Genomic DNA, 55,294 nt, shown 5'->3' on the forward strand with positions numbered 1-55,294 from the left:
CTACGACAACGGCAGCGCGCTACCCGACTGGATCAGCAAGCATCCCAAGCTGGAGCCGGCCGTTGCCAAGGCCTTGTACTGGTATCAGCAGCCGGGCTACTTCCAGCACTATGCTTCGCAGGACAAGGTACCCAGCATCAACCGCTCAGGCTGGGCCCGCGTGCAGGCGCTGAGCCAGCGCTTTGAACAAGGCAACCTTGCACCCGCCACCATTGGCTGGGATCCGGCCAACGATCTGGCCTCGCCCACGGGCAATGAAAAGCATCCTGGCTATGACTGGACCAGCGAAGCCGTCAAGGGCGATGAAGCCAAATGGCAGATTCCGGCCATCATGCTGCAGGCCGTGCCCGGCGAGCAACCCGATATCTATGCCTATGTCGATGAGCATGGCTGGGAAGACGGCATGCCGCCCCATGTCCAGGAAGAGCTCAATGCGGCCATGGATGGGGACGAAGTCGAGGATGAGGACTGAGGCCCAAAGCCTGCGCGCGATGGCCTGGCAACGGTTGTAGCTCAGGGCATATGTAAGCATGCTTGCAACCCAAGCCCAGCGCCTAGTGAGGAAAAACAGCTCTTTGGGTATCTTCTGGCGGTACTGGGTGAAGAAACTCTTGGCTTGAGCGAACGGATTTTCTACTATTCGCTCACCACAACTTCTGAGACCCGCTCATGAACTCTCAAGCCATCACCAGCCACAAGCCTTCCTCCGCCTTTGTCGGCGCATCCTGGGCCGCCTTGCTGCTGGGCATCGCCGCCTTCCTGGTCGGGTTGTGGAATGCTGCCATGCAGCTCAACGAAAAAGGCTTTTACTTTGCCGTGCTGGTGCTGGGCCTGTACTCAGCCATCTCGCTGCAAAAAACCGTGCGAGACAAGCTCGAAGGCGTTGCCGTGACCGGCATTTACTACGGCATCAGCTGGGTGGCGCTGATCATTGCGGTGCTGCTTCTGGGCGCAGGTCTCTTCAACGCCACGTTGCAGCTCAGCGAAAAAGGTTTCTATGCCATGGCTTTTGCACTGGCCCTGTTCGGTGCGATTGCCGTGCAGAAAAACACCCGCGACAGCCTGAGCGCCGACGATGGAGCAGCAGAGCGCAAGCGCGGCAAGAGTGAGCGCAGCGGCCCTGCTCTGGTGGTGACCGATCCCGCCAAGCCTGCCGATGTGCCCGAGCAGGTGGCCAATAACCGCTGAGCCGGAAAGCCGTTTGACGGCTGAACATCAGGCGCTCCTTTGGGACGCCTGATTGCGTTGGCACAGTTGCAGTTGCTGCGCCACAAATTGCCTGAAGACTTCATGCAGTGTTGCATTGGCGTCCCCACCCGCGCTCCAGTTGTGCAGCTGTGCCAGGGCCTGGGCGGCAGCCTCGAAGCTGGAGAGCTGCCCGGGCAGATGGGCCTTGCGGATGGCGTAGCCGGAGTCCTCCACATCGAGCAGGGGCAGGCGCGGCAGGGCCTGCAGTGCGGGATTGAGATAGAGCATCTTGCGGCTTTTACGCCAGGTGCCGTCGATGACCACCAGTCGAAGGCGCTCTGGCGGCTGCGGCCAGGGCAAAGGCAGGGGGCTGGCCGCAGCCAGCCCCAGGGCGGCATCCTGCTCTGCGGTATCGGGGTAGAGCAGCAGGCTGTGGCGTGGCGCACCATCGGTATCGGCCCAGCTGGTCCATCTGCCATGCAGAGCCGCTTCCAGCTCGGCAGCATCGAATTCCTCGCCCACCATGACCCGGCTGCGAGGCAGGCACAGATGCAGCAGATGCCCGGTGCCCTTGGCTTCATGCACTTCCATGGGATGCATGAGGATCAGCACTTCGACCTGATGTGCGACCGGACGGGCCAGTGCGCAGACGCAGGTGCGCAGCGCCCGGTGACAGCTGGGGCAGCGGGGGCGAGGCTCTGGTTTGCTCATGATTCAGGAGCTTCTTGCTCTTTTGGGATAAGGGGTTGAAGCGATTTTTATCTCAAACCAAGGTCCCTGAAACAAAAACGCCCGCAAGCATGGCTGCGGGCGCTCTGGCTTGTGTGGCCGAGGGCTTACAGGCGACCCTTGAAGTAGGTGGCCTTGTCCATATCGGATACGTCCACGCTCAGCTGCACCATCACATCGGCAGGCTGGGGCGCGAGGCGGCGCAGGACTTCGGCAATGCCGTCCGACATCTGCTTCTTGGCTTCGGTGCTGCGGCCTGCCATCAGCTGCAGGTGCACATGGACGAAGCCGCGCTTTTCGGGCTGGGTGCCGATATAGACATGGTCCATGTTCAGGCGGGCAATGCGGGCCTTGACATCGGCTTCATCGAGAACGGTGGGGTGGGCGCAGACCACGGCGTTGATGTCGCGCATCAGTGCGCGCTCGTTCAGGCCGGTCAGGTTGTCGGTGTATTCAATATGCAGATGAGGCATGGAGTTCTCTCGCTCGGTGTTGGAGGCAAAAGCCGTTTTTACAGCATCTGGGTGGGCACTTTGTGGCGCAGCTCGACCTGTTTGTTGCTGTCGTCCACAAAGACCAGCTGCGGCTGGTGCTCGGCCACATCGCTTTCATGAACCTGGGCGAAGGCGGCAATGATGAGCAGGTCGCCCACGCTGGCCCGGCGAGCGGCCGAGCCGTTGACGGAAATCATGCCCGAGCCGCGTTCGCCCTTGATGGCGTAGGTCACAAAGCGCTCGCCATTGTCGATATTCCAGATGTGGACTTGTTCGTTCTCAGCAATGTTGGCGGCATCCAGCAGATCCTCGTCAATAGCACAGGAGCCTTCGTAGTGCAGCTCGCATTGCGTGGTCTTGACGCGGTGGATCTTGGATTTGAGCAGGGTGCGGAACATGGTTGTCTCTCTGGGGCGCTTTGCGCGTTGCTGGAATGGGGCAGGCCTGTGCTTGCGAAAAATCACGCAAGTCTAAATGCGATCGGTAAAACCCATGTAGTTCATTGAGGGCATTGACAGGGAAATGCGGCGCCTGCGCATTCTCGATGTCGAGAGTTCTGCCAGCCGCCGTTGTAGGACGATGTGACGATTGTCGTTGTGATAGTTGTTTTGTTGCGAATTTAAGGGTTGTAACCAATGTTTCATTTTCACTTTGTTTAATGACTTCAGTCCCAGACGGGGCCCGTCCAAGGCAGGCCATCTCCGTACTGCATGGGCTTTCTCATTTCTACAAACAAGTGAACAGCATGAAACGAACTCTTCTCGCCCTTGCCGCCCTGACTGTCTCCGCCGGTGCTCTGGCTCAATCCAGCGTGACCGTCTTTGGCGTGGCCGACGTGTCGGTGGCCCACATCTCCACGACCGGCAAAAGCGTTTCCGGCCTGGCCAACGGCGGCAACTCCAGCAGCCGTCTGGGCTTTCGCGGCGTGGAAGATCTGGGCGGCGGCCTGAAGGCCGATTTCTGGCTGGAGGGCAGCCTGAGCGTGGATGACGGCACGGCTTCCGGCTTCAAGTTCGATCGCCGCTCCACCGTCAGCCTGCTGGGCAACTTCGGTGAAGTGCGCCTGGGCCGCGACAAGACCCCCGCCTACCAGAACCTGGAGACTTTCCATGCCTTTGGTGACACCGGCATGGGCGCCATCAACGGCCATAACCTGATCAGCGGCTCGGCTGCAGGTACCTCAGAAGGCTCCAACCCCAAGCGCAATTCCAACGCCATCAGCTATCTGCTGCCCAAGCTGGGCGGCGTCTATGGTCAGCTGACTCACAGCTTTGGCGAGCAAGCAGACGACCACAGCCTGGCCAGCTCCACCGGCCTGCGTCTGGGCTATGCCAACGGTCCCCTGAACGTTGCCGCAGCCTACGGCATCGCCCGCGGCGGCACAGCTGCCGCTGGCGTGGACTACAAGACCATGAATCTGGGCGCTTCCTACAACTTCGGCGTTGTCACTCCCATGCTGTTGATCGCATCCGACCGCGGCAACGGCAAGCGCGTCGATCTGTACAGCCTGGGCGTGAAGATGCCTCTGGGTGCCGGCGAACTGCGTGCTGCCTATACCTGGTACAAGGACAAGAAGCAAAGCGATGCGGACTCCCAGCGTCTGGCCCTGGGCTATGGCTACAAGCTGTCCAAGCGCACCGAAATCTATGCGGCCGTGGCACGCATGAGCAACGACGACAAGGCTTCTCGCAAGCTGGGTTCGTCGCTGAGCCCTACACCCGCTGTGGGCAAGAGCCTGACGGGTTACGAAATCGGCCTGCGCCACAATTTCTAAGAGCACGGGCATCAGAGAGCTGCGGTGGCTGCGCTCTTATGCCTGATGATCTTGCCGAGTTAGGCCTCCTGGTGGGGAAGCCGTCTGACTCTCAGCAAGCTGGCCCCGCAATAGCGGGGCCTTTTTTTGGGTTTGTGCGGCGGCTGTCTTCAGGACAGATCGAGCACGCAGCCGTCGCCAATGCTGTCGCGCCAGACGCGGATGCGGCTGGGCGCAGGCTCAAGGTCGGCCAGGGCATTGGCGATGAATAGACAGAGGTTTTCCAGCGTGGGCTTGCCCAGGCCCGGCACTTCATCGAGAAAGTGATGGTCTAGCTGATCGCGCAGCAGCTCCAGGCGCGCGCGCAGGTGGCCAAGGTCGATGACCATGCCATTGTCCGGATTGCGCGGGCCGCTCACGCTGACCTCGGCCCAGTAAGTATGGCCGTGAATACGGCGGCTGCTCTCGGTTTCGATAGCGCGCTCCAGGGTATGGGCGGCATCGAAGAAAAAACGCTGGTGAACGGTGAACTGCATAAACGTTATTTCTGGCTTTGCGCATGCAACCGGCGCGCACCAACGCTAGTGACAGCAAGCAAGGGCCGCCCCGCAGCGAGGCTGTCGTCTCCCTCCCGCGTAGCGAGAGAGGGGGAAGGCGCGAAGCGACTCAGGGGGTGTTTCATCGAATTCCAGTGAGCTTGTGGGTTTGCAGGCTCAGGCGCCAGCCGGGGCGCTGCATGCATTGCTCAATACAGGCGCCAATATTGCTGCTCTGCTGGGCGTTGTCCATGGGCTGCAGAAAATAGTGCTGGAAATCGGTGCTGGCTTCAATGGCTTCCAGATCGAACGTGAGCTGAGGCCAGACCAGCTTGAGCTCCTGGCCGCTGCGTTGAATCCAGTCGGCGCCGGCCTTGGGGCTGATGCACAGCCAGTCAATGCCTTCGGGTGCGGCCACCGTGCCGTTGCTTTCCACCGAGATACGAAAACCGCGCGCATGCAGGGCGGCGATCAGAGCCTGATCGACCTGCAGCAAGGGCTCGCCGCCCGTCAACACCACCATGCGGTGCTGGCTGTCGTCGGCAGGCCACTGGCTCAGAATGCGCTCGGCCAGCGCATCGGCCGTGGCGAACTTGCCGCCCAGCGTGCCGTCGGTGCCGACAAAATCGGTGTCGCAGAACTGGCAGATGGCATTGGGCCTGTCCTGCTCGCGGCCCGTCCACAGATTGCAGCCCGCAAAGCGGCAGAACACGGCGGGCATGCCGGCCTGGCCGCCTTCGCCTTGCAAGGTGTAGAAAATTTCTTTGACGCTGTATGTCATGTCGAATGTGTCGCGTCAAGGCGCGGTGGAACAAGGGGCGGCTGCGCAGCAGCCCAGGATGTGAATGTAAGCCCTTGCTGAACTTCTGGTGGGCCAAAGGGTTACAAGGCGCTTGCCTTGCAGGCGGCTTCCGGCCTCACACCGGGGTATAGGCCAGACGCACATAAATGGGCGCGTAGGCTTCGGCCTGGGTGATTTCGATCAGCGTTTCCTTGGCCAGCTCCAGCATGGCGATAAAGGTCACCACCAGCACGGTCGAGCCTTTTTCCGGATTGAAGATGCGCTCGAACTCCACGAAACGCTGGCCCTGCAGCTGCTTGAGGATCTGGCTCATGTACTCGCGCACCGACAGCTCCTCGCGCGTGATCTTGTGGCTTTGCACCAGCTTGGCGCGCTTGAGGATGTCGCGCCAGGCCGCTTGCAGCTCGCCGATTTCCACATCCGGAAAGCGCGGTTGCAGGCTTTGCTCGATATGGACCGTGGCCTTGAGAAAGTCGCGTCCATAGGTGGGCAGCTGCCCCAGCTGCTGGGCGGCCAGCTTCATCTGCTCGTATTCGAGCAGGCGGCGCACCAGCTCGGCGCGCGGATCCTCGGCTTCCTCGCCGTCCTCCTGCTTCTTGGGCGGCAGCAGCATGCGCGACTTGATCTCGATGAGCATGGCCGCCATCAGCAGGTATTCGGCGGCCAGCTCCAGATTGCGGCTGCGCACCTCGTCCACATAGGTCATGTACTGGCGTGTCACGTCCAGCATGGGGATGTCGAGGATGTTGAAGTTCTGCTTGCGGATCAGATAGAGCAGCAAGTCCAGCGGGCCTTCAAAGGCTTCGAGAAAGACTTCCAGCGCGTCGGGCGGGATATAGAGATCCTGGGGCAGCGCAAACAGCGGCTCGCCGTACAGGCGTGCCAGAGCCACCTGATCGACGACCGAAGGCGACGGGTCAGGGGCGTCCGGGTTCTGGCCCGGCAACAGGGTCTGTTCTTCAGCCTCGCTCATGGTCTGCTATGGATTGCAGAGCTGAGCGCGCTTGATGAGTAAGCGCTTGAGGCTGATTTCATCGAAAAGATCAGGAGTGGTTGGTCTGGTACACGTAGGGCTGTTGTTCCACGCGACCGGCGCGCAGATCTTCCCAGACTTCATAGTTCACGTCCTTGTCCCACAGCAGGGCGCGACCGGCTTGCTGTTGCTTGTCCAGCTCGGGCTTTTGCTGCTTCAGGTCGTTGATGAAGTTGGTGGTGTCGGAACGGTAGTCGGGGCGACGGAAGAAAGACATATGTGTAAAACCTCTCAGAACAGCGGATTTTAGCCCGTCGCGGGCGCCAGGCCCGCTGCGGGCTATTTCAGATCCTTGAGACAGATCTGCGCGAACTCCTTGCAGTCGTCCGAGGCCAATGGCGAATCGACGATCTTGCGCAGCACGGCAGCAAATTCGGGGGCTCCGACCGGGTTCGGGTCGCCGCGCTGAAAGTCTTCATCCACGCGCATGGTGCGGTCCAGCCAGCCTATCACCTGCACGCTGGGTTGGCGCTCCAGCGACGCCAGCAAGGCCGGGGTGTAAGCGGCCATGGGGTGCTCCTCGATCAGGCTGCCAAACGGTCCGGGGCCGCCGTAGTCGAGGTCGGGATAGGTTTCGATCAGCGTCAGGATATGTGGCAGAACCTGCTCCAGTGCGGCGTCCTGCAGTGTCTCCAGGTGTTCGTAGACGGGATCGATGATCAGCCATTTGTCCTGCTGATCCCGGGCCGCCTGTGCGGCGCTGCTGAATTGGGAAAACAGTTGTTCTAGGGTTGTGCTCACTGGGGATGACTCCGTTTTGACAAGCGTTTGCAAAAGTGGCGCGCGTGCGCGGGTGGCTTGCTGTCAGAATTCGCATTCTGTCTGGCAAGCATTGTGATTCAAGCCCATGAATATTTTTTCCCGTGTGACGGCGGCCCTGGCGGCGGCGGCTATCAGTACCCTGGCGCTGCTGGGTTGCGACGAGCAGAAGATCAAGGAGCTGGAGGAAGGCCTGTCCACCGAGGCCGATGTGCGCGCGAAGTTTGGCGAGCCCGAGCGTATCTGGAACGAGGAAGACGGCTCGCGCACCTTCGAGTACAACCGTCAGCCGGCCGGCGCCAGGAACTACATGATCACCATCGGCGCGGACGGCAAGATGAGCGCGCTGCGCCAGGTGCTGGCTCCGCATGTGTTTGCCAGGATCGTGCCCGGCATGGAGGAAAACGAGGTGCGCCGCATGCTGGGCAAGCCCGCCAAGATGATGACTTACAAGCTCAAGCAGGAAACCGACTGGGACTGGAACTACATCGATCCGCCCACGCGCGAGATGCAGTTCACGGTGACCTTTGGCTCCGATGGCCGGGTGCTCCGTACGCTCAACCGCGAACGCCTGCCCGACGAGTCGCGCGGCTGATCGCCTGCAAAGCCACCGGATCTGTTCAAAGCCCTGTTTGCGATGGTGCAGACAGGGCTTTTTTGCCTCTGGCCTGGAGAGGGCCTGAATGCTGTGGTGGCGAGGGAGTTGAGGTGCTTCCGAATTGATAGCTTTTAGTGCTTGTCCTGTAAGTGATGGAAGCCGAAAAGCTTGAAATATACGACGGAGTTGCCTCTGAAATTCCCCTTCGAGATTTGTTGCATTGCAGCAAATCATGTGCATACAGCATGAGTCCATCCGTAAAATTAAGGGGTTTCCCGGTGTTATCCGCACCGGCTCGCCCCGGTCTTTATCGAGATCATGGGCATCAATCTTGCTGTCTTACCCGACATGTCCACACCGCTATCTTCTTCGGCCGGCTCTGCGCTGGCCGGCCGCATGGATGCCCCCGCTGCTGCGGCACCGGCCACTTCGGGCCTGCGCCATGGCCGCTTCGAGGACGCGCAGGCCCTGTTCACGGGCTCGCTGTTTGTCTCCATCACCATGATGCTGTTTGCGCAGGCGGGACTGCTCACGGGCAGCACGGCGGGCGTGGCTTTTTTGCTCCACTATGTGACGGGACTGCCTTTCGGTGCCATTTTCTTCGTCATCAATCTGCCGTTCTACTGGTTTGCCTGGAAGCGCATGGGCGCGGAGTTCACGATCAAGACCTTTGTCTCGGTTGCCATGCTGGCGCTGATGGCCGATGTGGGTCCGCGCTTCATCCATATCGACTACCTGAATCCGCTCTATGCGGCAGTGGCTGGAGGCTTGCTCATGGGGTCGGGTTGCCTGTTCCTGGCACGCCACCACTCCAGCCTGGGCGGGGCCACCATCGTCTCGCTCTATCTGCAGGACCGCTACGGCATTCGCGCCGGCAAGGTACAGATGATGATCGACTGCACTGTTGTGCTGCTGGCGCTGGCCATCGTGCCGCTGGAGCGTGTGACGTATTCGGTGCTTGCGGCGGTGATCATGAGCATGTTTCTGTGGATCAGCCATCGCCCCGGCCGCTACCAAGGCAATTGAAGTGCTTGGCCCCAACAAAAAACCCCGTTTCGGCGGGGCTTTTTGTTGGGGCTTTCGAAGTCAGGCGACGCTGATCGTCTTCTGTGCACTCAGTGTCTGGCCCTGCTCATCCTTCCACTGCATCTGCAGCTCGCCGCTTTCCCGGGCCACGAAGGTGAACTCGATATAGGGGTTCTGGGCAATCGAGATGCCGGGCTCCCAGCTGAACAGCAAGGCGTTGCCCAGCCGGGCTTCGAAACGGCTCACGATATTGCGCGGACGCACCTTACCGGTGGCCGGGTCGGTGCGCAGACCGCTTTCCATGACATGTTCCATCTGCGCGCGCACGCGCAGCACTTCGCCTTTCTTGGGGTTGGCATTGCTGATCCAGACGCGAGGGGGTTTGCTCATAGTTATGTTCCTCTCACATGCCGCAGCCGCTGGCGGCTACCGTCGTTGCTTGCTTTGCTACCAGCACCTTGCCGCTTTTCATGCGCGCCAGGGCGTGCACGGTCTGCGACTGGGACAGGCGAATGCGCACCGCAGCCTCTGCCGTGCCTGCGGCCGCAGAGAATTGCAGGCGGCAAGTCAGCGGCGAAGGGTTGAGTTCGGCCAGCACGATGATTTCCTCGCACCAGTCCTGCTCGGTGATGGGCAGCGTCACCTTGACCTTGACGGGCACGGCACTGGGGTTGTCGGCCAGCACGGGCACATCGAGCTGCAGACCATCGGCCTGAGTGGCCTTGCCGCCGGTGAATTGCTCCATGAGCTTTTTGAACTCGGCCGGGTTCGGTGCCAGTGGCCCGACCAGCGGAGTCTTGGCCGCGCTGCTGGCTTGCGCCAGAGCCGATGCGGGCAGAGCCAGACTGGCCCCGGCTGCCGCCGCGCTCAGCACCATGCTTCTACGGGTGGTGTTCTTGAACATTGCCTTACTTCAATCCAATTAACAAAACTTCAAAACTCACACCGGCTCCAAGTGAGAGACGCCAAGCAAGAGCCGCCTCGCGGCGGGGGCGCCTAGCAGAGGGCGTCGTCCCCTTCCCGAAGAGAGAGGGGGACGCAGCAAAGCCGCTCAGGGGGAGATTTAAGTGCCCAGGAAATCTCCGAACTTGCCGTTGATCCAGGCAAAGTCCTCCTTGACCAGATCGGAGGTGCGTACATCCATGTCGATCTGGGTCTGGTTGACCTGGCCGCTGGCGTCCACCTCGTATTCGAACTTCACCGAAATTTCCTCCTGAGGGTCGCCGTTGACCATCATGTAGCAGAGGTTGTCGGGCAGCCGGGCCACGACCTCCTTGCCGGCCACGCGCTCGGCAATGTTCCGGGCGACGATCTTGCCGATGTAGTTGGCCACATGGCCGCTCTTGGGGTAGTGGCCGAACTGGGGCGAGATCGCGCCCATCAGATCGCCGACAAAATACACGCGGTCGTCGCTCCTGGCATGAAACAGGCGGTTGTGCATATCGGCCCAGCCCGTGGGCTTGCCGGTGGCAGCATCCTTGCCGATGAGGTCTGCCTTCCAGACCATGTCTGCGGCCTGGTGGGGCGGCATGAGGATGGCGTCGTCGAACTTGAAGTCGCCCGCGGCGGTCTTGATCTGCTTGTTGAAGGGGTCCACTTCCTTGACGCCGGCATTGGGCACATGGGTGATGATGTCTGCGTACAGCTCCTCGAAAGCCTGCTTGTAGCCCACGCCGATGGGGGCGATCTTGGGCTTGGGGTCGAGGATCAGGATCTTGCCGGGAATCTTGTTCTTCTTGATATGCCAGGCGATCAGGCAGGCACGCTCATAGGGCGAGGGCGGGCAGCGATGCGGCGGTGGCGGCAGCGTCATCACCAGCGTGCCGCCCTTGAAGTTCTTGACCTTGCTCTTGAGCGAGAGCATCTCCTGGTTGGGGATGTAGGCGTTGGGGAAATGCGTGCGCGTGTGCTCGATGGCGCGCTGGTCGTTGCCGAACCAGGCCTCGTAATCGTTGCGAATACCGCCCGAGAGAATCAGGAAGTCATACTCGATCAGGCCATGGGCCGTGCGTACCAGCTTCTTGTCGCGCTCGAAGCCCGTGACTTCGGTCTGCAGCAGCGTGTAGCCGTATTTGTTGGCCGGGTGCAGCATGTCGCGGTTCACGAAGTCCGTGCCCACGATGTCCACCAGCCACTTGTTACTCATGGGGCCGGACCAGAAGGTCGGATTGCGCTCCAGCAGCACGACGTCGGAAGCGGGAATCAGCTCGCGCAGATAGCGTGCCGCCGTGAGGCCGCCCCAGCCGCCGCCGCAGATCACGATGCGTGGACCCTTGCCCTTGCGCGGCAGAATGGGGGACTGGCTGCTGATGATGGCGGGTGCAGCCATTGCCGGGCCGGCAGCGGCGCCCAGAGCGAGTGCGGGCGGAGTCCAGAGGAAATGGCGACGTTGCATGAGCATTGCTCCTGTAATGGGAATAGGGCCAGATCGAGGCCTCGGATTCGGGGGAGGGAAGCAAGCTTGGGCGCAGCGCGATGGGATTGCCTCTCAGCCGACACGCGGCACAAGCAGAGCTGGTGGCTGGAGATTCTAGGAGCAGGCCCAGATCCGGAATCGGTGAATACCCAAGCGAAGCCAGCGCTATTGCTGGCGCAGCAGGCGCAGGCTGACAAGCGCTCCGAGCAGGATGCCGGCAACGGCCGCAAAGCTGGCCAGCGACAGAGTGGACAGCCCGCTCAGTCCCTGGCCGATGGAGCAGCCTGCGGCCAGCACGCCGCCAATGCCCATCAGCAGGCCGCCACCGGCGCTGGCAGCCAGGCGGCTGGTGGAGTCAAAGCCTTCCCAGCGCGCCGTGCGGCTGCCAAGGGCTGCGAGAAAGGCGCCGGCGAGCACGCCCGCCGTCAGCGCCAGGCCTATGCCGGGCTCGCGTCCCACGGACAGCTGCAGATAGAGCAGGGCCTCGGCAATCGGGCCGATGAAGCTCAGCGAGGTGAGGCGGGCCGGCTCGAACTCATCGACCCCGATATGCGCAGTCAGCCACCAGCCGGCAGCCACCAGCAGGCCTATGAGCAACGCGCTGCCCCACTGCAAGCGGCTTTGGCGCAGGCCGGGGCGCAGCAGGGCGTAGGCCAGCAGCAGCAAGGCCAGACCAAGCGTCAGCAGCCATGTATTCACGGAAGACAGATAGGCGGGCAAGGTTGCCTGGGCCAGCGTGAGGGGGGCGAGGGCCTGCAGCCAAAGGCGTAGAGGCGTCAGTACACCGGTCATGGCCAGCTGCGCGCCCAGCGCCAGAAACACGACGGTGACCAGGCAGCGCAGATTGCCTCCTGCCAGCAGCACCAGAGAGCGTGCTCCGCAGGCGCGGGCCAGCACCATGCCGATGCCAAACAGCAAACCGCCAATCAGCACGCCAGCCATGGAAAAGCCGGGCCGCGCAATGGCGGCCTGGCCCAGATCGAGCATTCCCAGAGCCTGCAGCCCCTGCGAGGCCAGCAAGGCCACGGCCAATGCCAGGGCAAAGGCCTGCAATGCAGGCGCCTGGCCCGCAGCGACTTCGGTATCCAGCCCCATTTGCTGGCGCAGCCCGCGCAGCAGACAGAAACGCCCCAGCCGCGCAGCGACGCCGAAGGCCATGCCCAGCAAAAAAACAGACCACAACAACATATGAGTTGAAATTTAGTGCTCAAAGCATCGGAAGATGCTTGCAATGGGCGTGCTACAAGTGCCAGCAAGCAAGGGCCGCCCCGCAGCGATGGTGGCGTCCCCTTCCCGCAGTGCGAAGCACGCAGAGAGAAGGGGAAGGCGCAAAGCGCCTCAGGGGATGAGCCAGTCAACCACCCCAGATATCCGCGCTGATGGCCTTGTACCAGGCTGCGCCGTAGTCGGCCTCGGCCTTGCGGAAGGCTGCATCGCCGTTCAAGGGGCTCACGCCGCCTGAGTCTGGCACCTCGATCAGCTTGCCCGCTGCCGTGCGGTAGACGCCGGCCACGGAGATGCCGTAGTCGGTGCCGATCAGGCTGTAGCAGGTGTTGGCAAAGGCCGCTGCAGGCAGGGGGCTGCCGCTCAGTTCGGCGGCAATCGCGGCTGCGGCCACCTTGCCTTGCGTATTGGCGGCAAAGCCCGACTTGGGCATGGGCGCGGCAATCGTGGCGTCACCCAGCACATAGACATGTGGGACCTGGGTGGATTCAAAGGACTCTGGCTTGACGGGCACCCAGCCGCTGGCGTTGGTCACGCCGGCGCGGTCGGCGATAAAGCCGGCCTTCTGGGGCGGGATGACATTGAGCACATCGGCTTTGTGCCTGGTGCCGAATGCGGTTTCCACTTCCAGGTTCTTGGCATCCACGCGCGTGACCTTGCCGTCATCGGCCTGCTTGACCCATTCGATCATGTCGCCGTAAAGCGCCTTCCAGCCCTGAATGAACAGACCTTGCTTGGAGAACGCATCCTTGTCGTCCAGCAGCAGAATCTTGGACTTGGGCTTGTGCTGCTTGAGGTAGTGGGCCACCATGGCCGCGCGCTCGTAGGGGCCGGGCGGGCAGCGGAAGGGGTTGGCAGGAATGACCATCACGAACTTGCCGCCGTCGGGCATGGCTTCGAGCTGCTTCTTGAGCAACTGGGTCTGCGCTCCGGCCTTCCAGGCATGGGGGGCAAGCTGGGCTGCCGCCTCGTCATAGCCTTCCAGCGCATTCCAGCGCATGTCGATGCCGGGCGAGAGCACCAGCTTGTCATAGCTCAGCGCCTGACCGTTGGACAGCAGCACGCGCCTGGAGTCGGTCAGGACCTGGTCGGCCCGCGCGTGGACCACGTTCACGCCGGCCTTGCGCAGACCGCCGTAGCCGTGACCTATGCTGTCCCAGCTGCGCAGGCCGGCCAGGTACAGATTGGAGAAAGGGCAGGTATAGAAGCGCTCGGCCGGCTCCACCAACGTGACCTGGATATGCGGCGCGAACTGGCGCAGATAGCGCGCGGCCGTGGCTCCGCCAAAGCCGCCGCCGATCACGACCACATGGGCCGAAGCTGCCTTGGCCTGCACGATGGCGGGCATGGCGAAGCTGGCTGCACCAGCGGCGGCACTGCCGAGAATTTGACGACGATTGATCTGCATTTACTGGCCCTTCTTGCTGAACCACTGGGCCAGCGCTTTGAGTTGCTCATCGTCGTAGCCCTTGGCCAGACGGGTCATGACGGTGGCGTCCTTGGCGGTGCCGGCCTTGAAGGCCTGCAGGCGCTGCAGCAGATGGGTTTCAGGCAGGCCGCGCAGCTGAGGAATGACGCCCGTGGAGCGGCCGTCCGGGCCGTGGCAGTTGGCGCAGCTGGCAGCCAGCACGGCCACATCCTGCACACGCAAGGAGGTGGCGGCAGAGCTGGCCAGGCCGGGCAACGGCGCTGCCAGAGCAAAAGCCAGCCATAGCGCAGGGCGCGCTGGAGTGAGCAAGAGTTTCGATCGCATGGGGCCTCCCGTTGTCCCCACGCAAGGCCGCGTGGGGGATTTATGACCTCGATGCCTGAATGTGCGCGGCCTTTGTTATGTGTGGCGAATGTCGAGCATTCTTCTGGGCAGGGGCGGAGCAGGCAGAGCTGATGGAGTCGGATTCTAGGAAGCGGCCCCGTCCTGACAAGCTCAATATCCCGGTGGTGTAACAGGAAGTTATTGGTTATTTAGTTATGCGCTGCGCTTGTGCTTGCAGCTGCGCTTCAGTGCATGAAAAAACCGCATGGTGCTATCTTATGTGTAGCGCAATGCGGTTTCCTGTGAGCGGATGCGGGCGGTTTGTCAGTTTTGCGGCGGCAGTCCGTCAGAGGGCGCGGCAGGTGTAGGGCTGGCGGTCGTTGCCGGCATTTCTGCCGCTGCGGGAGCGGTGGCCGACGGATCGCGGTAGCGAATATTCACGCCGCTGGTATCGGGCGGGTCGTCATCCATCAAGGCGTCAGCTGCCTTGCCCACGCCCTTGCCCACGATCTTGGCTGTGCCGATGGCGGCATCGGCGGCCAGACCCACGGCCCCTGCCGTCACGCTGATGGCGGTGCCGGTGACGGCGATCACGGTGCAGCCCGAGAGCGCCAGGCATAAAAAAGCTCCAGCCAGCCAGAAGCCGTAGGAGCCTGATGAGGCACGCCCCCGCGAGGAGACTCCGGACAAGCGCCTAAGGCGGCCCCGCCGCCCCGCCGCGAGGCTGTCGTCCCCCCGGGGGGACGGCGCCGAAGGCGACTCAGGGGGGATCATAGGTGGGATCAATGAATCCGCATGCCGGGCATGGCGCCGGGGAAGGGCTCCAGCACATAGATGCCGGGATGGGCCTTCTCGTCAGCGTGGCTGGCGGCCAGCACCATACCTTCGGACAGGCCGAACTTCATCTTGCGCGGTGCCAGATTGGCGACCATCACCGTCAGCTTGCCCTGCAGCTGCTCGGGCTGGTACATGCTGCTGATGCCGCTGAACACATTGCGGGTCCTGGGCTGGCCGTTCTCGTCCTTCTCGCCCACGTCCAGCGTCAGCTGCAGCAGCTTGGTCGAGCCTTCCACCGCCCTGCATTCCAGAATCCTGGCGATGCGCAGATCGACCTTGGCAAAGTCGTCGATGCTGATGGTCTCGGCCAGCGGCTCGCCGCCGGGGGCGTTGGGGTCGATCACTGGCTCGGCCTTCTTGGCGGCCTTTTTCTCGGCCTTGGCGGGTTCGGCGGCAGGGGCTGCCTGACCGGCGGGTGCTTCAAACAGGGCTTCGAGCTGCTTGGGATCGACGCGCTGCATCAGATGCTGGTAGACGCCGATCTGGTGGCCTGCGCCCAGGGGCTTGACCACGTCGGCAAAGCTCTCGGGCGGCACGATGAGGAATCGGGCCACTTCGGCAGCCACGCCGGGCAGGATGGGGCTCAGGTAGATGGTCAGGATGCGGAAGGCTTCGATGCAGGTCGTGCACACATCGTGCAGGCGGGCATCCATGCCTTCCTTCTTGGCCAGCTCCCAGGGCTTGTTGGCGTCCACATAGCTGTTGACCTTGTCGCACAGCAGCATGATCTCACGTGCAGCGCGGGCCGAGTCGCGGCCTTCGTAGGCGGCGACGATGGCGGCTTGCTGCTCGCGCAGCGCGGCCAGCAGGGCCTGGCCGTCTTCGCTGACTACGCCCAGCCTGCCGTCAAAGCGCTTGCTGATGAAGCCTGCGGCGCGCGAAGCGATGTTGACGTACTTGCCGATCAGGTCGGAGTTGACGCGCAGCATGAAGTCTTCGGGATTGAAGTCGATGTCTTCGTTCTTGCCGTTGAGCTTGGCGCCCAGGTAGTAGCGCAGCCACTCGGGGTTCATCTTGAGCGACAGGTACTTGAGCGGATCAAGGCCGGTGCCGCGGCTCTTGCTCATCTTCTCGCCGTTGTTGACGGTCATGAAGCCGTGCACGCAGATCCTGGTCGGCGTCTTGCGGCCGCTGAACTTGAGCATCGCAGGCCAGAACAGCGTGTGGAAGGTGATGATGTCCTTGCCGATGAAGTGGTACTGCTCCAGATCGGGATCGGCCATGTAGGCGTCGTAGTCCTCACCGCGCTTGTTGAGCAGCTCCTTGAGCGACGCCAGATAGCCCACGGGCGCATCCAGCCAGACATAGAAGTACTTGCCCGGCGCATCGGGAATCTCGATGCCGAAATAAGGCGCGTCACGGCTGATGTCCCAGTCGTCCAGACCTTCGCTGGTCGAGCCGTCGGGGTTGGTGCGCACGCCGAACCATTCCTTGATCTTGGCCGCCACTTCGGGCTGCACATGCTTGCCGTTCTGCGTCCACTCGGTCAGGAACTCCACGGCGCGCGGGTCCGAGAGCTTGAAGAAGAAATGCTCGGACGACTTCATCACCGGCGTGGCACCCGACAGGGCCGAGAACGGGTTGATGAGGTCGGTGGGCGCGTAGACCGAGCTGCAGACTTCGCAGTTGTCGCCGTACTGGTCCTTGGCGTGGCAGCGCGGGCATTCGCCCTTGATGAAGCGGTCGGGCAGGAACATGTTCTTCTCGGGGTCGAAGAACTGCTCGATGGTGCGGGTTTCGATGAAGCCTGCCTTTTTCAGGTCCAGATAGATCTGCTTGGACAGCTCGTGGTTTTCGGCGCTGTCGGTGTTGCTCCAGTTGTCGAAGGCGATGTGGAAGCCGTCGAGATACTGCTTGCGGCCGGCGGCGATGTCGGCCACGAACTGCTGGGGCGTCTTGCCGGCCTTTTCGGCGGCAATCATGATGGGGGCGCCGTGGGCGTCGTCGGCGCCCACGAAGTTGACCGCATTGCCCTGCATTCGCTGCGCACGCACCCAGGTGTCGGCCTGGATGTATTCCATGATGTGGCCGATGTGGAAGTTGCCGTTGGCGTACGGCAGGGCGGTGGTGACGAATAGTTTGCGTGCGGTCATGAGGAAACAGCTTTCACAGAGAACCCGTCATTCTAGAAGGGCTTGGCTCCAGGCTGCGGGCGCGGGTTTTGCGGCGGCACCCGCCGAGTTCGTTCGGGAACGGTAGTTACTTTGTTTTTTGTAGCTGGTTACGCAGATTCCATATTGTTTTCAATATGAAAACAACTTTAATTCTATGAATATAAAGCGTCAGAAGCTCTGAAATTGGAAGCGATAGCCGAGGCTGCACTCAGCTCACTGCAGGCCTTTTGTTGCGGTACATGTCCTGGTCGGCCACCTTGAGCAGGCTTTGCGCATCCTGCGCATCCCTGGGATACAGGGCCTGCCCTACGGATGCGCCCACGGTCACTGCTTCGCCCTCGGGAATGCCTTGCAGCGTGCTCAGCGGCTGCTGCAGCGCATGTTCTATCTTCAGGCGCACGGCCTGAACCTGCTCCTCGTCGCTGACTCCGCGCAGGATGAGGATGAACTCGTCACCGCCCAGGCGGGCAACGACATCGTCGGGGCGCAGCAGATTGCGCAGGCGCAGGCTGATCTCGGCCAGTGCCAGATCGCCGTTGTCATGGCCCCAGCGGTCATTGAGCGGCTTGAAGCGGTCCAGGTCCACAAACAGCAGGGCAAACGGGGCGGCCATGTTCTGGCCGGGCAGGGGACGGGTGAGTGTGGTCAGAATATGCTGCAGTGCGCTGCGGTTGCTGGCTCCGGTCAGTGGATCGGTAAACAGGCTGTGACGCATGCGGTGGAAATTGTGGGCCAGCTCACCAATTTCATCGCGGCGCTGCACTTCGATCGGCGTGTCGATCTCGCCCTGGCCGACGCGGCGCACGGCGCGGGTCAGCGAGCGCATATCGTTGGCCACGGCACCGAAGATGCGGGTGCCGATGACGACGGCCACGACCAGGGCCAGCAGGCCCAGGCTGCCCACCAGGGCCATATGACGGTAGACGCCGGCCAGCATGTCCTTGTGCGGCACGGCCACCACGGCCATCCAGTCCTGACCGGCTCCATTGCTCAGGCGCCGGTAGGCAATGCGAATATGGTTGTGCCTGTCATCTTCGAGCAGCGCCGTGCCGGGGCCGTCACTGGACAGCGAGGAGTGGAAGGCGCCCTGGATTTTTTCGTACACCGCCTGAATCAGCGGGTCCTGGCTGTTGGCGGCGGTCATGCGCTCCAGCTTGCCGTCTTCGCGCTGGTGGATGTTGGGCATGCCGGTGGCTGCGATCAGGGAGCCGTCGGCCTCGATGATGAAGGCCCGGCCATGTTCGCTCAGGTGCAACTGGTTGACGAATTCGTTGAGCGCGCGAAGCGAAATATCAGTGGCCACCACACCCTCGAGACTGCTCTTGCTGGAGAGAATGCGGCGTGCGCGCGTGAGCACCAGGTCCTTGGCACTGAAGTCGATATAGGCAGGAGTCCAGATCACATCGGCCGACTCCGCGGCAAGCTTGAACCAGGGGCGCTGGCGCGGCTCGAACAGATTGGTTTCGGTAGATTCGTAGATCGGCTCGGCATGCATGCCGGCGACCTTGAAGTAGCTGCGGTGCTCGCCGGGCTGAGTCTTCAGGCGCAACTGGCCTAGTTCTGGAGCCACTCGCTTGAGAGCAATGCCCTGGCCCGCGATATTGGCGTAGTACGCATAGTCATTGGGCCGGGTATGCAGCGAGGTCGCCACCCACAGCCGGGAGATCAGGTCGGGAATATGTTCGCGGATATCGGCAGCGACGGGCTGGCCGCTGGGGAACGCAGCCTCCAGCACTGCGCTGGATGGGTACAGGTGGCGATCCACGATCAGCGCGATGCGCTCGGCTTTCTCTTGCATCACCTGCTCCGACAAGGCGGACACCGTGTTGCTGCCGGTCCAGTACCAGAGCATGCCCAGGGCCGATGTCAGCAGCGCAATCAGGGCAACAAAAGGCAGGATCAGCGAAAGCTTGAGCGATTTGGAAGCGCGGATGGGCTGCGAGGATGGAGTCACTAGGCGGTTGTCGGAACGATGATGAAGGTCATGCAAAGTGTCTCACGCATCATCTGCCAGGCTCCTTTCGCATCATTAACATTTGTTACATTCTTGAGGCCAATCCAGGAAGGCGCACAGCTCCTCACTTCGGGCCAGCGCGTCTTTGCGGCCCAGTGCTATCAGTTCACGGGTATAGCCTTGCTCAAACAGCAGGTAGCTGGCCAGCGCGCCATCGCGCATGGGGTTGCCCGTGCCGGCGCGCACGCCCAGCGTGGCCAGCAGGGTGCGCACCGGCAGCGGCAGCTTGTCGATGTGGCGCGTGGCAATATCGTCGATGCGCTCGCTGGGGGTGATGGCCAGTACCTCGATAGGGCGCAGCCGGCTGTGGATGCGCTCGGCCGGCGAAATCAGGCTCAGCGTGTGATTGATGCGTTCGGCACGCTCTATATCCACAGCCAGCGTGTCCAGGAAGATGCTGGACAGCGCGTGCCCGGCCACCTGGGCCAGAGTGGGATAGCTGGCATCGATCTGCGGCTGGCTGCTCACAGGCTCGTGGCGTCTGCCTGCGCCGACGACCAGCAGTTTGCTGGCACCTAGATGAATCGCTGGTGCCAGGGGCGCAGTCTGGCGCATGGAGCCGTCGCCGAAATGCTCGAGATGTCCGTCCATGGGCAGCGGCATGGCTGGAAAGATGAAGGGCAGGGCCGACGAGGCCAGCAGGTGATCGGCGCTCAGCAGGGCCTGCACGGCCTTGCGCTGGTCGCGCACCCAGGGGCTCAAGGCCTCGCGGGTCTGAAAGAAAGTGATGTGCTGACCGCTGCTGTAGCTGGATGCGGTAATGGCCAGGGCGTGCAGATGACCGCTGTCGATGAGTTGTGGAATGCGCTCGAAAGGCATGAGGCCGCTGTTCATCAGGGCTTTGAGCGGAGCGTTGTCCAGAAGCGAACGCGGGCGCATGCGGCTCCAGCGGGCCAGCGCCCAGCCCAGCGACAACAGCGTCAGCCAGCGTGCGCCGCTGCGCAGCACGCTGAGCGAGTCGGCCTTGTAGATTTGCTCGGTATGCATATGGCCCCAGACATGCAGCATGCGCCGCACTGCGCTGTCAAAGGCATCGGCATGGCAAGCCAGGGCTGCAACATTGATGGCGCCTGCCGATGTGCCTGCCAGTACCGGAAAGGGATTGGGGCCATGCTGCAGACCGCGAGCGCGGCGCAGCTCGGCGATGGCGGCCAGCACGCCGACCTGGTAGGCAGCCCGGGCGCCGCCGCCGCTGAGCAACAGGCCGGTCAGCCCGATGCTGGAGCTAGGGCCTATGGAGCTCTGCCGCTCTGCTTCGGCAAGACTGGGTGGGAGGGTGGGAGAGAACTGCACTGCCGCCATGGCTGCAGTGTGCCCGGATTGGGCCGCGGGCGGTAGGTGGGCCGGGCCGTCGAGCGGGACGGCGGCGGCCCTGGGGACAGTCTGCGGCGGCTGTCAGCTCTTTTTCTGGTTCTTGGCAATCAGTGTGGCGATGGACTTGGCATCCAGCACCACCAGCTGATTCTGCGCGGCCCAGCTCGCGGCATTCTCGCCCAGAGGCTGCAGAGCCACGTAAACGCAGAGATCGGCTTTGAGCTTGTGCTGCGCGGCCTGCAGCTCGCGCAGCGGCTCCACGCCATGGGCGGCGGCTTTCCAGCGGCGCGCGCCGACCACGCTGGTCTGACCGTTGCGCGTCAGCAGCAGGTCGGCGCCGGCCTGGTTCAGGCGCTGAACCTCATAGCCTTCGGATTGCCACGCCGTCTGCAACTGTGCGCTGAAGTCGGCCCAGGGCTGCTCGGCGATCACCTGCTGAATCTGCTCCAGCCTTGCCGGGCTGGGGGCCCGCAGCTGCCTGTAGCAGGCAATGCAGCCGACGACGAAGAACGGGAAGGCGCCCAGGGCGGCAAAAGGCGAAATGTCTTTGGGGAACACTGCCAGCGACACCAACACCACCGCAGCGCAGATCGCAAAGCTGATCCACCAGCGCGAGCGCATCAGGACTGCGAACAGGGAATTTTCGGCCATCTTCAATTTCACGGGCTGTCTCTCAAATCTTGGGCAAAGGGCTGCATTGTCTCCTGTGCACAGGGGTTGGACAGCTTCGCTAGACTATCCCTCATTGAAGAAACCTCTGGAAAACTAAATCCAATGGCTGTTACAGAACAAGCGCTTCTGAGCGCGCTGGCCACCGTGCTTGATCCGCACACTGGCAAGGACTTTGTGAGCACGCGCGCCCTGCGCAATCTGCAGATTGCCGGTGACGACGTCTCGTTCGATGTGGAAATGGGCTATCCGGCCCAGAGCCTGCATCCTGAGCTGCGCAGCCAGTTCATCGCTGCAGCCAGGACTGTGGCGGGCGTGGGCAATGTCTCGGTCAACATCACCACCAAGGTGGCCTCGCATGCCGTGCAGCGCGGCGTGCAGTTGCTGCCCGGCGTGAAGAACATCATCGCCATCTCCTCCGGCAAGGGCGGCGTGGGCAAGAGCACGACCACGGCCAATCTGGCGCTGGCGCTGGCCGCCGAAGGTGCCCGAGTGGGCATTCTGGACGCCGACATCTACGGCCCCAGCCAGCCCATGATGATGGGCGTTTCGGGCAAGCCCGAAAGCCATGACGGCAAGACCATGGAGCCGCTGGAGAACCATGGCGTGCAGGTCATGTCCATCGGTCTGCTGGTCAACAACGACCAGGCCATGATCTGGCGCGGTCCCATGGCCACCCAGGCGCTGGAGCAGATGCTGCGCCAGACCAACTGGAAGGATCTGGACTATCTGCTGGTCGACATGCCCCCCGGGACCGGTGACATCCAGCTGACGCTGTCCCAGCGCGTGCCCATGACGGGCGCCGTGGTGGTGACCACGCCCCAGGACATCGCCCTGATCGATGCCAAGAAGGGCATTCAGATGTTCGAGAAGGTCGGCGTGCCGATTCTCGGTCTGGTCGAAAACATGGCCGCCCATGTCTGCACCAATTGCGGCCATGTCGAACATATCTTTGGCGCCGACGGCGGCAAGAAGATGGCCGGCGAGCAGAACATCGACTATCTGGGGGCGCTTCCCCTGTCGCTGCAGATCCGCCTGCAGGCCGACAGTGGTAAGCCCACAGTGGTGGCGGAGCCCGAGAGCGAAGCTGCCCAGGTCTACAAAAAGGTGGCGCGCGATCTGGCCGTGAAGGTGGCTCTCAAGGCCAAGGACTTCTCCAGCAAGTTCCCCACGATCACGGTCAGCAGCAATACCTGATGAACCTTCTGACCTCCATGCGTTATCTGGTGGCGCTTAACGAGCACCGCCATTTCGCAAGGGCGGCGCAGGCCTGTCATATCACGCAGCCTGCACTGTCCAATGCGCTCAAGGCGCTGGAGGACGAGTTCGGTGCCGTCATCGTCAGGCGCGGTCGCGTGTTTGGCGGACTGACCGCCGAGGGCGAGCAGGTGCTGGTCACGGCGCTGTCCATGCTCAGAGCCGAGGAGGCGCTGAGACAGGATCTGAGCGCCGCAGCCGGCCAGCTCAAAGGGCAGCTGCGCATGGCTGCCGTGCCTACGGCGATTCCCATGCTGACGCGCTTTGCCGCGCTGCTGCGGGTCCAGCACCCGGGCATCACGCCCATGGTTCTCTCCATGAGCTCGCTGGAGATAGAAACCGGACTCGAAGATCTCTCGCTGGACCTGGCCCTGGGCTACAGCGAAAGGCTGGAGTCGGGCAGCCGTGCGGCGCGCAGCGCCCGCATCTCCGTCTGGCCGCAGTATCAGGAGCATTATTTCCTGCTCAGTCCTGCGGCGGCAGAGCAGAGCCAGAAGCCTGTGAAATGGTCTCAGGCGGCCAGGCTGCCGCTATGTCTTTTGACGCCGGACATGCATAACCGGCTGATTGTGGATCAGAGCTTCATGGCGGCAGGCTGCGGGGTCAGTGCGGCCATGGAGACCAATTCCGTGCTGAGCCTGATGCTGGCCGTGACCGAAGGCGGTCTGCACAGCGTGCTGCCCGGTGCGCTGGTGGCGACGTTGCCCGAATCGGACCGGATCTCGGTGCGCCCTCTGATTGCGCCCAAGGTGCAGACAGCCATCGCTTTTTTGGCCCCTTCGCAGGATCAGGCGACCCGCGCGCAGCAGGCCGCCCTTGCGCTCATGCAATCCCAGGCCTGGCGTCAGCAATGTGCGAGCTTTGCCGGGGCCGTGCGTTGATTTGCAATTTGAATCGCTTCATCAATTCAAAGAATTTGACCTGAGATACGGCCGGGGCTGAAATACGGCATGAGACAAAGGGCGCTGGTGCGCCCTCATAACAAGGTCGCCCCATGCCCCATCACCCTATTGCGCAGCCGCAGGAGTCTGCGCCGCTGCTCAGCCTCGAACAGCAGGACGCCCTGACGCACTGTCTGACAAGCTTTGGCCAGGAACCAGGTGGTTTGCTGCCGCTGCTGCATTCCCTGCAGGACAGGCTGGGCTTCATCCCCCGTGCTGCGGTGCCCGCCATTGCCGAGGCCCTGAATCTTTCGCGTGCCGAGGTCCATGGTGTTGTCAGCTATTACCCACATCTGCGCGAGCAGCCGCACGGCAGGACGCTGATCCAGGTCTGCCGGGCCGAAGCCTGCAAGTCGCGTGGTGGCGATGCACTGTTTGCCCATGCGCAAGAGACACTGGGCTGCCAGGCCCATGGCACGAGCGCCGATGGCAGCGTGACGCTGGAGCCTGTCTACTGCCTGGGGCTGTGTGCCCAGTCGCCGGCCGTGATGGTCGACGAGAGCGAAGTCCATGCACGGATGACTGCTGACCGGCTCGATGCCCTGCTGGAGGAAATTCAGCAAAAGCAGCTTGAAACCAAGGCAGATGAACCGAAGCCAGCTATCGAGCGTGAAGCTGTTGCTGCCACGCGCATCTATGTGCCGCGCGATGCCGCAGCCCTGGCCGTGGGCGCGGATGCGGTGGGCCAGGCGCTGCAGCGCGAGTGCGCGACGCGAGGCTTGGCGGTGGAGCTGGTGCGCAATGGCTCGCGCGGCTTGCTGTGGCTGGAGACCCTGGTCGAAGTCGAGACTGCGCAGGGCCGCGTGGCCTACGGCCCGGTTCAGGCGGCCGACGTGCCGGGGCTGCTGGACGCCGGCATGCTGCAGGGCCAGCCCCATGCGCTATGCCATGGGCTGACCGAACAGATGCCTTATCTGGCACGGCAGGAGCGCCTGACTTTTGCGCGCGTGGGCATCATCGATCCGCTGAGTCTGCGGGACTATGAGGCACAGGGCGGCTGGCAAGGCCTCAGGGCCGCTGCGGCCATGGCACCCGAAGCCATCGTCCAGCAGGTGCTGGACTCCGGCCTGCGCGGTCGTGGCGGGGCAGCATTTCCGGCGGGGATCAAATGGAAGACCGTTGCGGCTGCAGAAAGTGCGGGAACAGGGCCGCAGAAGTACATTGCCTGCAATGCCGATGAAGGCGATTCGGGCACGTTCGCCGACCGCCTGCTGATGGAGGGCGACCCGTTCTGCCTGATCGAAGGCATGGCGATCGCAAGTCTGGCCGTGGGAGCGACTCAGGGCTATATCTATGTGCGCAGCGAATATCCGCATGCGATTGCGGTGCTGAACGAGGCGATTGCACGTGCCAGTGCCGCAGGCTGGCTGGGCGGCAATGTGGCCGGCAGCGGCAAGGCGTTCTATCTGCAGGTGCGCAAGGGCGCGGGCAGCTATGTCTGCGGCGAAGAGACCGCCATGCTGGAGAGCATCGAAGGCAAGCGTGGCATTGTGCGTGCCAAGCCGCCGCTGCCCGCGATCGAAGGCCTGTTCGGCAAGCCCACGGTCATCAACAACGTGATCACGCTGGCGACTGTGCCCATCATCCTTGCCAGGGGCGCGGCCTTCTATCAGGGCTATGGCATGGGCCGCTCGCGCGGCACGCTGCCGTTCCAGCTGGCAGGCAATATTGCGCAAGGTGGGCTGGTGGAAAAAGCTTTCGGCCTCACGCTGCGCGAGCTGGTGCAGGACTTTGGCGGCGGCACGGCCAGCGGCCGGCCCGTCAAGGCCATTCAGGTTGGCGGCCCGCTGGGCAGTTATGTGGCTCCCGAGGACTGGGATGATCCACTGGACTACGAAGCCTATGCCGCAAAAGGCAATGTGGTCGGCCATGGCGGGCTGGTCGTGCATGACGACAGCGCCGATATGGCGCAGCTGGCGCGCTATGCCATGGAGTTTTGCGCCATCGAGTCCTGCGGCAAATGCACGCCCTGCCGCATCGGCTCCACGCGAGGGATTGAGGTGATAGACCGCATCACGCGTCAAGGCGGCTCCGAGCATGCTGCCAATGTGGCGCTGCTCGAGAGCCTGTGCGACACCATGCAGCACGGCAGCCTGTGCGCAATGGGCGGCATGACCCCTTATCCAGTGCGCTCTGCGCTGCAGCACTATCCGCAGGACTTCGGTATCGAGCCCGTGCAGACCATGAACCCCGCCTGAGGAGAGCGCCATGCTGGAACATCTGAAGAACACCGATTGCGGAACGCCTGCCAGCCTGTCCGAGGAACTGGTCACGCTGCATATCGACGGCCGGGAGGTCACCGTGCCCAAGGGTACATCGTTGATGCGCGCCGCCGTCGATGGCGGCATCAAGGTGCCCAAGCTCTGTGCCACGGATTCGCTGGAGCCCTTTGGTTCCTGCCGTCTGTGTCTGGTGCAGATCGAGGGGCGCAAGGGCTTTCCTGCGTCCTGCACCACGCCTGCCGAAGCGGGCATGAAGGTGCGCACCCAGAGCCCGCAGTTGCAGGAGCTGCGCAAGGGCGTGATGGAACTCTATATCTCGGACCACCCGCTCGACTGCCTGACCTGCTCGTCCAACGGCGACTGCGAGTTGCAGGACATGGCCGGAGTGGTCGGTCTGCGCGAGGTGCGCTATGGCATGGACGGAGCCAACCACTTCAAGGGCGAAGCCAGGGTCGAGGTCGATACCTCCAATCCCTATTTCAACTACGACCCCAGCAAGTGCATTGTCTGCAATCGCTGCGTGCGCGCCTGCGAGGAAACGCAGGGCACGTTTGCGCTGACGATCAGCGGACGCGGTTTCGAGTCGCGCATCACGGCAGGCCAGGGCGACGGCTTCATGGCCAGCGACTGCGTGAGCTGCGGCGCCTGCGTGCAGGCATGCCCCACGGCCACTTTGCAGGAAAAGACCGTGGTCGAGCTGGGCCAGAGCGAGCACAGCGAGATCACGACTTGCGCCTACTGCGGCGTGGGCTGCGGCTTCAAGGCCGAGATGAAGGGCGAGCAGGTGGTGCGCATGGTGCCCTGGAAGGACGGCAAGGCCAACGAAGGCCATGCCTGCGTCAAGGGGCGTTTTGCCTGGGGCTATGCCACGCACAAGGACCGTATCACCCAGCCCATGATCCGCGCGAAGATCACCGACCCCTGGCGCGAAGTGAGCTGGGAGGAGGCCATTGGTCATGCGGCCAGCGAATTCCGCCGCATCCAGGCCAAGCACGGCAGGGACTCGATTGGTGGCATCACCTCGTCGCGCTGCACCAACGAGGAAACCTATCTGGTGCAGAAGCTGATTCGCGCAGCCTTCGGCAACAACAATGTCGATACCTGCGCGCGCGTCTGTCACTCGCCCACGGGCTATGGCCTGGGCCAGACCTATGGCACGTCGGCAGGCACGCAGACCTTCAAGTCGGTCGAGCACTCCGATGTGATCATGGTGATCGGCGCCAATCCCACGGCGGCGCATCCTGTGTTTGGTTCGCGCATGAAAAAGCGGCTGCGTGGCGACGCCCGGCGTGCCGGCGCCGGGTTGATCGTGATCGACCCGCGCGAGATCGAGCTCGTCAACTCGCCTCATGTCAAGGCCGACTACCACCTGCAGCTGAAGCCCGGCACCAATGTGGCCATGATCACGGCGCTGGCCCATGTGATCGTCACCGAGGGCTGGCTGGCCGATGCCTATATTGACGAGCGCTGCGACGCCAAGTCCTTTGCGCAGTGGAAGGAGTTCGTTGCCAGGCCGGAAAACTCGCCCGAGGCCACGGCCGACATCACCGGCGTGGCTCCCGAGCTGGTGCGCGGCGCGGCGCGGCTGTATGCGCGAGGGGCGACGGATCATCCTGCAGGCAGGCAGGTCAACTCGGCCATCTACTACGGCCTGGGAGTGACCGAGCATGCGCAGGGCTCGACCATGGTCATGGGCATTGCCAATCTGGCCATGGCCACGGGCAATGTGGGTCGCGAAGGTGTGGGCGTGAACCCCTTGCGCGGGCAGAACAATGTCCAGGGCTCCTGCGACATGGGCAGCTTTCCGCATGAGCTGCCGGGATATCGCCATATCTCGGACAGCATCACCAGAGCCGAGTTTGAAGGCGCCTGGGGCGTGAAGCTCAGTCCCGAGCCGGGCTTGCGCATTCCCAATATGTTCGAGGCCGCGCTGGAAGGCAGCTTCATGGGTCTGTACTGCGAGGGCGAGGACATCGTGCAGTCCGACCCCAACACCCAGCATGTGACGGCAGCGCTGTCGGCCATGGAGTGCGTGGTGGTGCAGGATATCTTCCTCAACGAAACCGCCAAGTACGCCCATGTGTTCCTGCCCGGATCGTCCTTCATGGAAAAGGACGGTACCTTCACCAATGCCGAGCGCCGTATCTCGCGCGTGACCCAGCTCATGCAGCCGCTGGCCGGCTATGCCGACTGGGAGGTGACGCAGCTCTTGTCCAAGGCACTGGGCTACCCCATGAATTACGGCCATCCGCGTGAAATCATGGCCGAGATTGCGGAGCTGACCCCCACTTTCGCAGGCGTGAGCTACGAGAAGATCGAGCGCCTGGGTAGCGTTCAGTGGCCGTGCAACGACAGCACCGAAGAGGCGGGAACGGCCATCATGCACAAGGAGAAGTTCGTGCGCGGCAAGGGCCGCTTCATCATCACGCAGTACGTTGCCACCGATGAAAAGGTCACGCAGCGCTTTCCGCTGCTGCTGACCACGGGGCGCATTCTCTCGCAGTACAACGTGGGGGCGCAGACGCGGCGCACGGCCAACAGCCAGTGGCACGGTGAAGACAGACTCGAGATTCATCCGCATGACGCACAGGATCGCGGCATCCGCGATGGCGACTGGGTGGGCATTGAAAGCCGCTCCGGCCAGACGGTTTTGCGCGCCACGGTGACCGAGCGCATACAGCCCGGTGTGGTCTACACCACCTTCCATTTCCCCGAGTCGGGCGCGAACGTGATCACCACCGACAGCTCGGACTGGGCCACCAACTGCCCCGAGTACAAGGTGACGGCCGTGCAGGTATTGCCCGTGGCCCAGCCTTCAAGCTGGCAGCAGGGCTACAGGCGTTTCAACGACCAGCAGCTCGGTCATCTGGCCGCGGCGCAGCTGGAGATGGGAGGTCAGTGATGGATGTGAACAACCTGATCCGCATGGCCAATCGCATAGCCGAGTTCTTCGAGGCCATGCCCGAGCATGACGAGGCGCTCGACGGTGTTGCCCAGCATATCCAGAAGTTCTGGGAGCCGCGCATGCGGCTTCGCATTCTGGCGGCCTTGAACGAGCCTTCCGAAGCCGCGCAGCTGCGGCCTCTGGTGCGCGACGCGCTGCACAAGCATGCGGCAATGCTGGGGCATGTGCAGACATAGCGCTGCGCACTGAAAAAAAGAGCGGCCTATACGCCCGTAGCGGGTATATTGGGTCTTCAGATCCCTGATCTGAGCCGCTGCCCGCGATCGAATGGCCGCGGCTTTTTTTATTGCCATCTTCATGACTTCCGAATCCGTCAAGAGCTCTTTGATGAGCGCACATCTGCGCCTGCTGGGCATGGCCCTGATGTGGGGCGCTTCCTGGCCGGCAGGCCGCATTCTGGCGCTCAACATGCCGCCGCTGGCGGCATCGGCGCTGCGCTTTTTGCTGGCCGCGACCCTGTTGCTGCCCTGGCTGTATTTCTCCGGCGGGCTGGGAGCTCTCCGGCACTGGTCTGTCAAGACCTGGCTGGGCATGTTTGCCGCAGGCGCGACCGGGGTGTTCGGCTACGCCAGCTTTTTCCTCACGGGTCTGCAGCATCTGCCTGCGGGCAAGGCGGCGCTGCTCATCACGCTCAATCCGGTGGTCACGCTGGCGTTCGCCGTGTGGCTGTTCAAGGAGCGCATCAACATCACCATTGCACTGGGCATGTTGCTGGCGGCCTGCGGCGCCGTGGTGGTCATCTCGCATGGCGATCCCATGCAGTTGCTGAGCGGAACAATAGGGGTGGGCGAGATGCTGATTCTGGGCTGCGTGGCCTGCTGGGTTTGCTACACGCTGATCGGCCGCGCCATGCTGGCAGGCGTGGATGCGCTGGCTGCGACCACCGTGACTTCCATTTTCGGTGCCTTGCTGCTTCTGACCACCAGTCTGGTGCTGGAAGGCCCGCAGGGGCTGGCTGCGGCATTTCAGGCCAGTGGCACGGCCTGGACTGCCATGGTCTTCATGGCCTATGGCTCCACGGCTCTGGCCTATGCCTGGTACTTCGCGGGCGTCAAATCGCTGGGCGCGGGTGCCGCCTCGGGCTATATCACGCTGGTGCCGGTGATCGGCGTTCTGCTTTCAGCCCTGTTGCTGGGCGAGAGTATTGAAGGCTCCATGGTGCTCGGCGGCGCCATGGCGGTGCTGGGTACAGCCGTGATGAACTGGGGGCGTCGGTCAACAGCCTGAGGTTGGTTCCCATATTTGATAGCGTGAGGCGCTTGTACAGAAATGGTTTCAGGCCACTTTGGCTGAATATGGACCTGGCTTGTTCAGGGTGCGAAAGCCGCTGCTGCCCGCGGCTCAAGCCTGGTTGATAGTGCCTGCGTTCACGATCATCTGGGAGATCACCTCCAACTGATGTTCGGCTGCTGCATCGTCTATCTCGAACAGGCGCATGACGGCCAGGCCTCGCAGCGCAGCAAACACCACAGATGCAAAGTGGCTGGGCTGAGGATGGCGCTCGGCGATTTCCGGGAAAACCTCCACGAAGTGTTCGAAGGAGGCGGGGTCATGCTGGGAGCGGTGCGCGTTGATGCGCTCGAATAGCGGTGTGCTCTTGCAGCCGAAAAACATGCTCCAGGTTGCCACATAGCTGGGTTGGGCATAGACGGTTTGCCAGGCCCTGCGCACGAATTCGCGAGCGCGCGGCTCCAGCGGCAGCTGCGCGGCATCTTCGGGCCAGCCTGCGCCCGCAGCCGCCAGCGGCGCCATGATTTCATCGACCACCTGCTCCATCAGCGCCTGGCGGCTGCCGAACTGATGCTGAACCGCCCCCAGCGTGACTTTGGCACCACGCGCAATTTCCTGCAGATTGGTCTGCTGAAATCCAACCTTCTGTAGCAGCCGTATGGCGGATTTGATGATCTTGCGCTGGGTGGTCTGACTGCGTTCTGCCTGGGTACGGCGGGGGGCGGTTTTGCTTCCTGTTTGATTCATGGGCTGCGTGTGTGATTCATAAGGCGTCGATGACGCACCACACCAGATGCTACACGCTCCGGCACTGATGGCTGGATGGGCCTGTTTGGGTAATTTCACCCTCGGGTAATCCATGAGGAATAAAGATTAAACGTTTAATGTTTTATATTTTAGACTCCGCCTCCATTGTTGTTCATCAGCGACCTTGGAGAGCGAGTCAGCTTCCGAGGGCTCTTATTGGAAACCGCCATGCCACGCTCTGTTTACCGCCTTCCCGCCGACGACCGCACCAATGGATGGAGCGCGCTGCTGGGAACTCGTCAGCCGAAGGCGCCGCTGCAGGGCGATGTGGCGGTGGACTGGGTCATCGTGGGCGCCGGCTATGCGGGGCTGGCGGCAGCACGCCAGCTGGCACAACAGCAACCTGATGCTTCCATCGCCGTGGTGGATGCGGGCGTGGTGGGGGAGAATGCCTCGGGCCGCAACTCGGGCTTCGCGATCGATCTGCCGCACAGCTCGGCGCCATCGGACGCTGCCGTGGAGGCGGGCCGCCGCGTGATCCGCGTCAACCGCTTTGCGGTGGATGCGCTGGAGCGGGCCGTGACTGAGCACAGCATCTCCTGTGGCTGGCAAAAGCGCGGCCGCTACCACGTGGCAGTGACGGAGGAGGTGGCGCAGAAGTCGCTCAAGCCCTATGCACGCAATCTGGATGCCTGGCAGGAGTCCCATGAATATCTGGACCGTGATGCGCTGCGCCAGCGCATAGGCTCCGATTACTACGCGGCAGCCGTCTACACGCCGGGCACGCGCCTCATGAATCCAGCGGCGCTGGTGCGTGGTCTGGCCGACAGCCTGCCGTCCCAGGTGCAACTGTTCGAGAACTCGCCGGTCATCGAGGCGAAGCTCGAAGGCGCGGCTCCCTTTGTCCGCACGGCTCAGGGCAGCATCCGTGCGCGCAAGGCCATTCTGGCCGTCAATGCGTTCTCGCAGTCATTCGGCGTCTACCAGGAGCGCCAGGTACCGATTCTGCTGTTCGCCAGCCTCACTCACCCGCTCAGCGATGCCCAGATCGCCCAGCTGGGAACGGATGCCGCCTGGGGTGTGACGCCCGCGCATGGTGTGGCGGGTTCCACGGTACGCCTGACGCACGACCGGCGGCTGATGATCCGCCAGGGGTTCGAGTATTCACCCAGCTTGCGCACCACTGACGGGCGACGCGCTAAGGCCAGGGCCATGAACCAGGCGCTGCTGCGCCGCCGCTTTCCACAACTCGGGGCCATCGAGCTCGAGCATTTCTGGATGGGCTGGCTGGCGGTCTCGCACAACCATGCGCCCGCCTTTGGCCGGATTGGCGACAACGCCTGGGCAGCGTCCTGCTGCAACGGCTCGGGCATCGTGCGCCACACCGCTGCCGGCATGCTGATCGCCGACCTGGCGCTGGGCCGCAAGAACCCGCTGATCGACGACTTCCTCGTCGAGGGCACTGCCAACTACATCCCGCCGCGCCCGCTGCGCGACGTCGGCGTGGGACTCACGCTGGCATGGGATATGTGGCGTGGCCGGGCCGAGCAGTAAGCGCCTTTCGGATCCGCATAGGTAGATATAGATAACAGGAGACAAACCATGCATACCCCTTCCTCCAACGGGCATCTGGAGCGCAAGCTCAAGAACCGCCATATCCAGCTGATTGCGCTGGGCGGCACCATAGGCACCGGGCTGTTTCTGGGCTCGGCCGGCATCATCGAGCTGGCCGGCCCTGGCGTGTTGCTGGGCTATACCATCGGCGGCCTGCTGATCTTCTTCATCATGCGCTTCTTGGGCGAGATGCTGGTCGAGGAGCCCTCTGCCGGTTCGTTCAGCTATTTCGCCAACCGCTACGTGGGACGCTTTGCCGGTTTCCTGTCGGGCTGGAACTGCGTGGCCCTCTATGTGCTGGTGGGCATGCTGGAGCTGACCGCCGTGGGCAAGTTCATCCAGTTCTGGTGGCCCGATATCCCGGTCTGGGTGACGGCCGCCGTTTGCTTTGTGCTTATCAACGGCGTGAACTTCATCAACGTCAAGGCCTATGGCGAGTTTGAGTTCTGGTTCGCGCTGATCAAGATCGTGGCCGTGGTGGCGATGATCGCCACCGGCATCTACCTGCTGTCCACCACGCACAACCCCACGCAGACGATCAGCAACCTGTGGACGCAAGGCGGTTTCCTGCCGAACGGTTTCAAGGGTCTGTTCATGGCCTTTGCCTTCATCATGTTCGCCTTCGGCGGCGTGGAAATGCTGGGCTTTGCCGCTGCAGAAACCGAAGAGCCGCGCAAGGTCATTCCCAAGGCGATCAACCAGCTCATGGTGCGCGTGCTGCTGTTCTATGTGGGCTCGATGGCCGTGCTGCTGTCGCTGACGCCCTGGACTGATCTGGTGGCCCAGCTCAAGGCTGGTGGCGGCACCTACAGCAGCAGTCCCTTTGTACTGGTGTTCTCGGGCATGGGTGAGCACCTGGCCGCGCATATGCTGAATTTCGTGATCCTCACCGCTACGCTGTCGGTCTACAACAGCATGGTCTACAGCTCCAGCCGTCTGCTGTATGGCATGGCCCAGGAAGGCAACGCCCCCAAGTCGCTGGGTGAAGTCAACAAACGCGGTGTGCCCGTGAAGGCCATCGTCTACCCCGGCATCGTCACTGCCTTCTGCGTGGTGCTGAACTATGTGGCGCCTGCCGGCGTGATCGAGCTGCTGATCTCGTTGATCACGGCGGCGTTGGTGATCATCTGGACCATCATCATCATTTCGCACCTGAACTACCGCAAGCTGCATGACGCCAAGGGCACGCCGCGCAGCTTCAAGGCACCGCTGTTCCCGCTGACCAACTACATCTGTCTGGTGGCCATGGTGCTGGTGGTGGTCGTGATGCTGCTCACGCCCGGAGTACGTGCCTCTGCCTATGCCATTCCGGTGTGGGTGCTGGCGGTCTATGCCATGTACCGCATGGTTTTTCGCCAGCCCGTTCGGCTGGTGCAGACTGCGGTTTGATTGAATGAGGGCTTACGCAAACAAGGATGCGCCAGGACTGTTTTTTGAGGAAAAGCTCTTGTCCGAACCTGATTTGCGCAAGTCGTGTGAATGAGGGCTTGCGCAGACCTTTGCGCCAGCCTGTTGTAACCCCTGAACCTTGAGAGCACTTCGATGAACTCCACTGCAACCTTCTATCCCGCGCCCGGCGGCATGCCCTTCTCTTCTGCAGTCCGTGCAGGCGGCTTTCTGATGCTGTCGGGGCAGATCCCCTTCGGCGAGGACAAGCGCCCGCTTACCGGCCCCATCGAAGAGCAGACACATGCCGTGCTCAAGGCCATCGCGGCGCGGCTGGAGGCAGTGGGCAGCTCGCTGGACGACGTGGTGAAGGCCAATATCTGGCTCAGCGACCTGGCTCATTTCGATGCCTTCAACAAGGTCTACGCCAGCTATTTCAAGGAAGGCAGTTACCCGGTGCGCAGCCTGGTGCAGGCACAGCTGGTTTTTGGCGTTGGCGTTGAGATCGAAGTCCAGGCACTGGATAAAGCAGTCTGATCGCGCCATCATCCATCAGGACTTACGCAAACAAGGGTGCATAAGAGGCATGCCCATGGGGTAGGCGTCTTGCCTGAGCCTGATTTGCGTAAGTCGTATCCATTCCATTTTTTTGCAGGAAACCTCGTCATGACCGATTTGTTCGAAAACCCCATGGGCCTGTGCGGCTTTGAATTCGTCGAGTTCGCCTCGCCTGCCGACGGTGTGCTGGAGCCTCTGTTCGAGAAGCTGGGCTTCACGCTGGTGGCCAAGCATCGCTCCAAGGACGTGGTGCTGTATCGCCAGGGTGGCATCAATTTCATCATCAATCGCGAGCCCAAGAGCCAGGCAGCCTATTTCACGGCCGAGCACGGTCCCAGTGCCTGTGGCCTCGCCTTCCGTGTCAAGGATGCGCACAAGGCCTACAAGCGCGCACTGGAGCTGGGCGCGCAGCCCGTGGACATTCCCACCGGCCCCATGGAGCTGCGCCTGCCCGCCATCAAGGGCATCGGTGGTGCGCCGCTGTACCTGATCGACCGCTACGAAGACGGCAAGTCCATCTACGACATCGACTTCGAGTTTCTGCCCGGTGTGGACCGCAATCCCAAGGGCCACGGCTTCCAGGTCGTCGATCACCTCACGCACAACGTCTACCGTGGCCGCATGGCCTACTGGGCCGACTTCTACAACAAGCTGTTCAACTTCCAGGAAATTCGCTACTTCGACATCCAGGGCGAGTACACGGGCCTGACCTCCAAGGCCATGACTGCGCCTGACGGCCTGATCCGCATTCCTCTGAACGAGGAAGCCAAGCAGGGCGGTGGCCAGATCGAGGAATTCCTGATGAAGTTCAACGGCGAGGGCATACAGCACATCGCGCTGCTGTGCGAAGACCTGCCCACGGCCATCGATAGCCTGCAGATGGCTGGCATTCCGCTGCTGACTGCGCCCAACGACATCTATTACGAGAACCTCGCCAAGCGCCTCCCCGGCCACGGCCAGGCCGTGGGCGAGTTGCAGTCGCGTGGCATCTTGCTGGATGGCACCACCGAAGGCGGCCAGCCACGCCTGCTGTTGCAGATCTTCTCCGAGCCGCTGTTGGGCCCCGTGTTCTTCGAGTTCATCGAGCGCAAGGGCAACTACCGCGAAGGCTTCGGCGAGGGCAATTTCAAGGCGCTGTTCGAGTCCATGGAACGCGACCAGATCAACCGCGGCGTGCTCGACACCGCCAAGGAATGAGCACCAGGAAGATCGACCGCATCCATCACGTTGCCTGCCTCCGAAGGCTCGCGCGCGGCGGCACCAGGTAGTCGGCATGGGCGCCGCTGCCACAGTCTGCCGTGGTGCCGGGCCAGCCTTGCGAGGTGGGTGACTACACCGACTTCTGCATAGATGTGTGCCTGCAGGCCTGTATGGATCAGCTATTTCCGGCAGGCCATGGGCACACGAAATGGTGAATGTGCATCTTCATGGCCTGGTATTTCCCGCACGCCAAGGTGCCGGGTGTCTGCGGCCGTCATGAGCTGGCGGTGGGGGCATCGCAGCCCGAGCGCTTCAGCGGCTTGCTCAAAGCGGGTCGTAACGCGCGTGCCTGGGGTTGAACCAGCGCAGCTCCTGCTTGCCCAGGCTTTGGAGATGCTCCCGCGCCTGTTGGAGAAGAGGGTTTTTCAGATCCTTAGGCTGCAGCGGGCGTGACTTGCCAGCTTCTTCCAGTCGCAGCACGCTGGCTTGCTCGCAGGTATCGCTATAGCTGCGCACTACAAGGCTCAGGCCGCCCAGCGTAAAGCGGTAGATGTCGTACTCGTAGTAGTACTCGTAAAAGCCTTCGGCATCAGCTTCGCTGGCGTCGATATGGTGGCTGCACTCCACCTGCACGGTGTCCGCGCTCATGATTCAGGTGCAATCGGTGTGCAGCCGGTGTGTGCCGCACTTCATACAGCGAAACAGATAGCCACCCACGGGATCGCCGGTCTTGCTGATGGCTTGCAGATAACGCTCGGGCATGCCGGCGATATCGCCTTGCAGCTCGGCCTGCAGGGTCTGGATTTCGGCGTAATCGGTATAGCCGACAAAGGCACAGGGCTGGTTGCAATGCACCAGCCATTGCTCCTGCTGCCAACTGTGATAGCTGGGCGTGCGGTCGCAGACTTCCTGCAGCAGCACGCGATCCATGACGATGCTGTCAGGCTCGGCGGGGTCGCTGCTTACACCCTCAATGCCCAGATAGTCGTTGAATTCACCCTTGTAGCGCTGGGCTGCGCTGCCGTCGGCAATGCACCAGGGACACAGATAGTCCGGCTCTTCGCGGCTGTAAAACGAGCTGTTGTACTTGAGCTCACGCGCTTGGCCGCAGCAGGAGCAGATACCGCTTTCGGCCACAAACAGATCCAGCGCATAGGCATTGGGGCTGAGACGAAATTTCGGCAAATCCATGGAGCGCTCCGTTCAGGTCTGGCGATTCTGGGCGATGGCTTGCAGCAGATTCCGGCAGGCATCTTCCACCAGATCGAGCACATGCTCGAAGCCGCTGTCGCCGCCATAGTAGGGGTCGGGTACTTCGGGCTCGTCAAAGCGCTGGCAGTAGTCGGTCAGCCGCTTCATGCGCTGCTGCTGGGCGGGCGTGGCGATGCGGCGCGCAGCGACTTCGTTGGCGCTGTCCATCACCAGCACCAGATCGAAAGCGTCAAAATCCTGCTTTGTCAGCTGCCGCGCACGCTGCTCGCTGAGGTCATAGCCCCGGCGTCGTGCATGCTGCTGGCTGCGGGCATCGGGGGGCTCGCCAACGTGATAGCCGTGCGTGCCGGCGGAGTCCACCTGCACCAGATGCTGCAGACCCGCATCCGCCACCATTTTTTCCAGCACGCCATGGGCAGTGGGACTACGGCAGATATTTCCGGTGCAGACCATGAGAACGCGAACGGGTTTGGCGGCAGTCATGGCTGATCTTTCGCTGTGGCTTGTACCTCGGCCATCCTGGTTTCCAGTGTGCGGATCTGGGTCTTGAGCTGGCGCATGCTGCTTTGCATGGTCACGCCCAGCAGGCGGCGCATGCCTTCAAAGAACAGCACCATGAAGAGCACCACGGGCAGCACACCCCAGCGCAGCCAGGGCGAGGCATGGTTGATCCAGGCGACGGCGCAGACCACCACGGCCATGGCTACGGCAAGATAGTTCCATTTCCTCGAACTCTGCATCTTGTTTTCGTACTTCTGCGCCGTGGCTTCGAGCTGCTGCTCGGTGACTCTGAGTTTGGCAATCGACGCCTGAATCTCTTCAAGGCTGGCTGGCTTGTCTGACGGCATGGTGCAGATGGTCGGTAAGAGAGGAGGCGGGTGTTTTGCCTGCCTGCCTGAATTGATTTTGATAGCTGAAGCGCTTGATGGACAAGCACTGCAGCGATATTTGATTAGAAGTGGTGTGTGCTGCTCAATGTATCGAACTCGTCGCTCCACTGCTGGCGCAGGCTGCGCCTTTCGCTCTCGTCTATCCAGGCCGCATCGATGCCGTTGAGCATGAAGTCCCTGAGATCGGCCTTTGAAAAACCAAAGTCGCAGACCATCTTGGTCCAGGCTCCTGTGGGGTCCACATGGTGCAGCGTGGGGTCGTCGGTGTTGGGGTGGATGCGAATGCCCATGGAAGGCATTTTTCGGATCGGGTGATCCAGCGCCCAGCGCTCGGGTGCCAGCGTGCGCAGATAGTAGGAGTTGGTCGGCACCACGGTGAACACAATGCCCAGATCTGCGCAGCGCCGGGCCAGCTCCGGGTTGTCGATGACGGTGTAGCCATGATCGACACGATCCACCTTGAGCGTCTCGATGGCGGTCTGCAGATTGTTCCAGGGCAGGCCGAACTCGCTGGCATGGGCCGTGGTCTTGAGGCCGTTGCGACGCGCCAGCGCATAGGCTTCGACAAACAACTCGGGCGGGCGCTCGTTTTCGCGGTAGTCGATGCCGATGCCGGGCACATCTTCATGGCGGTTGTCCAGCATCCATTGCACCATCTGCACGGCGGCCTCGGCTGGGGCTTCGCGGTCAATGGACGGCACCAGGCGGCCACGTATGCCGCAATCCTTTTGCGCAGCTGCGGCGCCGGCCAGAATGGCTTGCTGGGCGACGGCATAGCTCATGCCCGAGCATTGAACCGTGCCCGTGGGGTTCCAGAAGAATTCGGCATAGCGCACATGGTGGGCGGCGGCATCCTGCAGATATTCATAGGTAATGCGCTCCAGATCGGCCGGCGTCTGCAGCAGCCACTCGTCGAGTGCGCGCAGCACGCGCAGCACGCCCACGGGCTTTTCGCCGCGCGTGTAGAAGGCTTCGATCTCTTCGGCAGTCAGCGGTGCCTTGGCGCGCTGCACCAGTTCGATGAAAGTATTTTTTCTGACCGTGCCCAGCAGGTGACAGTGCAACTCCATCTTGGGTATGGCGTGGGAAAAGGCGGTCAGTTCAGGTGTGGGGGCGGTAGGCGCGGCATTCATGCCGCAGATGGTAGTGGCTTGCGATCAGCCTTGCCGTAGGCAGTTTTACGTTAGGGCGCCAGGAACAGCCGCGGCACGGACGCCGCCAGCATGGCGATGCCAGAGCAGGTCAGCAGGCTCAGCACGATCTGGCGAAAGCGCGCATCGCTCACGCCTTTGTAGACGCGGGTGCCGAAGATTACGGGCACCAGCACGGCGGGCAGCACCACGGCAAACGACGGCCACATGGCGGGCTTGACCAAGCCGGTTGCCAGATAGCTGGCCATGGTGACGGCCAGCACCGAGAGGTTGAAGTTCTGGATCACCGTGCGTTGCACATGGCGCTCAAAGCCACGCAGCGTGCACCACAGCGTGGGCACGGTGCCGCTGAAGCCGCCCAGCCCGCCCATGGCGCCGCCGATGAGCCCTGCAAGCGCATCGCTGCAGCGGGCCAGCAGGCCGCCGCCCAGCGTCAGCCGGGGCAGATGGGCGCTCAGCAGCATGGTGGGGCACCACAGCACCAGCAGACAGCCCAGGCCTAGCTTGAACCAGTCCATATTGAGATGCGGCATCACGGCCACGCCCATGGGAATGCCGACCAGTCCGCCCGCGATGAAGGGCAGCAGCGACTTCCAGTGAAATTCGCGCCGTACGGTGAAGGCCGCAATGATCTGGCCCGTCAGCGAGCCAAACACCGAGAGCACGGCGGCCAGTTGGGGCTCCAGCACCCAGGCCCAGAACGACATGGCCACCATGCCAAAGGCAAAGCCCGACAGCCCCTGCACAAAGCCTGCCACCGCAGCCCCCAGGGCCACCACCAAGATCACTTCCACGTTCTGGTCTCCGTCTGAAGGCATCGATTATCGTCCCGCTCAAGCAGGACATTGCCATGCAGTTCTGGCATGGCGCCAGGCCGCTGCGCTATCGTGCAGACCATGCAAGCATCATCTGTCTGGATTCTGGGACTGCGCAATCTCTGGCGCGATCTGCGCGCTGGCGAGCTGCGCCTGATCATCGTGGCCGTGCTGCTGGCCGTGGCGGCACTGAGCTCGGTGGGCTTTTTTGCCGACCGCCTGCAGGCCGGCCTTCAGCGCGACGCCGGTCAACTGCTGGGCGGCGATGTGGTGGTGGTCAGCGACAATCCCGCACCCGCAGTTTTCGTGCAGCAGGCACAGCAGCAGGGACTGCAGACCGTGGCCACGGCCAGCTTTCCCACCATGGCGCGGGCCGCCCAGGAGCAGGGCGGAGCCAGCCGCCTGGTGGCGCTCAAAAGTGTGGACCCCGGCTACCCGTTGCGCGGCGTGCTGCACCTGAATCAGGGGCCGGGCCAGCCAGACCTGGAAGTCCGGGCGATTCCCGAAAGCGGCCATGCCTGGGTGGATGCGCCGCTGCTGGAGGCACTGGGCCTGAAGCTCGGCGACCGACTGCTGCTGGGCGATGCGAGCTTTCATATCTCGCACATCATTGCCATCGAGCCCGATCGTGGTGCGGGTTTCATGAGCTTTGCCCCGCGCGTGATGATCAATAGCGCCGACCTGCCCGCAACGCGCCTGGTGCAGCCCGCCAGCCGCATCACCTATCGGCTGGCCGTGGCGGCGCAGGCAGACGCTGGGCGCGGCGCGCAGCGGGCCGCGCAAGAATATCTGGGCTGGGCGCAGGAGCTGGCCAAGAGCCTGCATGGCGTGCGTGTGGAATCGCTGGAAAGCGGACGCCCCGAAATGCGCCAGACCCTGGACAGGGCCGAGAAGTTCCTGAGTCTGGTGGCCCTGCTCTCGGCACTGCTCTCGGCCGTGGCCGTGGCACTGGCCGCGCGCGCCTTTGCCAACAGTCATCTCGATGCGTCTGCCATGCTGCGCGTGCTCGGCCAGAGTCAGCGCCGGATTGCCCTGGCCTATGTCGTGGAGTTCGTGAGCATTGCCCTGGCCGCCAGCGCGGCCGGCGTGCTGCTGGGCTGGGCCGTGCACCATGTGTTTGTCTGGCTGCTGGCCGGACTGGTCGAGTCCGCCCTGCCTGCGGCCAGCCTGTGGCCCGCATTGTTCGGCATGGGCATGGGGCTGACTCTGTTGCTGGCTTTTGGCCTGCCGCCCGTGCTGCAGCTGGCGCAGGTGCCGCCGCTGCGCGTGATGCGGCGCGACCTGGGGGCGCTCAAGCCAGCATCGTGGCTGGTGCTGGGTGTGGGTGTTACGGGTTTTGCGGCCTTGTTGATGGTCGCCAGCCGCGACATCAAGCTGGGCCTGATTGCCGTGGGCGGCTTTGCCGTGGCCGTGCTGCTGTTTGCGGGCCTGGCCTGGCTGGCCGTCAAGCTGCTGCGGCAGGTGGTCAATGAGAGCACGGCGCCGCGCTGGCTGGTCATGGCCACGCGCCAGGTTTCGGCCAAACCCGTGTATGCCGTGGTACAGGTCAGCTCGCTGGCCGTGGGGCTGCTGGCTCTGGTGCTGCTGGTGCTGCTGCGCACCGATCTGATTGCCAGCTGGCGCAAGGCCACGCCGGCCAATGCGCCCGATCGCTTTGTCATCAATGTCCAGCCCGATCAGGCGCAGGACTTTCAGGCCGCGCTGAAGAAGGCCGGCGTGCACAGCTATGACTGGTATCCCATGATTCGCGGCCGGCTGATCGCCGTCAACGGCAAGGCCGTCAGCCCCGATGACTATGAGGAAGACCGCGCCAAGCGCCTGGTGGACCGGGAGTTCAATATCTCCACTGCCGAAACCATGCCGGATCACAACCAGATCGTGGGCGGCCGCTGGCAGACGGGCGAGCAGGGCGCGATCAGCATGGAGGAAGGCATTGCCAAGACCCTTGGCCTGAAGCTGGGCGACACGCTGCGCTTCGATATCGGCGGCGAGGAGAGCGAGGCCCGCATCACCAGCCTGCGCAAGGTGGACTGGAGTTCCATGCGTGCCAACTTCTTTGTGATCTACCCCGTGCAGCATCTGGACAACGTGGCCGTGACCTACCTGGCGGCCTATCGCGCACCCGACATCAAGGGCTTTGACAATGCGCTGGTCAATGAATTTCCCAACATCACCAATGTTGACCTGAGCAGCACGCTGGCCCAGGTGCAACAGGTGATGGACCAGGTCATACGCGCCGTGGAGTTCCTGTTCGGCTTCACACTGGTGGCGGGACTGGTGGTGCTGTTTGCCTCCGTCACCGGCACGCGTGAGGAAAGAGCACGCGAATACGCCATCATGCGCGCCGTGGGAGCCAGATCGGGCCTGCTGCAGCAGGTGCAAAGTGCCGAGCTGGCCGGAGTGGGCCTGATGGCCGGCTTTCTGGCCAGCTGCGTGGCCCTGGCCGTGGGCTGGGCGCTGGCGCGCTGGGTGTTCGATTTCGAATGGAATGTGCTCTGGTGGGTGCCGCTGGTGGGCGCGCTGGCGGGTGCATTGCTGGCCTGGCTGGCCGGCTGGTGGGCGTTGCGCGAGGTGGTCAGCCGCCCGGTGATGATCACGCTGCGCCAGGCTGCGGAATAAGGCTAGCCCTTGAACAGCCGCTCGCTCGCAAAATCCACAAAGGCCCGGACCTTGGGCGAGAGCTGGCGGCTGGAGGGCCAGAGTGCGGAGAATTGCCCGCTATGCGTGAGCTGCTGCGCCAGGACCTGCTGGAGTTCGCCACGCGCCAGTGCGTCGCGGGCCAGGAAGTCGGGCATGTAGGCCAGGCCCAGGCCTGAGACGGCTGCGCCCAGCATGGCTTCCATGTTGTTGCACGCCAGGGCGATGGGCATGGCCGGCAGCCCGGGCAGCGTCCACTCCTCGAGCTTGCCGCTGTTCAGAAAGCGATAGCGCAGGCTGGTGTGTCCGGCAAGGTCGGCCGGCGTCAGCGGCACGCCGCGCTCGGCCAGATAGGCCGGTGAGGCCGCCAGAATGAAGCGAAACGGTCCGAGTCGGCGCGCCACCAGCCGCGAGTCGGCCAGCTCGCCGCTGCGGATGACCACATCAAGGCCGGCCTCGACGACATCGACCAGATGGTCGTTGAAGTCCAGATCCAGCTCCACTTCGGGATAGCGGGCCTGGAATTCGGGCAGCACGGGTAGCAGAAAACGGTAGCCGATGGTGGGCAGGCTCACGCGCAGCCGGCCGCGCGGCGCTTGGGCGGCGGCCTGCATGGCAGCGCGCGCATCATGCAGCTCGTCAAGGATGCGTCGGCAGCGCTCGTGAAACAGAGTGCCTTCCTGTGTCAGACGCACCTGGCGTGTAGTGCGATGAAACAGGCGCAGGCCGAGCTGCTGCTCCAGGCGCGCCACGTTCTTGCCCACGGCCGAGGCCGAGATGCCGAGAGCGCGGCCGGCCTCGGCAAAGCTCAGGAGATCGGCGGCACGTACAAAGGACTCAAGTCCGCTGAAGCTGTCCATGGTGATTGGCAACCTTTGGTTGGGATTGTGGGGAGTGCTGAAGCTATTTTCGTTTCATTGGAGCGCTTTTATCGTTCATGTCTGATTGATTCACGACGCCAGCCCTCCATGTCCTGCTCCACTTCCCCATCCCGCCCGCAGGCGGATCTTCCTGTTGGTGCCCGCCGCGCATCGCCTGCCTGGGTGCTGCTGTCGGTCTGCCTGGCCGCTCTGGCCATGCCGCTGAGCTTTACCGGGCCGGCCGTGGCGCTGCCGGCGCTGCGCGATGCGCTGGGCGGCGGCCCTCTGGCGCTGAACTGGGTCACCAATGCCTTCATGCTGAGCTTCGGTGCCACGCTGATGGCGGCAGGAGCACTGGCCGACATCTACGGGCGGCGGCGTGTATTTCTCGCGGGGCTGGGCGTCGTGGTTGGCAGCGTGCTGCTGCAGGTCTGCCTGCAAGGCAAGGGGGCCATCATCGGCTTCGACCTGCTGCGGGCGTTGCAGGGGCTGGGTGCAGCTGCTGCATTGGCGGCAGGCACAGCAGGCCTGGCCCAGGCCTACGATGGTGCCAGGCGTACCCGGGCCTTCAGTTTCGTGGGCACCTCCTTTGGTGTTGGGCTGGCCTTCGGGCCATTGCTGTCGGGCTGGTTGCTGCAGAGCTGGGGCTGGCGCAGCGTGGTGCTCAGCGCAGCCGCCGCGGCATTCGCTGCGCTGCTGCTGGGCCTGCGCCATATGCCGGAATCGCGCAATCCGCAGGCACAGCGGCTGGACCTGCCGGGTGCGCTGTCGTTCACGCTGGCGCTGGCTCTGTTGACCTGGGGCATGCTGCAAGTCCCTGAAACGGGCTGGTTGCATGGCCGCACATGGCTGCCCCTGGCGGCAGCCCTGCTGGCGGCAGCGGCCTTCGTGCAGATCGAGCGACGCAGCTCCCATCCCATGCTGGATCTGTCGCTGTTCCGCTATCCGCGCTTTGTCGGCGTACAGCTGCTGGCTGCAGCACCTGCCTATGCCTTTGTGGTGCTGCTGGTGCTGCTGCCGCTGCGCTTCATCGGCGTGGAAGGCCTGGCACCGCTCGAGGCCGGGCAGCGCATGTTCGTGCTGTCGCTGCCCATGCTGTGCGTGCCGTTGCTGGCGGGCTGGCTCTCGCGCTGGCTGTCGGCAGCCTTGCTCTGTGGGGCGGGACTGCTGGTCTGCTCCATGGGCTTGCTGTGGCTGGGCCGCTGCGCGCCCGGCTCGGACCTGGCGCAGATGGCCGCACCGCTGCTGCTGATCGGTCTGGGCATAGGACTGCCCTGGGGGCTGATGGACGGGCTGGCCGTGACGGTGGTCCCGCGCGAGCGTGCCGGAATGGCCACGGGCATCTTCAGCACCGTGCGTGTGGCGGGCGAAGGCATTGCGCTGGCCGTAGTCGGGGCGGCGCTGGCAGCGCTGCTGGCGCGGGAGCTGACGGCCATCTGGCCGTCCATGCAGCATGGCTCGGCCGTGGCCCAGATGCTGGTCACCGGCAATATGCAGGGAGCGCTGGCGCTGATGCAAGGCGCATCAGCCGCAGAGCTGATCAGGGCCTATGGCCTGGCTTTTTCCAGCTTGCTCGATGTGCTGGCCGGCGTGACGGTGCTGACGGCCGTTGGCGTTTTCGCATTCCTGCGCTCGGGTACGGACATGCCGCATGTCCGACAATCGGGACTGACTCGCAAAGCCGCTACACATGCAGATTGAAGAAAAGCCCCCGTTTGACACCCCCTACGAATGGATAGGTGGCGAAGACAAAGTCCAGCAACTGGTTGACCGTTTCTATGACCTCATGGATCTGGAGCCTGGCTACAAGGAACTGCGTGCCGCCCATGGCAGCACGCTGGCCGATGCGCGCCAGAAGCTGTTCTGGTTTCTCTGCGGCTGGCTGGGCGGCCCCGACTATTACCAGGATCGTTTCGGCCATCCGCGTCTGCGCATGCGCCATATGCCGTTTTCCATCGGCATTCAGGAGCGCGACCAGTGGGTGGCCTGCATGGATCAGGCCATGGGCGAGACCGAAGTACCCGAGGCCTTGCGCACGCGCCTGAAGGCCAGCTTCATGAACACGGCGGACTGGATGCGCAATCGCGGCGCCTGAGTTCCTGAGTCCAGTTTCAAAGCGTCAAATTTCCTTCATGACGCTGTAAAAAGCCCTGTAGACACTGCCTGTTTTTCAACAATCAGGGTCAACCATGCAGGATTTCGATTTGCCTGGCGCAAAGCTGCGCTCGGGCGGTTTCTTCTCGGCATTGCAGCAACGCCGCCATGTGCTGACGGCGGTGGGCTGTGCAGCATTGCTGGCTGCCTGCGGCGGCAGCGACGACAGCAGCACAGCGCCTGTCAGCGCGCAGCCTGCCACGGCGACGCTGGCCGTTCTGGAGACCACGGATCTGCACTTCAATGTGCGCAGCTATGATTACTTCAAGCTGGCCGAAGACAAGACCTATGGCTTCGAGCGCACGGCCACGCTGATCCGTGCGGCTCGCAAGGAATTTGCCAACACGCTGCTGGTGGACAACGGCGACACCATCCAGGGCACGGCACTGGCCGACTACGAGGCCGAGGTAAAGCCCATACCCTGCACGCAGCAGCTGTCCATGTACAAGGCCATGGGCGCATTGAGCTTTGACGCGGGCACGCTGGGCAATCACGAATTCAACTACGGCCTGCCCTTTCTCAACCAGGTGCTGGGCGGAGGCCTGGATGTGGATGGCGTGGATGCCAGCCAGAAATGCGCGGGCAACGGCTATCCGGCCGTACTGGCCAACGTCTACAGCAGCAAGACCAAGAAGCCGCTGGTGCAGCCCTATGCCGTGCTGGAGCGCACCATGGTGGCCAAGGGCAGCGATGGCAAGGAAGTCAAGCTGCCCATCAAGATCGGTGTGATCGGCTTCACCACGCCGGGCATCATGAACTGGGACAAGCGCTATCTGGAAGGCAAGGTCTACACCGAGGGCGCGGTGGAGGCTGCCGGCAAATACGTGCCAGAGTTGCGCGCCAAGGGCGCCGATGTGGTGGTGGCGCTGCTGCATGGCGGTCTGGACGGATCGGCCTATTCGGCCACCATGGAAAACCCCGGCCTGTATCTGTCCAAGGTGGCGGGCATCGATGCCATGGTCATGGGTCACCAGCACAGCGTGTTCCCCGATCTGTCGGCCAAGCCAGCCTATAGCCAAAGCGGCGTGGACAATGCTGCCGGCACCATCAACGGCGTGCCTGCGGTCATGGCCAGTTCCTGGGGCAAGGCGCTGGGCGTGATCCAGCTGCCGCTGCAATGGGACGGCAAGAAGTGGAGCGTGGCCAAGACCGGCAGCAAGAGCGAGCTGCGCAACATCCAGAAAAAGGATGCCGCAGGTGCCACGGTGTTTGTGGATGCCGACCCGGCCGTTGCTCCGCTGATCGAGACACAGCATCAGGCAGCCATCAGCTACGTGAAGACGCCCATTGGCAGCACTGACTTCCGCATGAGCACGCTGTTTGCCGATGTGGGCGACCCCGGCGCGATCCAGATCGTCAACCAGGCCCAGCAGGCCTATGTGGCCAGCTATATCAAGGCCAATCTGCCGCAGTACGCCAGCCTGCCCGTGCTGTCGGTGAGTGCGCCGTTCAAGTCGGGCTTTCAGGGTGGCAAGGACTTCACCGATGTGGCTGCCGGCTCGCTCGCCATCTACAACGCGGCTGACCTGTATCTCTACCCCAACACCGTGTACGCAGTGAAGGTCAATGGTGCCGACATCAAGAGCTGGCTGGAGGCTGCCGCCAAGCGCTTCAACCAGATCGATGTGAACAAGACGACCGAGCAGCCGTTGATCAGCAGCTTCCCGGGCTATAACTTCGATATGTTCACCACGGCCGATGTGCAGTACGAGATCGATGTGACTCAGCCGCTGGGCAGCCGCATCAAGAACCTGAGCTATCTGGGCAAGCCCATTGATACGGCGCAGGAGTTCGTGATCGCCACCAACAACTACCGTGCCACCAGCGGTGCCAGCTTCATCCCCAAGCTCGACGGCTCGTCGGCCATCTGGGCATCGCCCGATGCGAACCGCGATGTGGTGATCGAGTATGTGCGCAAGAACCCGCAGATCACCAGGGCGGCCAATGGCGCAGCCAAGAGCTGGCGCTTTGCCAAGGTGACGACGGCCGGCCCGGTGGTGTTCAGCTCCGGCACCAATGCCTTGAGCGTGGCCCAGGCTGCGGGTCTGTCGGGAGTGTCGGTGCTTGCGGCCGATGACGGCTCGGGCAAGGGCATGAGCAAATACCAGCTAGATCTGTCCAAGTAGGCGGCGCTGCCGCAATGACTGCCGCCGTGGCTGCGAAGGCCACGGCGGCTTTTTTCTGGGACTGGCTATGATGCGAGAAAATTTTCAGGGAGAGGGTATGACGGCATATATCGCGCTGGCAGTGGTGGTGGTGATCGTGATCTGGGCAATTGCCCTCTACAACCGCTTGCGCACGCACAAGAACCAGGTGGAGAACGCATTTGCGCAGATCGATGTGCAGCTCAAGCGCCGTCATGACCTGATTCCCAATCTGGTGGAGGTTGCACGCGGCTATATGCAGCATGAGGCCCAGACGCTGGAGGCCGTGATTCGCGCACGCGGCGACGCCGTCAGCGCTGCCGACAAGGCGCGTCAGTCGCCGGGCAAGGCGCAGGCCATGGGGGCACTCATGGCTGCGGAGCAGGTGCTGGGAGGTCAGGTAGGCCGTCTGATGGCGCTGGCCGAGGCCTATCCCACGCTCAAGGCCGATGGCCGCATGCAGCAGCTCAGCGAAGAGATCACCAGCACCGAGAACCGCATCGGTTTTGCACGTCAGTCCTACAACGACGAGGTGCTGGAATTCAACAACCAGGCCGGACAGTTTCCGGATCTGATCGTGGCGCGGCTGGTGGGTTTTGTGCATATGGACATGCTGGCTTCGACCCAGAGCGAGCAGGAACGAGCCGTCCCCCAGGTCAGGTTCTGAGCGCATGCGTTTCTGGGAGCGACAGCGCGAAGCCAGGCGCAGTACGCGCTGGTTGCTGCTGGTGTTCGGCCTGTGTGTGCTGGCCGTGGTGGCGTCGGTGCATCTGGGCCTGATGCTGGCCTGGTGGCTGGGCACTCTGGCCTTCGGCGGCTGGGACTATCCCACGGGCTTTGCGACGGTGAATATCGGCGTGACCTTGCTGCTGGTGCTGGGCGGCTGCTGGATAGAGCTGGACCAGCTGCGCCACGGCGGGCGCCAACTGGCCCAGCGCGTGGGAGCGCGCGAGGCCAGACCCGGCAGCTCGCTGGCCGAGCAGCAACTGTGCAATATCGTCGATGAAATGTGCATTGCGGCACACTGGCCTGCACCCCAGGTCGCGGTGCTGGCGCGGACCGAGGCCATCAATGCCTTTGCGGCGGGCTGGGATGCGCAAGACGCCGTCATTGCCGTGACCCAGGGTGCGCTGGACCAGCTCAGCCGTGAGGAAATGCAGGGGCTGGTAGCGCATGAGCTGTCCCATCTGCGTGAGGGCGACACGCGGCTGAACATGCAGCTGGCCGGCATGGTCTATGGGCTGGAGCTGATTCACAACTTCGGCCAGAACCTGCGCGAGCGCGACAGCATCCTTACGCAATGGTTCGGCCTCTTCATCCAGGCTGCGGGCTTTGTCGGCTGGCTCGGCGGCCAATTGCTCAAGGCCGCCGTATCGCGCCAGCGCGAATATCTGGCCGATGCCCGAGCCGTGCAGTGGACGCGCAGCAAGGACGGGCTGGGCGGCGTGCTGCGCAAGGTGCTCACGCAGCGCGAACTGGCCGAGCAGCAGTACGGCAGCTGGCAGCAGGACACGCGCAGCCACCAGGGGCTGGACAAGCGCATCGTGCAGCACATGCTGCTGGCCGAAACACCCCATGCCAGCCGCCTCGAAGACTGGCTGGAATCCCACCCCACGGTGCCCGAGCGCATACGCCGCATTTACGGCCGCGATATGCGGCCGCTGCCCTTGCCGCTCAACACCGTGCCGCAGGGGAGATAAGCCTTTTGGGCTCAAGCCCAATGGAGATAGGCGCGAGCAGCTATCAGGTCGGAAGGATGGGGCTCAGAACAGCTTGCGCTTGCCCGGCTGCAGCAGCACCACCAGTGCGCCCGCGCCCCCTTCGGCCGGGCGGGCCTGGACAAAGGCCAGAACCTCTTTTTTCTGAACCAGCCAGCGCTGAACCTTGCCCTTGAGAACGGGGGTGCGGCCCGGCGATCCCAGGCCCTTGCCGTGCACGATGCGCACGCAGCGCACGCCCGTGCGGTGCGACAGGCGGATGAACTGGCCCAGCGCCTCGCGGGCTTCGTCCGAGCGCAGGCCGTGCAGGTCCAGCTGGCGCTGAATGCTCCAGTGGCCGCCACGCAGCTTGCGCGTCACGTCGAGACCGATGCCGGGGCGGCGAAAGCTCAGCTGATCGTCCACGTCCAGCAGGGTGCTGACATCGAACTCATCGCTCATGGCTTCGCGCAGCACGTTCTGTTCGTCCAGCACCATCTGCAGCGGCAGCGGCGAGGGGGCCGGCTCCACAAAGCTGACTTCGTTGCGCGAGCGCAGCGGCGTGACCTTGCCGACGCTGAGCGCAAACAGATTGCGTTCACGCTCGCGCGCTGCACGCGCCTCGGCCTGCGCGAGGGCCAGGGCTTCGGCCTGTTCGCGCATTTGCTTGAGATGGCGGGAGATGCCGGCCAGATCCTGCAGCGAGCGGTGTGCGTGGCTCATAGCAGACCCTCCTCGGCCATGGAGCAGGCAGCGCCCGGCCCGACGATGATGTGGTCGAGCACGCGTACATCGATCAAGGCCAGAGCGGCCTTGAGAGTGGCGGTCAGCGCGCTGTCGGCACTGCTGGGCTGCACGTTGCCGCTGGGGTGGTTGTGCGCGAGGATCACCGCGCCGGCCTGATGGTGCAGGGCGCGCAGCACGACTTCACGAGGGTAGACGGAGGTTTGCGTCAAGGTACCGCGAAACATTTCTTCAAGAGCCAGCAAGCGGTTCTGGCTGTCCAGAAACAGCACGGCAAACACCTCGTGCGGCCTGGCTGCCAGATGCAGCTGCAGATAGTGCTTGACGGCTTCGGGGGAGGAAAAGACTTCCCGCTCGCGCAGCTGCTGTGCCGTGGCACGGCGGGCCAGCTCCAGCACGGCCATCAGCTCGGCTCGCTTGGCAGGGCCCAGGCCTTTGACGGTTGTCAAAGCCTGGTAGTCGGCGGCCAGCAGTCCGGCCAGACCGCCTGCTCCCTGGCCATCACCGGGCAGCTCCAGCAGCTCCTGCGCCATCTGCAGCACTGTCTTGCCGGCCATGCCGGTGCGCAAAATGACGGCCAGCAGCTCGGCATCCGAGAGCGCCGCCGCACCCCGCTGCGCGAGCTTTTCGCGCGGCTGGGCATCCAGGGGCAGGTCTTTGATGGGCATGGGTGTCAGTGCTCGCTTGCACAAGGTGGGGAAGGGGCGGGCCGGCCATCTCAACGCAGCCGCGAAGAGGTTATAGGCTCGCTCTTACAATGCAGCCCAGTTTATCGGGACTTTCATGACCACAAGCGCAACCCCTTCGGATCTGCCCGTCGTGCAGGCAGGCTCTTTTCTCACGCTGCATTACCGCCTGGCGGGCCCTGCGGGCGATGTGATCAATACCTTCAACGAAAAGCCGGCGACGCTGTCGCTGGGTGCGGGCGAGCTGTCGCCGGCCATGGAAGACAAGCTGATCGGCCTGGCCGAGGGCACGCACACCACTTTCGAGCTGCCCGCAGGCGAGGCTTTTGGTGAGCGCAACCCCGACATGATGCAGTGGGTGGCCCGCAAGCTCATGAACGAGCTCGGCGACCCGCATGAGCAATACACCGCAGGCGATGTGGTGCAGTTCCCCACGCCCGATGGCAACGGCAGCTACGCCGGCGCCGTGGTGCAGGTGCGCGAGGACGGCGCCGTGCTGTTCGACTTCAACCACCCGCTGGCCGGCCAGCCCGTGACGTTTGAAGTGAAGCTGATCGGGGTGCTCTGAGGTGGTGGGAGCCAAGGAAGTCCTGCTGGCCGAACCGCGCGGCTTTTGCGCCGGGGTGGATCGCGCCATCGAGATCGTGGAGCGGGCGCTGGCCAAGTTCGGCGCGCCCATCTATGTGCGCCACGAGATCGTGCACAACACCTTTGTGGTCAACGACCTCAAGGCCAAGGGCGCCATCTTCATCGAGGAGCTCGACGAGGTGCCGCCCGGCGCCACGCTGATCTTCTCGGCCCATGGCGTCTCCAAGGCCGTGCAGCAGGAGGCCGAGCGTCGCGGCTTTGCCATCTTCGATGCGACCTGCCCGCTGGTCACCAAGGTGCATGTGGAAGTCGCCAAGCTGGCCAAGGAAGGCTACGAATTCCTCATGATCGGCCACAAGGGCCATCCCGAGGTCGAAGGCACCATGGGCCAGCTCTCCGAAGGCATTCACCTGGTCGAGGACGAAGGCGATGTGGCCAAGGTGGCGCCGCGCCAGACCGAAAAGCTGGCCGTGGTGACGCAGACCACTCTGTCGGTCGATGACGCCGCAGGCATCAAGGCCGCCATCAAGGCACGCTTTCCGCTGGTGCGCGAACCCAAGCAGCAGGACATCTGCTATGCCACGCAGAACCGCCAGGACGCCGTGAAGGTGCTGGCACCCCAGGTGGATCTGGTCATCGTCGTCGGCAGCCCGACCAGCTCCAACAGCAACCGCCTGCGCGAGCTGGCCGATCGCCTGGGCACGCCTGCCTACATGGTGGACAACGCGCTCGAGCTCAAGCAGGAGTGGTTTGCCGATGCAGCCCGCGTGGGGCTGACGGCCGGGGCTTCCGCGCCCGAGGTGCTGGTCGACGAGGTCATCGCCCGCATCCGGCAACTGGGTGCAGTCGCCGTGCGCAAGATGGACGGTATCGAGGAAACCATCAAGTTCCCGCTGCCCAAGGGTCTGAAGATCGACGCGGCCACGGGCCTGGAGATCGAAGTGCGCAAGGCGCCCGAGACCGGACATTGAGTTCTGACAAGCAGAATGCTTGTAACTTCATAGCGCCTTGCGCATGGTATTCAACGACTTCAGATGGTTTTTATCTGAAAATCTACGAATGGCCTGCGCAAGGCGCTTTGCTTTTGATAGCTGACTGCTGCCATCCCCCGGGTATCGGCCGGGTGTGGCCAGTCGCTCTAAAATCCCCCTCTATGCTCGACATTCAACTTCTCCGCAAAGACCTGGATTCAGTCGTCGCCCGACTGCAAACCCGCAAGAACCCCCAAGCCTTCCTGAACGTGGAAGCCTTCAAGGCGCTGGAATCCGAACGCAAGTCCATCCAGACGCGCACGGAGGAGCTGCAGTCCAAGCGCAACCAGCTGTCCAAGCAGATCGGCATGTTGATGGGCAAGGGCGAAAAGGACGCCGCCGAAGCCGCCAAGGCCGAAGTGGCCGCCATGAAGACCGAGCTGGAACAATCGGCCACGCGCCTGGACCAGATCCAGACCGAGCTGCAGGCCATGCTGGTGGCCGTGCCCAATCTGCCTCATGAGTCCGTGCCCGTGGGCGCCGACGAAGAAGGCAATGTGGAAGTGCGCAGCTTCGGCACGCCCAGGAACTTCGACTTCGAGATCAAGGATCACGTGGATCTGGGCGCGCCCATCGGCCTGGACTTCGAAGCCGGCGTCAAGCTCTCCGGTGCCCGCTTTACCGTGATGCAGGGCCAGATCGCGCGCCTGCACCGTGCGCTGGCCCAGTTCATGCTGGATCTGCAGACCGAGCAGCATGGCTACACCGAATGCTATGTGCCTTACATCGTCAACAGCGATTCGCTCAAGGGCACGGGCCAGCTGCCCAAGTTCGAAGGCGATCTGTTTGCGGCCCAGAAGGGCGGCCAGGATGCCGAACCCCTGCCCGACACCGCAGCTCTGTACCTGATTCCCACGGCCGAAGTGCCTCTGACGAATCTGGTGCGCGACGAAGTGCTGGCCGAAGACCGCCTGCCCATCAAGCTGACCGCACACAGCCCCTGCTTCCGCTCGGAAGCCGGCTCCGGCGGCCGCGACACGCGCGGTCTGATCCGCCAGCACCAGTTCGACAAGGTCGAGATGGTGCAGATCGTGCATCCCGAAAAGAGCTATGAAGCGCTGGAAGAGATGACGGGTCACGCCGAAGCCGTGCTGCAGAAGCTGGGCCTGCCGTACCGCGTGATGAGCCTGTGCACCGGCGACATGGGCTTTGGCGCTGCCAAGACCTACGACCTGGAAGTCTGGGTGCCGGCACAGGGCACCTATCGCGAAATCAGCTCGGTCTCCAACTGCGAAGCCTTCCAGGCGCGCCGCATGCAGGCTCGCTTCAAGAATGCGCAGGGCAAGAACGAACTGGTGCACACGCTCAACGGCTCCGGCCTGGCCGTGGGCCGTACGCTGGTCGCCGTGCTGGAGAACTATCAGAACGCCGATGGCTCGATCACCGTGCCCGAAGCACTGGTTTCGTACATGGGTGGCAAAACTTTGCTGAAGGCCTGATTTTTTAGGCTACAATAGATGCTTCGACACAGGAGAGGTGGCAGAGTGGTCGAATGTACCTGACTCGAAATCAGGCGTACGTGCAAACGTACCGTGGGTTCGAATCCCACCCTCTCCGCCAATGCGGCTGTAGCTCAGCTGGATAGAGTACTTGGCTACGAACCAAGGGGTCGTGGGTTCGATTCCTGCCAGCCGCACCAAACGTTAAGCCTCAGAGTAGAAATACTCTGAGGCTTTTTCGTTTCTGGCGTCTGCCCAAGATAGGCGTTTGACAGAAAGGCCCGGCCACCGCAGTGTCCGGCAGGGCCTTGGCCAAGTCTTGCTCTATGCCTGCATTCCTGCACTGGCCAGCACGGCCAGGGCGCAGGAAGCGATGCGGCTGGCCACCGAATCGGAGCGGCTGGTCAGCACGATGGGCACGCGCATGCCCAGCACCAGGCCGGCGCATTCGGCGTTGGCCATGTAGACCAGCTGCTTGTAGATCATGTTTCCAGCTTCGAGGTTGGGCGCCAGCAGCACATCGGGACGGCCTGCGACATCGGAGACGATGCCCTTGTTGTGTGCCGAGTGCAGGGAGATGGCGTTGTCGTAAGCGAGCGGGCCGTCAAAGATGCCGCCCGTGATCTGGCCGCGGTCGGCCATCTTGCACAGGGCTGCCGCATCGATGGTGCCGGGAATGGCCGGGTTGACGGTTTCCACCGCCGACAGCAGGGCCACGCGTGGCTGGACTATGCCGATGGCGTGGGCCAGATCGACTGCGTTCTGGGCGATATCGCGCTTTTCCATCAGGCTGGGGAAGATGTTGACCACGCAGTCGGTCATCAGCAGCGGGCGGTCGTAGCCGGGGATGTCCATGATGAATACATGGCTGGCCCGGCGGCTGCCGCGCAGACCGGCTTCACGCGCCACGGCCGCCCCCAGCAGATCGTCGCTGTGCAGGCTGCCCTTCATCAGGGCCCGGGCCTGGCCATCGCGGCACAGGGCTGCGGCCTGGGCCGCAGCGATGCGAGGGTCGTCCGCCGTGGAGTGAATCTCGGCGGCAGACGGATCGAGACCGGCTGAGCGGGCTGCGGCTTCGATACGTTGGCGCGGGCCTACCAGCAGGGGCCTAATCAGACCGGCCTGCGCCGCCTGCATGGCCGCCTGCACAGAGCCGGCGTCGCAGGGGTAGGCCACGGCCACAGGAATCGGGCCGCGGGCCCGGGCCTGGTCGATCAATTGCTGGAGATGGGGACGCGGCGTGGCGGGTGCATCGTCGGCGGCCACGGCAAGTGAGAGTGGGGGAGTCATGAAAGCTCCTGCGGGAAGTACAGGGCCCGGCGTGAGTAACGCAGGGGGTCTGGGAGTCGGCTTTCGAGGGCCTCGCGCTTCACTCAGGCGCATGAAACCGGCGCGGCCCAACCCAGGGACACCGAGGAAGGGCCTGGGCTGGCCGCGCCGCCCCGCACCGAGGGTGTCGTCCCCCTCCCCCGCGAAGCGGGTAGAGAGGCGCCGTGCAACGAGGGGGAAGGCGCGCAGCGCCTCAGGGGGTGTCAGACGGCGTCAGACATAGTCCTTGTACTTGTCCAGCATGCGCACGGGCTTGGACAAGGCGTCGCGGCGGAAGGGATCGCCGAGCTCGCGGGTGCACATGATCTCGATCACGCAGGTCTTGCCTTCCTTCATCTGCATGTCGATGGCCTTTTGCAGTGCCGGGCCCACATCCTCGATGTGGTCCACCACGATGCCTTCGGCGCCCATGGCCTTGGCAATGTCGGAAAAGCTTTCGCTCTCGAGCTCGCCGGCCACGAAGCGGCGGTTGTAGAAGTCCACCTGGTTCTTCTTTTCCGCGCCCCACTGGCGGTTGTGGAACACCACGGCAGTCACG

The 55,294-nt window shown here is 63.2% G+C and carries 56 protein-coding genes and 2 tRNA genes (2 of these 58 cut by a window edge); 27 read left to right on the forward strand and 31 right to left on the reverse strand.

The annotated features are described in order from the left end of the window. Both DFO48_RS20630 and yiaA read left to right on the forward strand, forming a co-directional pair. Positions 1 to 472, forward strand: the 3' portion of a protein-coding gene (locus DFO48_RS20630; protein WP_003065778.1) for a DUF4274 domain-containing protein. The gene continues 101 nt to the left of window position 1, outside the view; the window shows 472 of its 573 coding nt (coding positions 102-573); its start codon lies off the left edge, out of view; its stop codon occupies positions 470 to 472. A gap of 197 nt (positions 473 to 669) precedes the next feature. Beyond that, on the forward strand, positions 670 to 1,188 hold the full coding sequence (gene yiaA / locus DFO48_RS20635; protein ID WP_003072686.1) for an inner membrane protein YiaA: 519 nt from the start codon (positions 670 to 672) through the stop codon (positions 1,186 to 1,188). A gap of 27 nt (positions 1,189 to 1,215) precedes the next feature. Here yiaA and DFO48_RS20640 read toward each other — a convergent pair whose 3' ends face one another. The 3 genes from DFO48_RS20640 to panD form a co-directional block, all read right to left on the reverse strand. Then, positions 1,216 to 1,899 carry a tRNA-uridine aminocarboxypropyltransferase gene (locus DFO48_RS20640; protein ID WP_114864617.1) on the reverse strand — a complete coding sequence of 228 codons (684 nt, stop codon included), beginning with the start codon at positions 1,897 to 1,899 and terminating at the stop codon, positions 1,216 to 1,218. Between the two features lie 125 nt (positions 1,900 to 2,024). After that, a complete protein-coding gene (locus tag DFO48_RS20645) occupies positions 2,025 to 2,390 on the reverse strand; it encodes a 5-carboxymethyl-2-hydroxymuconate Delta-isomerase (protein WP_114864618.1) in 366 nt (121 codons plus the stop codon). Positions 2,391 to 2,428: 38 nt separating this feature from the next. Continuing rightward, the gene (panD, locus tag DFO48_RS20650; protein WP_003065787.1) at positions 2,429 to 2,809 is read right to left on the reverse strand and encodes an aspartate 1-decarboxylase; all 381 of its coding nucleotides are present in this window, start codon (positions 2,807 to 2,809) and stop codon (positions 2,429 to 2,431) included. Positions 2,810 to 3,156: 347 nt separating this feature from the next. Between panD and DFO48_RS20655 the strand changes: the two genes are divergently transcribed. Then, entirely contained in the window at positions 3,157 to 4,185 is a 1,029-nt protein-coding gene (locus tag DFO48_RS20655) for a porin (RefSeq protein ID WP_034355713.1), read from the forward strand. Between the two features lie 149 nt (positions 4,186 to 4,334). Here the strand turns inward: DFO48_RS20655 and DFO48_RS20660 are convergent, their stop codons facing one another. The 5 genes from DFO48_RS20660 to DFO48_RS20680 all read right to left on the reverse strand — a co-directional run bounded on the left by DFO48_RS20660 (position 4,335) and on the right by DFO48_RS20680 (position 7,276). After that, a complete protein-coding gene (locus DFO48_RS20660) occupies positions 4,335 to 4,700 on the reverse strand; it encodes a 6-carboxytetrahydropterin synthase (protein ID WP_003072694.1) in 366 nt (121 codons plus the stop codon). A 142-nt stretch (positions 4,701 to 4,842) separates the two neighbouring features. Next, positions 4,843 to 5,481 (reverse strand): 7-carboxy-7-deazaguanine synthase, encoded by a 639-nt coding sequence (queE, locus tag DFO48_RS20665; protein WP_114864619.1) that lies wholly within the window; start codon positions 5,479 to 5,481, stop codon positions 4,843 to 4,845. A gap of 136 nt (positions 5,482 to 5,617) precedes the next feature. Further along, positions 5,618 to 6,475, reverse strand: a complete 858-nt coding sequence (locus DFO48_RS20670) for a ScpA family protein (RefSeq protein ID WP_114864620.1) — start codon at positions 6,473 to 6,475, stop codon at positions 5,618 to 5,620. A gap of 70 nt (positions 6,476 to 6,545) precedes the next feature. Continuing rightward, complete coding sequence (locus DFO48_RS20675) at positions 6,546 to 6,752, reverse strand: DUF3460 family protein (protein WP_003051953.1); 207 nt, start codon at positions 6,750 to 6,752, stop codon at positions 6,546 to 6,548. Positions 6,753 to 6,814: 62 nt separating this feature from the next. Then, complete coding sequence (locus DFO48_RS20680; protein ID WP_114864621.1) at positions 6,815 to 7,276, reverse strand: hypothetical protein; 462 nt, start codon at positions 7,274 to 7,276, stop codon at positions 6,815 to 6,817. Between the two features lie 106 nt (positions 7,277 to 7,382). Here DFO48_RS20680 and DFO48_RS20685 point away from each other — a divergent pair, with 106 nt between their 5' ends. Together DFO48_RS20685 and DFO48_RS20690 are read left to right on the forward strand one after the other, a co-directional pair. Next, positions 7,383 to 7,889: an outer membrane protein assembly factor BamE gene (locus tag DFO48_RS20685; protein WP_114864622.1), complete on the forward strand. Its 507-nt coding sequence runs from the start codon at positions 7,383 to 7,385 to the stop codon at positions 7,887 to 7,889. Between the two features lie 321 nt (positions 7,890 to 8,210). After that, entirely contained in the window at positions 8,211 to 8,918 is a 708-nt protein-coding gene (locus tag DFO48_RS20690) for a YitT family protein (RefSeq protein ID WP_114864623.1), read from the forward strand. Between the two features lie 60 nt (positions 8,919 to 8,978). Here DFO48_RS20690 and soxZ read toward each other — a convergent pair whose 3' ends face one another. The 11 genes from soxZ to DFO48_RS20745 form a co-directional block, all read right to left on the reverse strand. Next, positions 8,979 to 9,308 (reverse strand): thiosulfate oxidation carrier complex protein SoxZ, encoded by a 330-nt coding sequence (gene soxZ / locus DFO48_RS20695; RefSeq protein WP_114864624.1) that lies wholly within the window; start codon positions 9,306 to 9,308, stop codon positions 8,979 to 8,981. Between the two features lie 13 nt (positions 9,309 to 9,321). After that, positions 9,322 to 9,822 carry a thiosulfate oxidation carrier protein SoxY gene (locus tag DFO48_RS20700; RefSeq protein ID WP_034377809.1) on the reverse strand — a complete coding sequence of 167 codons (501 nt, stop codon included), beginning with the start codon at positions 9,820 to 9,822 and terminating at the stop codon, positions 9,322 to 9,324. Between the two features lie 159 nt (positions 9,823 to 9,981). Beyond that, positions 9,982 to 11,313, reverse strand: a complete 1,332-nt coding sequence (locus DFO48_RS20705; RefSeq protein ID WP_114864679.1) for an FAD-dependent oxidoreductase — start codon at positions 11,311 to 11,313, stop codon at positions 9,982 to 9,984. 186 nt (positions 11,314 to 11,499) lie between these two features. Then, positions 11,500 to 12,522, reverse strand: a complete 1,023-nt coding sequence (locus DFO48_RS20710; RefSeq protein ID WP_003072716.1) for a YeeE/YedE family protein — start codon at positions 12,520 to 12,522, stop codon at positions 11,500 to 11,502. A 166-nt stretch (positions 12,523 to 12,688) separates the two neighbouring features. Then, on the reverse strand, positions 12,689 to 13,966 hold the full coding sequence (locus tag DFO48_RS20715) for an NAD(P)/FAD-dependent oxidoreductase (protein WP_114864625.1): 1,278 nt from the start codon (positions 13,964 to 13,966) through the stop codon (positions 12,689 to 12,691). Next, entirely contained in the window at positions 13,967 to 14,296 is a 330-nt protein-coding gene (locus DFO48_RS20720) for a c-type cytochrome (RefSeq protein ID WP_003072720.1), read from the reverse strand. Between the two features lie 339 nt (positions 14,297 to 14,635). Next, positions 14,636 to 15,001: a hypothetical protein gene (locus DFO48_RS20725; protein ID WP_233506480.1), complete on the reverse strand. Its 366-nt coding sequence runs from the start codon at positions 14,999 to 15,001 to the stop codon at positions 14,636 to 14,638. A 92-nt stretch (positions 15,002 to 15,093) separates the two neighbouring features. Further along, positions 15,094 to 17,241, reverse strand: a complete 2,148-nt coding sequence (gene metG, locus DFO48_RS20730; protein WP_114864626.1) for a methionine--tRNA ligase — start codon at positions 17,239 to 17,241, stop codon at positions 15,094 to 15,096. 229 nt (positions 17,242 to 17,470) lie between these two features. Continuing rightward, entirely contained in the window at positions 17,471 to 19,216 is a 1,746-nt protein-coding gene (locus DFO48_RS20735; protein WP_114864627.1) for a sensor domain-containing diguanylate cyclase, read from the reverse strand. A gap of 75 nt (positions 19,217 to 19,291) precedes the next feature. Continuing rightward, positions 19,292 to 20,578, reverse strand: a complete 1,287-nt coding sequence (locus DFO48_RS20740) for a patatin-like phospholipase family protein (RefSeq protein WP_114864628.1) — start codon at positions 20,576 to 20,578, stop codon at positions 19,292 to 19,294. 93 nt (positions 20,579 to 20,671) lie between these two features. Next, positions 20,672 to 21,241 carry a restriction endonuclease gene (locus DFO48_RS20745; RefSeq protein WP_114864629.1) on the reverse strand — a complete coding sequence of 190 codons (570 nt, stop codon included), beginning with the start codon at positions 21,239 to 21,241 and terminating at the stop codon, positions 20,672 to 20,674. A 123-nt stretch (positions 21,242 to 21,364) separates the two neighbouring features. Between DFO48_RS20745 and apbC the strand changes: the two genes are divergently transcribed. The 6 genes from apbC (at position 21,365) to DFO48_RS20775 (ending at position 29,871) form a co-directional block, all read left to right on the forward strand. After that, positions 21,365 to 22,456 carry an iron-sulfur cluster carrier protein ApbC gene (gene apbC, locus DFO48_RS20750; protein WP_114864630.1) on the forward strand — a complete coding sequence of 364 codons (1,092 nt, stop codon included), beginning with the start codon at positions 21,365 to 21,367 and terminating at the stop codon, positions 22,454 to 22,456. Next, complete coding sequence (locus tag DFO48_RS20755; RefSeq protein WP_003072735.1) at positions 22,456 to 23,397, forward strand: LysR family transcriptional regulator; 942 nt, start codon at positions 22,456 to 22,458, stop codon at positions 23,395 to 23,397. Before apbC ends, DFO48_RS20755 begins: the two co-directional genes overlap by 1 nt. Before the next feature lie 113 nt (positions 23,398 to 23,510). After that, positions 23,511 to 25,655, forward strand: a complete 2,145-nt coding sequence (locus DFO48_RS20760) for a formate dehydrogenase subunit gamma (RefSeq protein ID WP_003072737.1) — start codon at positions 23,511 to 23,513, stop codon at positions 25,653 to 25,655. A 10-nt stretch (positions 25,656 to 25,665) separates the two neighbouring features. Continuing rightward, positions 25,666 to 28,581, forward strand: coding sequence for a formate dehydrogenase subunit alpha (fdhF, locus tag DFO48_RS20765; RefSeq protein WP_114864631.1), 2,916 nt, complete (start codon positions 25,666 to 25,668; stop codon positions 28,579 to 28,581). Then, positions 28,581 to 28,820: a formate dehydrogenase subunit delta gene (locus DFO48_RS20770; protein ID WP_003072741.1), complete on the forward strand. Its 240-nt coding sequence runs from the start codon at positions 28,581 to 28,583 to the stop codon at positions 28,818 to 28,820. The genes fdhF and DFO48_RS20770 overlap by 1 nt, the downstream gene beginning before the upstream one ends. Positions 28,821 to 28,971: 151 nt before the next feature. Continuing rightward, positions 28,972 to 29,871 carry a DMT family transporter gene (locus DFO48_RS20775; protein ID WP_034348105.1) on the forward strand — a complete coding sequence of 300 codons (900 nt, stop codon included), beginning with the start codon at positions 28,972 to 28,974 and terminating at the stop codon, positions 29,869 to 29,871. A 114-nt stretch (positions 29,872 to 29,985) separates the two neighbouring features. Here the strand turns inward: DFO48_RS20775 and DFO48_RS20780 are convergent, their stop codons facing one another. Further along, a complete protein-coding gene (locus DFO48_RS20780) occupies positions 29,986 to 30,621 on the reverse strand; it encodes a TetR/AcrR family transcriptional regulator (protein ID WP_003072746.1) in 636 nt (211 codons plus the stop codon). 228 nt (positions 30,622 to 30,849) lie between these two features. Between DFO48_RS20780 and DFO48_RS20785 the strand changes: the two genes are divergently transcribed. From DFO48_RS20785 to DFO48_RS25820, 5 genes are all read left to right on the forward strand, one after another. Further along, entirely contained in the window at positions 30,850 to 32,175 is a 1,326-nt protein-coding gene (locus DFO48_RS20785) for an FAD-binding oxidoreductase (RefSeq protein WP_114864632.1), read from the forward strand. 48 nt (positions 32,176 to 32,223) lie between these two features. Then, positions 32,224 to 33,624, forward strand: coding sequence for an amino acid permease (locus DFO48_RS20790; RefSeq protein ID WP_003072750.1), 1,401 nt, complete (start codon positions 32,224 to 32,226; stop codon positions 33,622 to 33,624). Between the two features lie 153 nt (positions 33,625 to 33,777). Then, on the forward strand, positions 33,778 to 34,158 hold the full coding sequence (locus DFO48_RS20795; RefSeq protein ID WP_003072751.1) for a RidA family protein: 381 nt from the start codon (positions 33,778 to 33,780) through the stop codon (positions 34,156 to 34,158). 129 nt (positions 34,159 to 34,287) lie between these two features. Continuing rightward, a complete protein-coding gene (gene hppD / locus DFO48_RS20800) occupies positions 34,288 to 35,376 on the forward strand; it encodes a 4-hydroxyphenylpyruvate dioxygenase (protein ID WP_003072755.1) in 1,089 nt (362 codons plus the stop codon). 230 nt (positions 35,377 to 35,606) lie between these two features. After that, positions 35,607 to 35,738 carry a hypothetical protein gene (locus DFO48_RS25820; RefSeq protein WP_255413114.1) on the forward strand — a complete coding sequence of 44 codons (132 nt, stop codon included), beginning with the start codon at positions 35,607 to 35,609 and terminating at the stop codon, positions 35,736 to 35,738. Here the strand turns inward: DFO48_RS25820 and DFO48_RS20805 are convergent. The 6 genes from DFO48_RS20805 to DFO48_RS20830 all read right to left on the reverse strand — a co-directional run bounded on the left by DFO48_RS20805 (position 35,704) and on the right by DFO48_RS20830 (position 39,450). Next, positions 35,704 to 36,027: a hypothetical protein gene (locus tag DFO48_RS20805; RefSeq protein ID WP_003072756.1), complete on the reverse strand. Its 324-nt coding sequence runs from the start codon at positions 36,025 to 36,027 to the stop codon at positions 35,704 to 35,706. The genes DFO48_RS25820 and DFO48_RS20805 overlap by 35 nt on opposite strands. Positions 36,028 to 36,030: 3 nt before the next feature. Further along, a complete protein-coding gene (locus tag DFO48_RS20810) occupies positions 36,031 to 36,570 on the reverse strand; it encodes a CbrC family protein (protein ID WP_114864633.1) in 540 nt (179 codons plus the stop codon). A 12-nt stretch (positions 36,571 to 36,582) separates the two neighbouring features. Then, positions 36,583 to 37,074, reverse strand: a complete 492-nt coding sequence (locus tag DFO48_RS20815) for a low molecular weight protein-tyrosine-phosphatase (RefSeq protein ID WP_003072758.1) — start codon at positions 37,072 to 37,074, stop codon at positions 36,583 to 36,585. Continuing rightward, a complete protein-coding gene (locus DFO48_RS20820; RefSeq protein ID WP_003072759.1) occupies positions 37,071 to 37,439 on the reverse strand; it encodes a hypothetical protein in 369 nt (122 codons plus the stop codon). The genes DFO48_RS20815 and DFO48_RS20820 overlap by 4 nt, the downstream gene beginning before the upstream one ends. Before the next feature lie 104 nt (positions 37,440 to 37,543). Beyond that, entirely contained in the window at positions 37,544 to 38,614 is a 1,071-nt protein-coding gene (locus tag DFO48_RS20825; protein WP_003072760.1) for an adenosine deaminase, read from the reverse strand. Positions 38,615 to 38,664: 50 nt separating this feature from the next. After that, complete coding sequence (locus DFO48_RS20830; protein WP_114864634.1) at positions 38,665 to 39,450, reverse strand: sulfite exporter TauE/SafE family protein; 786 nt, start codon at positions 39,448 to 39,450, stop codon at positions 38,665 to 38,667. 45 nt (positions 39,451 to 39,495) lie between these two features. On the opposite strand from DFO48_RS20830, the gene DFO48_RS20835 reads away from it, so the two are divergent. Further along, positions 39,496 to 42,066, forward strand: a complete 2,571-nt coding sequence (locus tag DFO48_RS20835) for an ABC transporter permease (protein WP_114864635.1) — start codon at positions 39,496 to 39,498, stop codon at positions 42,064 to 42,066. A 2-nt stretch (positions 42,067 to 42,068) separates the two neighbouring features. On the opposite strand, the gene DFO48_RS20840 is transcribed toward DFO48_RS20835, so the two are convergent. Beyond that, positions 42,069 to 42,944 (reverse strand): LysR family transcriptional regulator, encoded by an 876-nt coding sequence (locus DFO48_RS20840; protein WP_114864636.1) that lies wholly within the window; start codon positions 42,942 to 42,944, stop codon positions 42,069 to 42,071. Positions 42,945 to 43,160: 216 nt separating this feature from the next. Here DFO48_RS20840 and DFO48_RS20845 point away from each other — a divergent pair, with 216 nt between their 5' ends. From DFO48_RS20845 to DFO48_RS20865, 5 genes are all read left to right on the forward strand, one after another. Continuing rightward, a complete protein-coding gene (locus DFO48_RS20845) occupies positions 43,161 to 44,645 on the forward strand; it encodes an MFS transporter (RefSeq protein ID WP_034348114.1) in 1,485 nt (494 codons plus the stop codon). Beyond that, positions 44,635 to 45,039 (forward strand): group II truncated hemoglobin, encoded by a 405-nt coding sequence (locus DFO48_RS20850; RefSeq protein WP_114864637.1) that lies wholly within the window; start codon positions 44,635 to 44,637, stop codon positions 45,037 to 45,039. Before DFO48_RS20845 ends, DFO48_RS20850 begins: the two co-directional genes overlap by 11 nt. 94 nt (positions 45,040 to 45,133) lie before the next feature. After that, complete coding sequence (locus tag DFO48_RS20855; RefSeq protein ID WP_114864638.1) at positions 45,134 to 47,224, forward strand: bifunctional 2',3'-cyclic-nucleotide 2'-phosphodiesterase/3'-nucleotidase; 2,091 nt, start codon at positions 45,134 to 45,136, stop codon at positions 47,222 to 47,224. 97 nt (positions 47,225 to 47,321) lie between these two features. Further along, a complete protein-coding gene (locus DFO48_RS20860) occupies positions 47,322 to 47,909 on the forward strand; it encodes a LemA family protein (protein ID WP_114864639.1) in 588 nt (195 codons plus the stop codon). 4 nt (positions 47,910 to 47,913) lie between these two features. Then, positions 47,914 to 48,942, forward strand: a complete 1,029-nt coding sequence (locus DFO48_RS20865) for a M48 family metalloprotease (protein ID WP_114864640.1) — start codon at positions 47,914 to 47,916, stop codon at positions 48,940 to 48,942. Positions 48,943 to 49,005: 63 nt separating this feature from the next. Here DFO48_RS20865 and DFO48_RS20870 read toward each other — a convergent pair whose 3' ends face one another. Further along, the gene (locus DFO48_RS20870) at positions 49,006 to 49,662 is read right to left on the reverse strand and encodes a Smr/MutS family protein (RefSeq protein ID WP_003072778.1); all 657 of its coding nucleotides are present in this window, start codon (positions 49,660 to 49,662) and stop codon (positions 49,006 to 49,008) included. After that, complete coding sequence (gene radC, locus DFO48_RS20875; RefSeq protein WP_003072780.1) at positions 49,659 to 50,351, reverse strand: DNA repair protein RadC; 693 nt, start codon at positions 50,349 to 50,351, stop codon at positions 49,659 to 49,661. The genes DFO48_RS20870 and radC overlap by 4 nt, the downstream gene beginning before the upstream one ends. A gap of 115 nt (positions 50,352 to 50,466) precedes the next feature. Here radC and DFO48_RS20880 point away from each other — a divergent pair, with 115 nt between their 5' ends. The 5 genes from DFO48_RS20880 to DFO48_RS20900 all read left to right on the forward strand — a co-directional run bounded on the left by DFO48_RS20880 (position 50,467) and on the right by DFO48_RS20900 (position 53,627). After that, positions 50,467 to 50,937 carry a peptidylprolyl isomerase gene (locus tag DFO48_RS20880; RefSeq protein WP_114864641.1) on the forward strand — a complete coding sequence of 157 codons (471 nt, stop codon included), beginning with the start codon at positions 50,467 to 50,469 and terminating at the stop codon, positions 50,935 to 50,937. Between the two features lies 1 nt (position 50,938). Then, the gene (gene ispH / locus DFO48_RS20885) at positions 50,939 to 51,928 is read left to right on the forward strand and encodes a 4-hydroxy-3-methylbut-2-enyl diphosphate reductase (RefSeq protein ID WP_003065908.1); all 990 of its coding nucleotides are present in this window, start codon (positions 50,939 to 50,941) and stop codon (positions 51,926 to 51,928) included. A gap of 182 nt (positions 51,929 to 52,110) precedes the next feature. Next, entirely contained in the window at positions 52,111 to 53,427 is a 1,317-nt protein-coding gene (serS, locus tag DFO48_RS20890) for a serine--tRNA ligase (protein WP_114864642.1), read from the forward strand. Between the two features lie 31 nt (positions 53,428 to 53,458). After that, a tRNA-Ser gene (locus DFO48_RS20895) sits at positions 53,459 to 53,548 on the forward strand. Between the two features lie 2 nt (positions 53,549 to 53,550). Next, a tRNA-Arg gene (locus DFO48_RS20900) sits at positions 53,551 to 53,627 on the forward strand. Positions 53,628 to 53,751: 124 nt separating this feature from the next. Here DFO48_RS20900 and DFO48_RS20905 read toward each other — a convergent pair. Together DFO48_RS20905 and xsc are read right to left on the reverse strand one after the other, a co-directional pair. After that, the gene (locus tag DFO48_RS20905; protein ID WP_114864643.1) at positions 53,752 to 54,717 is read right to left on the reverse strand and encodes a bifunctional enoyl-CoA hydratase/phosphate acetyltransferase; all 966 of its coding nucleotides are present in this window, start codon (positions 54,715 to 54,717) and stop codon (positions 53,752 to 53,754) included. Between the two features lie 252 nt (positions 54,718 to 54,969). Then, on the reverse strand, positions 54,970 to 55,294 hold the 3' portion of the coding sequence (gene xsc / locus DFO48_RS20910) for a sulfoacetaldehyde acetyltransferase (protein ID WP_114864644.1). The gene runs 1,487 nt beyond the window's last position; the window shows 325 of its 1,812 coding nt (coding positions 1,488-1,812); its start codon lies off the right edge, out of view; the stop codon is at positions 54,970 to 54,972.

The sequence above is a fragment of the Comamonas sp. AG1104 genome (assembly GCF_003350425.1).
In the GTDB taxonomy this organism is placed as follows: Bacteria; Pseudomonadota; Gammaproteobacteria; order Burkholderiales; family Burkholderiaceae_C; genus Comamonas; species Comamonas testosteroni.

Bases quoted from the DNA above. Each gene is read 5' to 3' on its own strand.
- yiaA (WP_003072686.1), top strand. From the start codon at position 670: ATGAACTCTCAAGCCATCACCAGCCACAAGCCTTCCTCCGCCTTTGTC.
- DFO48_RS20640 (WP_114864617.1), bottom strand. From the start codon at position 1,899: ATGAGCAAACCAGAGCCTCGCCCCCGCTGCCCCAGCTGTCACCGGGCG.
- DFO48_RS20645 (WP_114864618.1), bottom strand. From the start codon at position 2,390: ATGCCTCATCTGCATATTGAATACACCGACAACCTGACCGGCCTGAAC.
- panD (WP_003065787.1), bottom strand. From the start codon at position 2,809: ATGTTCCGCACCCTGCTCAAATCCAAGATCCACCGCGTCAAGACCACG.
- DFO48_RS20655 (WP_034355713.1), top strand. From the start codon at position 3,157: ATGAAACGAACTCTTCTCGCCCTTGCCGCCCTGACTGTCTCCGCCGGT.
- DFO48_RS20660 (WP_003072694.1), bottom strand. From the start codon at position 4,700: ATGCAGTTCACCGTTCACCAGCGTTTTTTCTTCGATGCCGCCCATACC.
- queE (WP_114864619.1), bottom strand. From the start codon at position 5,481: ATGACATACAGCGTCAAAGAAATTTTCTACACCTTGCAAGGCGAAGGC.
- DFO48_RS20670 (WP_114864620.1), bottom strand. From the start codon at position 6,475: ATGAGCGAGGCTGAAGAACAGACCCTGTTGCCGGGCCAGAACCCGGAC.
- DFO48_RS20675 (WP_003051953.1), bottom strand. From the start codon at position 6,752: ATGTCTTTCTTCCGTCGCCCCGACTACCGTTCCGACACCACCAACTTC.
- DFO48_RS20685 (WP_114864622.1), top strand. From the start codon at position 7,383: ATGAATATTTTTTCCCGTGTGACGGCGGCCCTGGCGGCGGCGGCTATC.
- DFO48_RS20690 (WP_114864623.1), top strand. From the start codon at position 8,211: ATGGGCATCAATCTTGCTGTCTTACCCGACATGTCCACACCGCTATCT.
- soxZ (WP_114864624.1), bottom strand. From the start codon at position 9,308: ATGAGCAAACCCCCTCGCGTCTGGATCAGCAATGCCAACCCCAAGAAA.
- DFO48_RS20700 (WP_034377809.1), bottom strand. From the start codon at position 9,822: ATGTTCAAGAACACCACCCGTAGAAGCATGGTGCTGAGCGCGGCGGCA.
- DFO48_RS20705 (WP_114864679.1), bottom strand. From the start codon at position 11,313: ATGCAACGTCGCCATTTCCTCTGGACTCCGCCCGCACTCGCTCTGGGC.
- DFO48_RS20710 (WP_003072716.1), bottom strand. From the start codon at position 12,522: ATGTTGTTGTGGTCTGTTTTTTTGCTGGGCATGGCCTTCGGCGTCGCT.
- DFO48_RS20715 (WP_114864625.1), bottom strand. From the start codon at position 13,966: ATGCAGATCAATCGTCGTCAAATTCTCGGCAGTGCCGCCGCTGGTGCA.
- metG (WP_114864626.1), bottom strand. From the start codon at position 17,241: ATGACCGCACGCAAACTATTCGTCACCACCGCCCTGCCGTACGCCAAC.
- DFO48_RS20740 (WP_114864628.1), bottom strand. From the start codon at position 20,578: ATGGCGGCAGTGCAGTTCTCTCCCACCCTCCCACCCAGTCTTGCCGAA.
- DFO48_RS20745 (WP_114864629.1), bottom strand. From the start codon at position 21,241: ATGGCCGAAAATTCCCTGTTCGCAGTCCTGATGCGCTCGCGCTGGTGG.
- apbC (WP_114864630.1), top strand. From the start codon at position 21,365: ATGGCTGTTACAGAACAAGCGCTTCTGAGCGCGCTGGCCACCGTGCTT.
- DFO48_RS20755 (WP_003072735.1), top strand. From the start codon at position 22,456: ATGAACCTTCTGACCTCCATGCGTTATCTGGTGGCGCTTAACGAGCAC.
- DFO48_RS20760 (WP_003072737.1), top strand. From the start codon at position 23,511: ATGCCCCATCACCCTATTGCGCAGCCGCAGGAGTCTGCGCCGCTGCTC.
- fdhF (WP_114864631.1), top strand. From the start codon at position 25,666: ATGCTGGAACATCTGAAGAACACCGATTGCGGAACGCCTGCCAGCCTG.
- DFO48_RS20770 (WP_003072741.1), top strand. From the start codon at position 28,581: ATGGATGTGAACAACCTGATCCGCATGGCCAATCGCATAGCCGAGTTC.
- DFO48_RS20775 (WP_034348105.1), top strand. From the start codon at position 28,972: ATGAGCGCACATCTGCGCCTGCTGGGCATGGCCCTGATGTGGGGCGCT.
- DFO48_RS20780 (WP_003072746.1), bottom strand. From the start codon at position 30,621: ATGAATCAAACAGGAAGCAAAACCGCCCCCCGCCGTACCCAGGCAGAA.
- DFO48_RS20785 (WP_114864632.1), top strand. From the start codon at position 30,850: ATGCCACGCTCTGTTTACCGCCTTCCCGCCGACGACCGCACCAATGGA.
- DFO48_RS20790 (WP_003072750.1), top strand. From the start codon at position 32,224: ATGCATACCCCTTCCTCCAACGGGCATCTGGAGCGCAAGCTCAAGAAC.
- DFO48_RS20795 (WP_003072751.1), top strand. From the start codon at position 33,778: ATGAACTCCACTGCAACCTTCTATCCCGCGCCCGGCGGCATGCCCTTC.
- hppD (WP_003072755.1), top strand. From the start codon at position 34,288: ATGACCGATTTGTTCGAAAACCCCATGGGCCTGTGCGGCTTTGAATTC.
- DFO48_RS25820 (WP_255413114.1), top strand. From the start codon at position 35,607: ATGGCCTGGTATTTCCCGCACGCCAAGGTGCCGGGTGTCTGCGGCCGT.
- DFO48_RS20805 (WP_003072756.1), bottom strand. From the start codon at position 36,027: ATGAGCGCGGACACCGTGCAGGTGGAGTGCAGCCACCATATCGACGCC.
- DFO48_RS20810 (WP_114864633.1), bottom strand. From the start codon at position 36,570: ATGGATTTGCCGAAATTTCGTCTCAGCCCCAATGCCTATGCGCTGGAT.
- DFO48_RS20815 (WP_003072758.1), bottom strand. From the start codon at position 37,074: ATGACTGCCGCCAAACCCGTTCGCGTTCTCATGGTCTGCACCGGAAAT.
- DFO48_RS20820 (WP_003072759.1), bottom strand. From the start codon at position 37,439: ATGCCGTCAGACAAGCCAGCCAGCCTTGAAGAGATTCAGGCGTCGATT.
- DFO48_RS20825 (WP_003072760.1), bottom strand. From the start codon at position 38,614: ATGAATGCCGCGCCTACCGCCCCCACACCTGAACTGACCGCCTTTTCC.
- DFO48_RS20830 (WP_114864634.1), bottom strand. From the start codon at position 39,450: ATGCCTTCAGACGGAGACCAGAACGTGGAAGTGATCTTGGTGGTGGCC.
- DFO48_RS20835 (WP_114864635.1), top strand. From the start codon at position 39,496: ATGGCGCCAGGCCGCTGCGCTATCGTGCAGACCATGCAAGCATCATCT.
- DFO48_RS20840 (WP_114864636.1), bottom strand. From the start codon at position 42,944: ATGGACAGCTTCAGCGGACTTGAGTCCTTTGTACGTGCCGCCGATCTC.
- DFO48_RS20845 (WP_034348114.1), top strand. From the start codon at position 43,161: ATGCCGCTGAGCTTTACCGGGCCGGCCGTGGCGCTGCCGGCGCTGCGC.
- DFO48_RS20850 (WP_114864637.1), top strand. From the start codon at position 44,635: ATGCAGATTGAAGAAAAGCCCCCGTTTGACACCCCCTACGAATGGATA.
- DFO48_RS20855 (WP_114864638.1), top strand. From the start codon at position 45,134: ATGCAGGATTTCGATTTGCCTGGCGCAAAGCTGCGCTCGGGCGGTTTC.
- DFO48_RS20860 (WP_114864639.1), top strand. From the start codon at position 47,322: ATGACGGCATATATCGCGCTGGCAGTGGTGGTGGTGATCGTGATCTGG.
- DFO48_RS20865 (WP_114864640.1), top strand. From the start codon at position 47,914: ATGCGTTTCTGGGAGCGACAGCGCGAAGCCAGGCGCAGTACGCGCTGG.
- DFO48_RS20870 (WP_003072778.1), bottom strand. From the start codon at position 49,662: ATGAGCCACGCACACCGCTCGCTGCAGGATCTGGCCGGCATCTCCCGC.
- radC (WP_003072780.1), bottom strand. From the start codon at position 50,351: ATGCCCATCAAAGACCTGCCCCTGGATGCCCAGCCGCGCGAAAAGCTC.
- DFO48_RS20880 (WP_114864641.1), top strand. From the start codon at position 50,467: ATGACCACAAGCGCAACCCCTTCGGATCTGCCCGTCGTGCAGGCAGGC.
- serS (WP_114864642.1), top strand. From the start codon at position 52,111: ATGCTCGACATTCAACTTCTCCGCAAAGACCTGGATTCAGTCGTCGCC.
- DFO48_RS20905 (WP_114864643.1), bottom strand. From the start codon at position 54,717: ATGACTCCCCCACTCTCACTTGCCGTGGCCGCCGACGATGCACCCGCC.